Raw genomic sequence first — 57,671 nt, 5'->3', positions numbered from 1 at the left:
AAGGATGAAGAAGAAGGCATTCTCGACAGTATGGCTAAAACCATTGCTAAAAATATTGCGGAATCTCCGGAACCGGATTCGTTGGTTTAATCAAATAGAAAACCGTCTGTGTAAAAACGGGCGGTTTTTTTTGTATCTTGTCGCAGGGATATTTCCGGTGGTATAATATAATCGCAGCATATGTAAAGGAGGTTGTCTGTAAGTATGATTATTAGAGATGACAGTGCTAAAGCCGGCGATCCGCATAAACAAGCCAAAGCTACAAATAACGGCGAACAGTTGCAATTTGATTTAGGTCGTCCATTAACAGAAGAAGAAAAGAAAATTTTTGAAAAACTTAAAGAAGGTTTACAAATGGGATAACCGATAAAATCAGGCTTACTGTTCAGTTTGCCTGATTTTATTTTTTTGTGTTTGTATCTTGTAAGACATGAAACAAGGAGGTATTTATGAAAAAATGGATGTATGCAGTGATTATTCTTACTATTGCAAGTATCACGGTTATGGCAGAACCATCATTCGATGCGGCAGTGCAGCAAAATAACAGCTGGGGTGTTATTGACGGTACTAATAAAAAAATAATTCCTTTGAAGTATGATCGAGTAGGATTATCATTAGAAAATGATAAAGCTGTAAGCAAGGATGCTTTTCATGCAGATGTTCAGAAAAATAAAGAATTGGGATTGATAGAAGTCCAATCTCACGGATTGCGAGGATTTTTTAACCGGGAAGGAAAACCGGTCATTCCTGTATCGTATGACCGGCGTAGTTCTTGGAACGATCATACGCTGCTGGTACGTGTACAAGGAAAATACGGATATTATAAAAGTGACGGTACGATTATTGCATCTCCGCAATATGATAGTGCCGCTGTATTCAGTGAAGGGTTGGCAAGCGTTGGGCAACAGGGACGGTATGGATATATCGATGAACGAGGAACGCTCCGTATTCCCCTGCAATACGGACAAGCTGGTTCTTTTCAGCAAGGCCGGGCAGCCGTATGTAAAAATGGGAAATGGGGAGTTATCGATATACAAGGAAAAGAATATATTCCCTGTGTATATGATGACATGCAATCTGCTTATGAAAACGGATACATCGGCGTTCAAAAAAATGGTCTTTGGGGATTTGCCGATAGTACAGGCCGTATTGTCATTATGCCGCAATATAAAAAAATAGTCAGCAGTTTCCATGAAGGGTTTGCTGCGGTAGCGGCAGATAAAGGAGTATTTTTTATTAACACCAATGGGAACGCGCTGACGGAACCATTATCAGCCATATATGGACAATTTAATGAAGGGCTGGCGCCGGTTCGTTTCCGAAATGGGACGAAAGGTTATATCGATGCGGAAGGAAAAATGGTTATCAAAGCAAACTATGATACGTTAGGAACTTTTCAAAATAATCTTGCCGAATATGGTATTAAGGTGCGTGCAATTAAAACAGGCGGTACTATTTCTGTTTCTGTCGGTGGAAATGATCATTATGGATATCCGGCATGGCAAGTTCCCTTAGCACGCAATATCGGTATTTGTATCGGCGGTGATCCATATTATGATGACAGTGAACCGTATTTTGGTTATCGCAATGGAACCGGTATGAGTCTGGGGATTACGACCTCGGTAGGCAAAGAAGAACGGCGGGGGTATATCGACACGACGGGAAAAATTATTATTGGGGCACAACGGGACATTGTATATCCTATGACAAAGGACGGGACCTATGTGAGGAATCGCAGTTTGTGGGGGTATGTACGAATCGATGGATCCTATTTGATACCGCCGGCATACAAATCTTTAGAACGCAGTGCAGATCTAGGGCTATTTCTTGCAGAGAATGAAAGAAATGTATGGGGAGGACTTTCCCTAGCAACAGGACAAACAATTATCCCATTCAAGTATGATGGACTGCAAAGTGTAGGGGCGATACTCGCTTATAAAGAAGGGAAAAAATGGGGATTATTGCAGCCTGATGGAAGAGAACGCTGTCGGCCTGTTTTTGATGAAATCGTAGGAACGCTGCAAGGCGATCGTCTTCTAGTGAAAACAGGAAAGACATTGGCGTATGTAAATGGTTGGGGAATGGTTGCGGTCACGCTTGCTTCTAACATTAACAAAGCAGGAGATTTTTCAGGAGGGTACGCACCCATTCAATGCAATGGAAAATGGGGAGTTATCGATACCAATGGATATATTACAGTATCGCCGGAATATGAGGGAATGAAAGTACTGGACTAGAAACTAATAAAACTATTAGGCTGTTTTGATGCATGCCCTACGTATACATGGTATACTGTTCGTATATGCACATGCGAAATGTAGGAGGGTCTATCGTGAAATTTACGGATAGTTTAAAGAAACGAGTGGCAAAGGCACAGAAAAAAATTGTTTTGCCGGAATCTAACAGCCGGCGCGTGTTAAGAGCTGCAGAACGTATTCGTGATGAAGAATTTGCTCGTATTATTTTGATAGGAAAACCTAGACGTATAGTAGAAACTGCGGCTAAATACCAGATTGATTTAAACGGTATCGAAATTATTGATCCCGAAACATATCCGATGCTGGATAAATTTTCTAAATACTTGGTTGATCGACAAGCAGAACCGAGTATGACAGTTGAAACTGCAAGAAAAATGTTAACAACAGAATATGGCTTTTTTGGTACTGGGTTGGGATCTGGTTATGCGATTGATTTGAATGGGACTAGTATTACAGTACCGGAATTGGATTATTTAGATCACACCGATTTGATCGTAGATGCAAGACAGCCCATGACAGTAGAAAAAGCTCGAAAAATATTGATAGAGGATTATAATTTTTTTGGAGCCTGTCTAGTGGCTTTTGATATTGTTGATGGGATGGTTTCGGGAGCCGCTACTACATCATTTGACGTGATACATGCAGGCTTACAGGTCATTGGAATGCATCCGGGGACGGAAACTCTCACGAGTTCCATGATTATGATCACTCGTACACCGCAATATGGTGATAACGGTATATTTGTTCTTGGTGATTGCGGTGTTATTATGGAACCTACGGCGACACAGTTGGCCGACATTGCCCGCGTTTGCGCGAGTCGGGCCCGTATTACCGCACAAATACTGGATCCAAAGGTCGTTTTTCTATCGTATTCCACAGATGGAAGTGGAGAAGGTCCCACGGTTGAAAAGATTCATGAGGCGATTCAACTTTTGAAAGAACAAAATGCCGATTTTATGTATGATGGGGAGATGCAGGTGGATGCAGCATTGTCTCCGCAGATTTGTGCGCATAAATTTCCCGAATCAAAAATAAATGGACAGGCGAACGTGCTAGTTTTCCCAAATCTGAATACAGCCAATGTGTGTTATAAAATGATGCAGCGTTTAGCGGGAGCAACCGTATTAGGTCCTTTATTTCAAGGATTGGCCAAACCCGTTATGGATGTTTCCCGCGGTTGTTCTGTAGAAGAAATTGTTTCCGTTGTGGCAGTCTGCTGCAGTGATGCTGTCTTTTTGGAGGCAGAACGAGAACGGGATATTGCCTTTACCAGTCGTTTTGAAAAATTAGATAAGCGTGTAGCGGTTGACCAACGCAATGCCTCTATCCAATTTGATCCGGAGAAATGTAAAAATTGCACGCTGTGTCGGCGTCGTTGTGCACAAACAATGTCCATTACAGACTATTATTCGCTGCCCAGCACGGGAGATATACCTATTTGTGTGCATTGCGGCCAGTGCTCTTTGACCTGTATGTTTGGCGCAACTACGACTGTATCACAAGTAGAAAAGGTTCAAGAAGCCATTAGCGATCCTAATAAAGTTGTCATTTTTCAGATTGCGCCGGCCGTGCGTGTTGCCTTAGGAGAAGAATTTGGACTTCCTTTTGGTTCCATTGTCAAGGGAAAAACGATAACTGCCTTGCGAAAATTAGGTGCCGACTATGTTTTTGATACTAACTTTGGAGCCGATCTTACCGTTATGGAAGAAGCCTCGGAATTTCTTGAACGTCTTAAAAATCACAAGGAACAATTACCCTTATTCACAAGCTGTTGTTCATCCTGGGTAGAATTCGTTGAAATTTATTTTCCCGAAATTATTTCTCATTTAGCAACGACGCGCAGCCCTATCAGTTCTTTGAGCTCTATTATTAAAACGTATTTTGCAAAAAAAGCGGATATACCGCCAGATAAGATCGTGAATGTTTGTGTAACACCTTGTACATCTAAAAAATCAGAAATCCTGCGGCCGGAACTTAATGGGGCGGCACACTATTGGGATACGAGAGACATGCGTGATACGGATTTATGTATTACTACCCGTGAACTAGCTCAATGGATTAAAGAAAAAAGATTAGGTTTCAATACATTGGAAGATTCAAACTATGATTCCTTATTGGGAGAAGCCTCTGGCGCCGGTATTATTTTTGGTAATTCCGGCGGGGTTATGGAAGCCATATTACGGACTGCTCATTTTCTTCATACAGGGGAGCATATATCTGAATATTTTTTGCATTTTGAACCAATCCGCGGAGTAGAAGGCATAAAAACCGCGTCTGTCATGTTTGATGATGATGTAATTAACGTTGCAGCTATCAGCGGATTGGCGAATGCACGGAAATTTATTAATACGATTGAACGTCGGCATGCTTGGAAGAAGTATTCTCTTATCGAAGTTATGGCGTGTCCTGGCGGATGTATTGGCGGTGGCGGACAACCACGAACAAAGCTGTCTCAAGCAGTAGAAGCCAAGAAGGCTCGCGTTGCTTCTCTGTATCGGCTTGACGATGAATGTGATATTCATGCCAGTTGGGAAAATCAAGAATTGCGAATGTTGTATAAAGACTTTTTAGAAGGTCCGTTAAGTTATATGTCAACATTACTTTTGCATACGCATTTTTTCAATAAGCACTATATGTTAGGTAAAGATGATCAAGTAGAACCGAAAAAATGATGCATATACGTTTTTAACAAAAGATAAGAACATATGTTTGAAATACGCAATACGATATGGTATGATAATAAAAAAAGGAGGGGGATTATTTGGACTGGGATACGATGCAAGATAAATTAAAAATCTTGAGTGATGCTGCAAAATATGATGTATCTTGTTCATCCAGCGGCAGTACTCGTAAAAATGAAGGCCGCGGTATCGGAAGTGTGGCCTATTCCGGTATCTGCCACAGCTGGTCTCAAGATGGACGCTGTATATCTCTCCTTAAGATTCTGATGACCAATCGCTGCATATACGATTGTTCTTATTGTGTAAACCGCAGCAGTCATGATACGCCGAGAGCCATGATGACGCCGGAAGAAATTGCCGAATTGACGATTCAGTTTTATCGCCGGAACTATATTGAAGGATTGTTTCTTAGTTCCGGAGTATATCGGTCTCCGGATTATACGACGGAACTGCTTATTAAAGCGGCACGAATACTGCGTGAGGAGAAACATTTTAACGGATATATACATATGAAAGGGATTCCCGGGACAGACGGCCGTCTCATTCGCGAACTTGGCCGATATGTGGACCGCATGAGTATTAATATAGAACTGCCATCATCTGCCAGTCTGCAGTTATTAGCTCCGCAAAAAACCAAACAAGCGATTATGATACCGATGCGGGAGGTAAAACAAGGCATTACGGAACGGCAGGAAGAAAGCAGATCCTATAAAAAGCTGCCTTCTTTTGTTCCGGCCGGGCAGACAACACAGCTCATCATCGGGGCAACTCCGGATAGCGACCGCCGCATTATGGAATTAAGTGAGGCATTGTACCAGAAAGTAGGGCTGAAACGGGTATATTATTCAGCCTATGTGCCAGCTTTGAGCGGCCCTAATCTGCCGGCTCTTATTAAACCGCCGCTGCTGCGGGAACATCGCCTGTATCAAGCCGATTGGCTGTTGCGGTACTACCAGTTTTCGGCGGCAGAAATATTGACAGAACAGCAGCCTGATTTTGATTTGTCCCTCGATCCCAAGGCGTGCTGGGCTCTCCGTCACATAGAATGCTTCCCGATGGAAGTGAATAAAGCATCTTACCATATGCTGCTTCGTGTACCGGGTATCGGCGTCACTTCTGCTAAAAGAATCTGTGCCGCCCGCCGGGCAGCTTGGGTTTCCTATGATACGCTGCACCGGATGGGTATTGTTTTGAAGCGGGCTAAATATTTTATTACCTGCCGTGGAAAATATTATGGCGGTTCAGGTAAACCGGAGGCGATCCACCACAGCCTTTGTCTGCATGAAAAAAACAGCCGCTACGAGGCCGGAGACTTGTTTTCTCAGGTACGCATATGAATTATATATATGATGGCAGTTTTTTTGGCTATATATCGGCAGTTTTTGATGCCTATCATGACGGTATCTGTCGGACAGGAATAATCCATGACGGAAGTCAGACTTGTCTCTTTGGGGAAGAACGGTTTGTTTGCACAGATATGGAAAAAGCCGGTAAGGTTTTGGAAAGCCTGCGACAGCAGTGCGGCAGTGAAATTTGTCATTTGCTGTATTATGCGTTTTTGGCGGAACAACCGAAACGTGAACAGCGGCTTCTACGCTTTATCCGCCAGGCTTTTCATCAAAAACAAGAGTTTCAGCACCATTTGAGTGACGAAACGATCTGGGAAGTACGGCGGTGGGCAGTAAAGACGGGAAATGAACGGCATAGGTTATTAGGCCTGCTGCGTTTCCGGGAAGTAGCCAACGGCATGCTTTATGGAAAAATCGCACCGGATTATTGTGTTGTCCCTATTATGGCACCTCATTTTGTGCGGCGGCTGCAGGGAGAAACGTGGGTTATTCACGATGCGCGGCGGAATTTCGGGGTGTTTTATGATACGCAGAACTTACAAATCGTAGAGATACCAAAGATACTGCAGACGGCAGAAATAACAGAGGCAGAACATTTTTTTTCAGAACTTTGGCGAGACTATTATCGGACGATTGCGATTAAAGAACGAACCAATACAAAGTTAAGACGCCAATTTATGCCTAAAAAATATTGGCCCTATCTTATAGAATTGAATGAACACGAGTAAGCGCAAGAATATGAGAAAATTAGAAACAAAAAATATTTTTCTACTATTTTTTTAAAATTATAAGGTAAAAAAATCATTTACATATATTTTTTGAAATCAAGAACGATCCGATTCCGAAATGATTAATTATTATTTTTAACATTGGTGATTTTGGCATAAGGGAGTATCTTGACTTTGCGGAATAGAAGTATTAGAATGTGGTTAATTTAAGAAGCTCGTACGGCAAAGGCGCTGTTGAATTTTATTTCGACAGCGCCTTTTACTATGTCAAAGGGGACATACCCTACGGTTTTTTAAATCAAACTTGCTTTTTTTGTATACAATATGCAATAGAATTATACATCGCTGTTACAACAGGGGGAATATCATGAGAAAAGAACATGACTTTTTAGGAGAGATGGAAATACCGGACGAAGTATATTATGGTGTACAAACTATGCGGGCTATGGAAAATTTTCATATTACAGGAGAACATCTCGATACTGATTTTATTATTGCGGTCGCAACCGTCAAAAAAGCTGCGGCACTGGCTAATATGGAAACAGGTCGTCTGGATCCGGGCATCGGCAATGTACTTGTACAGGCGGCGACAGAAGTTATACAGGGAAAGTTTATTGATCAGTTTCCTGTGGACCCCATTCAAGGGGGAGCAGGAACCTCTGTCAATATGAATATGAATGAAGTATTATGCAACCGTGCGTTGGAAATTATGGGAAAGCCAAAAGGACGGTATGATATTGTATCTCCCAATAACCATGCCAATATGGCGCAGTCAACCAATGATGTGTTTCCCACGAGCATCAAAGTCTGCATTATTATGAAAAGTAAAGGCTTACTGCGGGCGCTGCGTCGTCTGGCAGACGAATTGGAAGTCAAATCCGAAGACTATAAAGATATCGTAAAGATGGGACGAACACACTTGCAGGATGCCGTACCTATTACGCTGGGGCAGGAAATGGGCTCCTATGCTTCGGCTGTTCGCCGCGGTATTCATCGTATCGAGCGTGCTATTGAAGGCGTTCATACGATCAATATGGGCGGGACTGCCGTAGGGACGGGACTTAACGCCGAACCTAAATATATTCAATCTGTTGCCCGTCAATTGTCTACGCTTACGGGTGAGATGTTTATTACAGCACGGAATCTTATTGACATGACCAATAATACCGATGCGTTTGCTGATTTTTCAGGAAGCATGAAGGCAACGGCACTAGTACTCATCAAAATGGCAAATGATTTTCGTCTTATGGCATCGGGACCGCGCTGCGGACTGAATGAATTAAAGCTGCCGCCGCGTCAGCCGGGGTCCTCTATTATGCCGGGCAAAGTAAATCCGGTGATGGCGGAAGTATTAGACCAAACTTGTTATCAAGTTATCGGGAATGATATTGCAATCAGTTTAGGCGTAGAGAACGGGCAGTTTGAACTGAACGTGATGGAACCGGTCATGGCCTTCAATCTGTTTAACTCCATGCGCTATCTGACCAATGCAGTCAATGCATTTGTTGATAACCTGCTCATCAATTTGGAACCCAACCGGGAACAATGTGCCTATTGGTTGGATCACAGTGTTGGCATTATTACGGCGTTGCTGCCGCATATTGGATATGAACAATCTTCCATGCTGGCAAAAGAGGCCTATATGTCAGGACGACCTGTAAAAGAAATTATTATGGAAAAAGGACTTTTGACACAGGAACAAATAGAATATATTCTTTCACCGGCAGAAATGACACAGCCTGGCATTGCTGGTGCTAAACTGCTCCATACGGATCAGGGAAACCACATAGAACATCATAAAAAAATCAGCGGCGAATTTTACTGATATACAACAGCGGTGGCAGTTTCTGACTGCCACTTTTTCTATGGAATTCTTTTGAAAATTTCCATTATTCATTGTTTCTTTTTCAAGTCATATGTTATATAATAGTAACATTGAGATAAAAAAGGGAAGGATTTGGATTCAGTGAAACCTGTCTTAGTAACCGTACAAAGCATCCAGCGAGATGAGGACGGACAGGAATTGAAGCTTGAGCTTGTTTCTGCAGGAAAATACTATTGTAAACAAAATGTCCAATATATTGTATATGAAGAGAGCGAAATTACAGGCATGGCCGGCGTTACCACGATTATTAAACTGCTCCCCGATTCGGCAGTACTGCTTCGCAGGGGAAATGTCCGACAGCGCCAAGTATTTCGTAAAGGCAGCAGTTTTAAGGCAACCTATAAAATGCCGTTTGGCGAAGTTCTGATACACATGAAAACCTATGAGATGGAAATTCATTTGGTAAAGGGTATCGGAACGGTTCGTCTTGGGTATGATGTTACAATAGAAGGTATTGGGACAAGTTATAATCAGCTGACAATTACTGTGCAGGAGGATAAATCGTAATGGAAATGAAAGAATTATTGCAGCAGGGAATCGCAGATGCGATGGCAAAAGCGATTCATTCCGGCGTGCTGCCGGAAGGTACCTATCCGGATATTAATTTGGAAGTACCTCCGCAGAAGGAATTTGGTGATTTTGCATCAAATATTGCAATGCAGTCTGCCAGAGTAGCACATAAAGCTCCTCGTGTAATAGCGCAGGCCATTGTTAATGAAATGAAGTATCCATGGCTGGATAAAGCAGAAATTGCCGGGGCCGGTTTTATCAACTTTTTTTTAAATAATACAGTTCTTTATGATTCGCTGCAGCAGATACTGGCGGCAGGTTCGCAGTATGGGAAAGCGCCCCTGCGTCCGGAAGATACGGTACAGGTAGAATATGTCAGTGCTAATCCGACGGGGCCGCTTCATGTGGGACATGGCCGGGGAGCTGCTTATGGCAGTGCGCTGGTCAATTTGTTATGTGCGGCCGGGTATAATGTACAGGCAGAATACTATATTAATGATGCAGGCAATCAGATGAATAATTTAGCAGCATCCGTCAATGCCCGTTATTTGGAGCTCTTGGGGAAAAAAAGCCAGATTCCCGAAAACGGATATCATGGAACCGATATTATTGATACAGCGCAAGCGATTATCGACCAAGATGGTGATACCTATTTAGCTATGCCGGAACAGGAACGGTTGGAATTTTTTAAAGATCGGGCCTATGCGGAAAAAATGAATATATTGAAACAAGATTTAGCTCATTTTAATGTTCATTATGATACCTGGTTCAGTGAACGAACGCTTCATCCGGATGCCATTCACGCGGCATGCGATGTACTTGAAAAACGTGGCAAGATATATGAGAAAGATGGGGCCCTTTGGCTGAAATCGACGGACTACGGTGATGATAAGGATCGGGTCGTTGTTCGTGATAACGGTGTGCCTACCTATTTGGCGGCGGATATCGCATATCATAAGAATAAATATGATAGAGGATTTAAGAAACTGATTAATATATGGGGGGCAGATCATCACGGCTATGTAGCCCGTGTTAAAGCGGCGATGGCGGCTCTCGGATATGATCCGGATCAATTGGAAGTATTACTGCTGCAGATGGTCAGTCTTTTCCGGGAAGGCAAACCGGTCAAGATGTCGAAAAGGACAGGGCAGGCAATTACGCTGAATGAATTAATAGAAGAAGTGGGGACAGATGCGGCGCGATACTTTTTTATCATGAGGTCGTTGGATACACAGCTTGATTTTGATCTCGACTTGGCCAAATCGCATAGTAATGAAAATCCGGTATATTATATTCAATATGCTCATGCTCGTATTTACAGCATTTACGCACAAGCTGCGGAAGCGGGTATCGAATTGGATACAGATTGGTCTCATGTAGTTTGGAATACATTGCAGGAAGAAGAAGAATTGGAAATAATAAAGAAAATGGCAGCTTTTCCTGATATTATTAAACAGGCAGCTCGTGACCGGGCACCACATCGCATTGCTCATTTTGTATATGAGCTGGCAAGTTTATTCCATCAATTTTATAATCATTGCCGGATTATTCAAGAGGATAAAGAATTGGCAGAAGCGAGATTGGCTTTGATTACGGCAGTTCGTATTACGATTGCCAACAGTTTGGCAATTTTAGGTGTTTCGGCACCGAAAAAAATGTAATGATGTAATATAATACAATAGTTTAGTTATTGCCGTATATTGCGGCATGTTTTTATATACTACAAGGCATACAGGGAGGAATTATGGCTAAGTACATATTTGTAACAGGCGGGGTTGTATCTTCATTAGGAAAAGGTATTACGGCGGCGGCTTTGGGCCGGTTGTTGAAGAATCGTGGATTCAAGGTAACGATTCAAAAATTTGATCCGTACATCAATGTCGATCCCGGTACAATGAGCCCATATCAGCATGGGGAAGTGTTTGTCACTGATGATGGTACTGAAACAGATTTGGATCTAGGTCATTATGAACGGTTTATTGATATTAATCTAGGCAAGAATTCCAATGTTACGGCTGGTAAAATTTATTGGTCTGTGCTGCAAAAAGAACGCCGCGGAGACTATCTGGGGCATACAGTCCAGGTCATTCCGCACATTACAAATGAAATCAAAGACCGTATTTTCCGTGTGGGTGATGATGATAATGCAGATGTCGTTATTACAGAAATCGGGGGTACTGTCGGAGATATAGAAAGCCTGCCGTTCCTGGAAGCGATTCGCCAGATTAAGAAAGAAGTAGGCCGCAACGATGCGCTGTATATTCATGTCACGCTTGTTCCGTATATTGCGGGTGCCGGTGAATTGAAAACCAAGCCGACACAGCACAGTGTCAAAGAACTTCGCAGTATTGGCATTCAGCCGGATATCATCGTATGCCGTACAGAATATTCCCTTTCTGAAGAAATGAAAGATAAATTGGCATTGTTCTGCGATATTGATAAAGACGCGGTGATTGAAAATAAAACCTTGAACAGTATTTATGAAGTACCGCTGATGATGTCTGAAGAAGGCTTGGACCGTATCGTTTTAGAAAAACTGGAACTTCCGAATCAGCCATGCAATATGGAAAACTGGGAAAAGATGGTATATGATATTTACCATCCGGAAAAAGAAGTAACTATCGCTATTGTCGGAAAATATGTAGCACTCCATGATGCGTACCTTAGTGTGGCAGAAGCACTGGGACACGCCGGGATTGCTTATAAAACGAAAGTTCATATTGATTGGATCGATTCGGAAATATTGGAAGCACCGGATGTATCATTAAAAGAAGTATTTAAAAATATTCAGGGTATTGTGGTTCCCGGCGGATTTGGCAATCGCGGCATTGAAGGCAAAGTCAAGGCAATTCAGTATGCTCGTGAAAATAAAATTCCTTTTTTGGGATTATGTCTGGGCATGCAGTGCGCTGTTATGGAATTCGCCAGGCACGTTGCCGGTATGGAAGGAGCAACGTCTTCTGAATTTGAAAAAGATGCAAAATACCCGGTCATTGATTTAATGGCAGACCAAGTCGATATTTCTGAAAAAGGCGGAACTATGCGCTTGGGACTGTATCCGTGCAAACTAGATGAAACCAGCAAATCATTTGGCGTGTATGGTAAGAACCTTATTTATGAACGGCATCGCCATCGTTGGGAATTCAACAATAAATACCGGACGGAACTGATCAATGCAGGTCTTAAAATAGTGGGAACTTCACCGGATGACCGTTTGGTAGAAATGATCGAAATAGCAGATCATCCATGGTTTGTAGGCTGTCAGTTCCATCCGGAACTGAAATCTCGGCCCACTAATGCACATCCGTTGTTCCGTGGTTTAGTCAAGGCAGCATTAGACATACAACATTAGAACCGTGATTTTTTATTGTAAAAAATAAAGGCATAACGAATAACTCAAAAAAGACTGTCGTACGTTTTATGTGCGACAGTTTTTTTTTTCGTATTTGAAGAATAACTTTTGTTCTTGATAAGAACCGTTCAGTATGTAATACGTGACGCTCGTAACTTTCTCATTGTCAGGAAATCTATTTACCTTTTAAAATAATATATAGAAAAATCAACGTATAAAAGAAAAAAGGAGGTGGAATTATGGAGCTGCATACAGGACATCATTTAATTACTCAATTCTTAGGAATGAACGTAAATATGGATACGATATATATGACTTGGTTAACTGCAGTTATTGTAATTGGTATTACCGTATTGGCGACACGTGGCCGTTCACTTGTTCCTTCAGGAGTGCAAAATGTCGTGGAAATTGTTATAGAGGCACTGCTAAAGCAATTTAAGGAAACGTTGGGACCCAAATGGGGACAGGTGGTGTCAGTACTTCTCACGATGTTTTTGTTTATCTTTGTAGGCAATGAACTTGGTCTGTTGCCCAGTCCGCATATTCTGACATCGCCGACCAATGACTTGAATACGACCTTGGGATTGGCGTTAGTTTCATCGTTTATGGTACATTTTGTTGCGCTGCGGAACCAAGGGGTAAAGAAACATTTCAAGCATTATTTTGAACCGTTTATCCCTTTTGTCGTGATAAACCTGATGGAAGAATTCACTAAGCCGCTGACGTTGGCTTTTCGACTATTTGGTAATATTTTGGCTGGTGAAATACTGATGGAAGTATTGTATCTGCTGGTTCCTGTCGGAATACCGATTATATGGCTTGTTTTCAGCCTGGTCATCGGTTTGATCCAAGCCTTTATTTTCACGATACTGACGACATCGTATCTTGCAGATTCATTAAAGGAAAGTTGAGCTGTCGTATTCCGGTAAAAAATAACAAAAATTAGTAATCGTATAGGAGGTATTTTATTATGGAAAAAGCTATCGTTTTTGCAATTTCGGCATTAAGTGCCGGATTAGGGGTGGGACTTGCGGCATTAGGGGCCGCTATCGGGGATGGACATGCCGCGGCTAAGATGCTGGAAGGCCTGGCACGTCAGCCGGAAATGGGCGGCAAGCTACTTGTCAATATGCTCATATCTATCGGCTTGATTGAATCTATTCCTATTATTGCAGCTGTTATTGCTATTGTTCTGGTATTTGCCAATCCGTTTGCCAGCATGCTTTAAGGTCGGATAAGCTATAGTATATATATGTAATGAGGGAGGAGATCGAATTGATAGATCTGAATGGTACATTATTATTCCAATTCCTCAACTTCTTTGTCCTTGTCGCTATTTTAGCGAAGTTTGCGTATAAGCCGATTTTGAAGACGCTGGAAGACCGCAGAAATAAAATTGCATCTGATTTGAATAATGCACAGGCAGCCCGGGATGCGGCCGAAAAAATGAAGGCCGACTATCAGGAACAAATCAAAAATGCACATGCGGAATCCCAGGCTATCATCGATAAGGCTGTCAAGCAGGCGGATAAAGAAGCTCAGGCGCAGCTGGCTTCTGTCCGGGCGCAGATTACGCGTGAAAAAGAAGTGGCCCAGGCAGAAATCATCAATGAACGGGAATCTGCTATCCGTGAAATGCGTAATGAGGTAGTGACGCTGTCCATGGCTGTGGCAGAAAAGTTGTTGAAAAATAATATAAATACAGATAGAAATGAAAAATTAGTCCATGATTGTATTGCAAAATTAGATATGCAAAAGGTAACGGGTAGATAATATGATATCTGAAATTGTATACAGCAAATACAGCCAGGCGATGTTTAATATTGCCAACGAACAACATAAAATTGAACAATATGATAATGAATTGAAAACCATACGAGATACCTTGCAGATGAATCCTTCATTGCAAAAATTTCTCGTACATCCTAGAGTACCGGAAAGAGTGAAAAAACATATTATTTTTGAAATTTTTGCCGATGATGTGTCTCCCCTCGTGCTGCAATTTATGTACGTCATGATTGACAGGCGCCGGGAAGGTGCCTTGGCAGCCGCCATAGACGGGTTCATCGATTTGTCCCGTGCGGCGCAGAACATAGAAGTGGCAAGGATTCATGTAATCAAGCCATTATCAGCAAAAGAAGAAGCAGAACTCGTTGCCGGACTGGAAAAACTGACGGGTAAGAAAATCGAACCCTTGTATACTGCCGACCCGTCTATTATAGGCGGTATCGTTATCCGGATCGGTGACAGACTAATAGACGGAAGCCTGCTCAGACAGCTCCAGGACATGGAGCATGCCTTGCTGCAGGCGAACGTGACGAATGAGGTGACGGACGCGAAATGAATATGAAGCCAGAAGAAATCACGGCTATAATTAAAAAACAAATCGAAGACTACGACGTGGAGATGAATGTCGACGACGTAGGGACCGTCCTGGAAGTGGGGGACGGCATCGCCCACATATACGGGCTGGATAAGGCCATGTCCGGGGAACTCTTGGAACTGCCTCATGATGTATATGGGATGGCATTGAACTTGGAAGAAGATAATGTAGGCGCTGTGTTGCTGGGGAATGATTCGCTTATCAAGGAAGGCGATACCGTCCGCCGGACCGGGCGCGTGATGCGTGTGCCGGTGGGAGACAGCCTGGTTGGCCGGGTTGTCAGCCCGCTGGGGGTGGCAATCGACGGGAAAGGAAAAATAGAAACAGCGGAAACGCGGCTGATCGAATTTCCGGCGCCGGGCATTGCCGACCGCCAGCCGGTAAAGAAACCGCTGCAGACGGGCTTAAAGGCCATCGATTCGATGGTCCCCATCGGACGGGGCCAGCGCGAACTGATCATCGGGGACCGCGGAACCGGCAAGACGGCTATTGCGATTGATACGATTATAAATCAAAAGGACAGCGGCGTTATCTGCATTTATGTGGCGATCGGCCAGAAAGCCTCCACCGTGGCCCGGGTCGTACGCACCCTGGAAGCCCATGGGGCAATGGCATACACCATCGTTGTAACGGCTACGGCCTCTGACGGGGCGCCGCTGCAATATCTGGCGCCGTATGCGGGGGTGGCAATGGGAGAATATTTCATGTACCAGGGGAAGGACGTCCTCTGTATCTATGACGACCTTTCCAAGCATGCCCAGGCCTACCGGGCGATGAGCCTGCTGCTCCGCCGGCCGCCGGGACGGGAAGCATACCCGGGGGATGTCTTCTATTTACATTCCCGGTTATTGGAACGGGCGGCGAAGCTGTCCGATGACCTGGGGGGCGGTTCCATTACCGCGCTGCCGATCATTGAAACGCTGGCCGGGGACTTGTCGGCCTATATTCCGACCAATGTCATCTCCATTACGGACGGGCAGATATTCCTGGAAACCGAATTATTCAATTCCGGCGTACGGCCGGCGATCAATGTGGGACTGTCCGTATCCCGTGTGGGTGGATCCGCACAGATCAAGGCCATGAAGAATATTGCCGGCACCCTGCGCCTGGATCTGGCGCAGTACCGTGAATTGGCGGCGTTTGCCCAATTCGGGTCGGATTTGGATAAGAGCACGAAGGCCCAGATCGATCGCGGGGAACGGACCATGCAGATGCTGATCCAGCCGCAGTATGAACCGATGGCGGTGGAAGACCAGGTCATGGAAATATATCTGGCGGTCAAAGGGTTCTTGATGCCGGTGGAAGTCCAGGAGGTCACCTTGTTTGAAACGGAATTCATCAAATTCATGCATGCCAATTATCCGCAGGTCGGGCAGGATATCAAAGCCAAGAAGGAAATGACCGGTGAAACGGAAGCGGCTCTTGTTAAGGCTGTAGCAGAATTCACCCGGGAATACGGGGCATCCCATCAGCTGATCAAAGAGGAGGAATAGCGTATGCCGAGTGCACGTGAGATAAACCGACGGATTAAGTCCGTAACGAACACGCAGCAGATAACCAAGGCCATGAAGATGGTATCCTCCGTACGTCTGCGCCGTGCACAGGAACGCGCATTGGCGACCGCGCCGTTTACAGAAAAGATAGAAGGCATGCTGCGTCGCTTGTCGGCGGCCCTGCCGGAGGACGACAATCCTTTCTTTAAGAAAAGAGAGGTCCATCGTACGTGTTATATCGTTATAGGGGCGGATAAAGGGCTGGCCGGAGCCTACAGCTCCAACGTAAACAAAGCGCTGGTGTCGGTCCTTAAAGACAGGCGCCGTGACGGGATCTATCTGATGGTGACGGGACGAAAACCTGTAGAATATTTGAAGCATCTGCGCATTGCGCCGGAATTCAAATGGACGGGGTTTTCCGATAAGCCGCAATTCAGCCATGCACAAAAATTGGCGGCGCAAGTGACCAGGCAGTTCCTTGACGGAGAGTTTGACGAAGTATATCTTATTTATACCCGGTTTCAGTCCGCTTTATCGCAAGAGGTCCAACAGACCCGGCTGCTCCCGATTTCACAGGAAGCGGCGGCAGCGAAGCAGGGGCCGGCGGAAGAATATCTGTTTGCGCCGGATGCGCAGCAGGTATTGTCGACCTTATTGCCGCAGTACCTCAACATGGTGGTCTACAACGGGCTGCTTCAATCGGCAGCCAGTGAGCTGGGGGCCCGCATGACGGCAATGACGTCGGCAACGGATAATGCGGGAGAATTGATCGATAAACTGACGGTACATTATAATAAAGTACGGCAGGCCGGCATAACCAATGAATTGACGGAAATCGTAAGCGGCGCGAACGCGCTGCAGTAACGGTGACGACAAAATACTAGAGAGGAGAACCTCTTCATGAGCAATAAAGTAGGGAAAGTAATCCAGGTCATCGGCGCGGTTATCGATGTGCGCTTCTCTTCGGAAGAAGACCTGCCGAACATCTATAACGCCATCCATGTAACGGGCGGCGAAGGCGAACAGCAGATCGACCTGGTAGCAGAAGTAATGCAGCATTTGGGTGATGATGTGGTCCGGTGCGTAGCCATGAGTTCCACCGACGGATTGGTCCGCGGCACGAAAGCCGAAGATACGGGAGGCCCTATCGCCGTGCCGGTGGGCAAGGGCGTGTTGGGACGTATTTTCAATGTTCTCGGGAAAACGGTGGACAAGGATGACACTCCGGTGCAGGCGGACGCCTATTGGCCGATCCATCGCCCGGTGCCGAAGTTTGAAGAACAGTCGACGGAAACGGAGATCCTGGAAACAGGGATCAAGGTCGTCGACTTGATTGCCCCGTATGCGAAAGGCGGTAAGATCGGATTATTCGGAGGCGCAGGGGTAGGAAAGACCGTCCTGATCATGGAACTGATCCACAACGTGGCGACGGAACACGGCGGCTATTCTGTTTTTACCGGAGTCGGGGAACGGACGCGTGAAGGCAATGATTTGTGGAATGAAATGAAGGAATCGGGAGTCATCAGCAAGACGGCGCTGGTATACGGGCAGATGAATGAACCGCCGGGAGCGCGTATGCGTGTAGGCCTGACAGGCCTAACCATGGCAGAATACTTCCGGGATAAAGAACATCAGGATGTCCTGCTGTTCATTGATAATATTTTCCGATTTATCCAGGCCGGATCAGAAGTATCGGCCTTGCTGGGGCGGATTCCGTCGGCCGTTGGTTACCAGCCGACGTTAGGGACGGACGTAGGGGCCCTGCAGGAACGGATTACCTCGACGAAGAACGGCTCCATCACCTCCGTCCAGGCTGTATATGTCCCGGCGGATGATTTGACCGACCCGGCGCCGGCGGCGACCTTTGCCCATTTGGATGCCACGACGGTGTTGTCTCGTCAGATCGCGGAACTGGGCATCTATCCGGCGGTGGATCCGCTTGATTCCACATCGCGGATTCTGGATCCGCATATTCTGGGAGACGAGCATTACCATACGGCGCGGGCGGTGCAGGAAGTGCTGCAGAAATACAATGAACTGCAGGATATTATCGCAATACTCGGTATCGATGAATTGTCGGAAGAAGATAAACTGACGGTAGCCAGAGCCCGTAAGATACAGCGGTTCCTGAGCCAGCCGTTTGCCGTAGCCGAACAGTTTACGGGGCAGGCGGGACGGTATGTACCGCTGAAGGAAACGATAGCCGGCTTTAAGGAGATCCTGGCGGGCAAGTGTGACGATATGCCGGAACAGGCGTTTTATATGGTAGGGAATATCGAGGAAGCACACGAAAAAGCCAAGACGCTGAAAGGAGAATAAGGCGATGGCAGATACAAAGAAGACGATCCGACTGGAAATCATTACGCCGGACGCATCTGTGTTCCGAGGCGAAGTTGACTTTGTGCTGGTTCGCGCCTTGGACGGGGACTTGGGCATCATGCCCAGCCATGCACCGCTGCTAGCTTCTTTGCAAATCTGGCCGTTGAGCTGTATGATAGAAAATCATAAAAAAAATCTGTTTGTTTCTGGTGGTTTTTTGGAAGTGAATAGCAATACGGTAACTATTGTTACTTTGGCAGCAGAACTAGCAGATCAAATTGATATTAAACGGGCAGAGGAAGCGAAAAAACGAGCAGAAAACCGCTTATACAGACAAGCTGCGGATTTAGACGTAGAAAGAGCACAATTAGCACTGCATAGGGCTCTCGGACGAATCAAGACTGTACGTATTTCCAAATAACGCAGGAGGTAATGATAGGCACGTTCATGAAAACGACCGGCCGCCACTACAAATAGTGGAAATGCAGCGTCGGCTTTATATAAATCCTATCCACATACATTTATAGTATATATTGCGTTGTCTTGCTGGTCATGTGGATAGGGAAAGGTATGCTAAACCACGTAAAACTACACCTCTTTTATAAAATCGAGGTGTAGTTTTACGTGGTTATAGAAGTAGGGTACATTGTTTAAATAAAAGACTGCTTGACAAATTACTATCATATAGCATAATAAAAGCATTGGAGACAATCGAAATCGGAAGGATTTGTCGAGTGGATAGGGGCATAATGGTGTTTTTGCTTTTGGAGTTATTATGGAATATATACTTATTTTTAATGATTATGTAAGGAATGTTGCTGTGTTTGTAATGGTTATGTTTTTGATAACCAGATTGACATATTTTCGCAATTTATTGAATCAGGAACTTTTTAGACGGCGGAATTGGCTGGTTCTTGTGGGTGTATTCGGCGGACTGGCAATGCTGGGGATGGGCATGGGATATTTTGGTACGGGAATCTTTATGGATTTGTCATTGATCAGTGTTGCTGTGGGAGGATTATTGGGGGGACCCTTGATTGGTTTGGGCGTTGGAATTGTCTATGCGATTCCTCGGTTTTTTTTAGGGTATAATGGAATTCCAGGTATGACAGCGGGTATGATGTCTAACATATTTTCCGGTTATTTTTCTGGAATGGTATATCAATTGTATGGTAAAAGACAGATTACCACGCGGGATAGTTTTTTTGTTGCATGTGCTTTAGAAATTTTGTACATAGTAATTAGCTATACTTTTTATCCATATGGTTTTAAGCAAATATCCGATGCTGGATTTTATCTTATCCTTCATTTTCTTTCCGTTGTCAACGGCGTATGTGTGTGTTTTTATATTGCCAGAGGTACATTTACAACACAAGAACGATTGCGGGCGCAGTCAGCACAACAGGCTATGTGTGTGATTTTATCGGCCCGCGGGGTGCTGCGTCATCACGGATTAGATCGTTTTTCAGCCTATAGATTAGCACAAATACTTTTCAAGGAAATCAATGCGGATGCAGTAGCCATTGCGGATACGGAAGAGTTTTTAGCCTTTGTTGGTGAAAATGACAATTACAAGAAAGCTAAAATTTTATTGCGCGGACAAAAAAAATATAATCAGGATATCGTAAAAAATAAGCAGGATATTGTATGCCAGCGCATGCATCTTTGTTTGGAAACAGTTGTTGATTTACCGTTGCGCATTGATGATACGATTGTTGGCAGTGTTAAAATTTATAAAACAAGCAGAGAAAAAATATTTCCTTATGAAGTGCGATTGATTGAAGGGGTTGTGAATTTTTTGAATCTGGAATTATTGCAAACGGAATTGAATCAAAAAACAACCTTATTAATGCAAGCGGAATTTAATTCGCTGAAATCACAAATACGCCCTCATTTTCTATTTAATATGATGGCCAATATCAGTGCGCTTATTCGACCTAATCCCAATAAAGCCAGAAGTTTGATTAAGGATTTATCTGATTTTTTGCGGGTGCATTTAAAATCCAGTAAAGAAGAGATATCTATAACGGAAGAACTGGAATATGTAAATATCTATATTCGTTTAGAACAGGCTCGTTTTGGTGATCGAATTACAGTTATTAAGAAAATAGCAGTAGAAGCATTAAATCATAAAGTCCCTACCTTTTCTATGCAGGTATTAGTGGAAAATGCAGTAAAACATGGAATTACAAAAGTTAAAAAGGGTGGTATTATATATATTACGGTAAGTCATAAAAAAGATTTCCTGCAGATTTATGTGGAAGACAACGGAGTAGGGATTGATCCAGAAAAACTTAGTCAGTTGAAAAAGATGGATTATATAGTCAATAATCAAGAAAGTACCGGTCTTGGTTTAAAGAATGTCAATGCCCGTCTGAAAAAAATTTATGGAGAAGAATATGGTTTACAAATAGAAAGTTTGCAGGGTGCTGGCACAAAAGTTGGTTTTATCATTCCTTGGGATATAAAAGAAGAGGAGAAAAAATATGAAATCATTGCGGGTAATGATCGTTGATGATGAACAACGTATGGCTGAGGAACTGAAAATCATGGTTCGTGAAGCTGATTCGGCCATTGAGATTACGGATGTATGCTATGATGGAGAAACAGCCTTAGCGCTGGCTATGGAAAAAAAACCGGATATAATATTTTTGGATATCGAAATGCCGGGATTGGATGGTTTGAAAGTTGCAGAATGTTTGTCAAAAACCAATAATGCGCCCATGATTGTTTTTGTGACGGCATATGATGAGTTTGCTTTAAAAGCCTTTTCTGTCAACGCGGTAGACTATATTGTAAAACCATTAGATGAAGAATCCATTAAGCGAGTGTTGGAAAAATGCCGAAATATTTTACAGCATTGGGAATTTGATGGAGAAGATGCAAGAAATTCTAAAGAGATTTGTAAAAAATTTTCTGTAGAAAAAGGAGATCGCATGGAGATTATAGACAGTGATACCATTCGCTATATCTATGCTAAAGATCGCCAGGTTTTTATTGTAACGAAAGACGATGTTCAATATTTGACTCGTATGACCTTACATGATTTTGAGTTACGTCTCCCTGTAAAAAAATTTTTTCGCTGTCATCGGAACTTTATCGTCAATATAGATGAAATTCGTCAAATTGTAACGTGGTTTAAACAAAGATATTTATTAGTTCTCAATGGGAAAAATAAGATAGAAATTCCCGTAGGACGCGTATATGTCAATAAAATGAAACAATATATAGAATTATAACAAGGCAAACGGATATAACCAGAGAAACGTATATTTCTCTGGTTTTTTTGTAGGAGCTATTTGTATCTTGTCATCGAATATAAGCTGTTCGTCTTATTTTTCTTGTGACTTTTGTGATGGATTTATACAATGTACATATAGTTACATTATGTAATATATACTATCTAATACAAACATTTGCACGGCATGACTTTCAAGAGTATTGCAAGGACATTACAGAACATTATATGTTTTATATGAGGAGAGATGAGATGAGATTTGTATCGGATTTAAAAAATCGCGTAGCAAAATTGCCAATGAGAATTGTCTTACCAGAAAGCAAGAGCCGCAGAGTGTTAAAGGCGGCGGAACAAATAGCGGCTGAAAAATTTGCTCACGTCATTGTAGTGGGCAATGCATCGGAAATAAAGTCTCGGGCTTTATTGTACCATATTAATTTAGCAGAGATTGAAATCATAGATCCTCTTAAATTTTCTATGTTTGAAATGTTTTGTGATTATTATGCGGAGCGCCGTAAAAATAAAGGGGTAACAAAAGAAGCGGCTAGATTTTTGTTAAAAACTAATTATACGCTGTTTGCAGCTTGTTTAGTCGTTTTTGACATTGCGGACGGAATGGTATCAGGGGCAGTGACGACGTCTGCGGATGTTATTCGGGCAGCATTGCAGATCATCGGCCCGGCACATGACTGCAAAACCGTTTCCAGTTCCTTTATTTTATTGACGGATACGAAACAGTACGGTGATAATGGTATCCTTGTTGTGGGAGACTGCAGTGTTATTCCCGATCCCACAGCCGTACAACTAGCGGATATTGCCTGCAGCTGTGCAGCGCGCGCTCGTACGACCGTGCAGATCTTGGATCCTAAAGTGGCCCTTTTGTCATATTCAACCAAAGGAAGTGGTTCGGGTTCTTCGGTAGATAAGGTACAGGAGGCATTGCGCATATTGCATAACCGCCATGTTGATTTTGATTTTGACGGGGAACTGCAGGTGGACGCGGCGGTAGTCCCGGATGTCGGTAAAATTAAAGCACCTGCCTCGCGTGTAGCCGGCAAAGCTAATGTATTGATCTTTCCTACGTTAGATGCCGCTAATATCAGTTATAAACTGGTGCAGCGATTCGCACATGCTACTGCACTGGGACCTTTGCTGCAAGGATTAGCCAGACCTGTATTAGACTTGTCGCGCGGCTGTTCAACGGAGGATATCGTTGATGTAGCGGCAATCTGCTGTAATGATGCAATTGCTGTAAAACAGTATAAAAAACGTTGTGTTATGTAACGGGTTACGTACTGGCGGCAGCAGGGATATAACAAGAGTCATACGAGAGGTGATATGAAAATGTCAGATTTCGAGAGTAGATTTAAAGAATTAAACAGGCGTGTTGCTATTGATGAACATAATGCTTCCGTACATTTTGATGTTGAAAAATGCAAAAATTGTACCATGTGCCGACGCCAATGTGCAAGCACCATGTCTGTGACAGATTATTATTATTTACAGAGTACCGGAGATGTTCCTATATGTGTCCATTGCGGACAGTGTTCTGCCATTTGTCCTTTTGGGGCAACGACGGCGGTATCCTCTGTAGAAGATGTAAAAGCGGCGATTGCTGATAAAAATTATACGGTCATTTTTCAGACCGCGCCGGCTGTGCGCGTTAGTTTGGGAGAATCCTTCGGCATGCCGTTCGGTACGTTTGTAGAGGGTAAGATGGTAGCTGCGCTGCGAGCCTTAGGCGCAGATTATGTCTTTGATACCTGTACAGGGGCTGATTTGACCATTATGGAAGAAGCCTCTGAATTAGTGCATCGGTTGGAATATGAAAAGGATTTATTACCCCAGTTTACCAGCTGCTGTCCTGCATGGGTAGAGTTTGCCGAAATCTTTTTCCCGGAAATGATACCGCATTTATCTACGTCAAAAAGTCCGATCAGTATGCTGGCTCCCATGATAAAAACGTATTTTGCTAAGAACAAGCAGATAGATCCCAGTAAAATTGTATCTGTCTGTGTGACACCATGTACAGCAAAAAAAACAGAAATTCTGCGTCCGGAAATGAATGCCTCCGCACAATTTTGGGATATTCCCTCCATGCGTGATACTGATTTATGTATTACTACGCGGGAATTAGCGAATTGGATTAAAGAATCAGGCATTGACTTTGCATCATTGCAAGAGGAAGCATATGACGACGTCTTTGGAAAAGCGTCCGGAAGCGGTATTATTTTTGGCAGTACCGGCGGTGTCATGGAGTCGGCACTACGTACGGCATACTACCTAAAAAACGGGGAAACGGCCCCGGCAGATTTTATGGAATTTAAACCGATCAGAGGGTTAAATGGGGTAAAAGAAGCGGAAGTACCTTACGGAAACAAAATTCTCCATGTAGCGGCTGTCAATGGATTATCTAATGTCAGACTGTTTATTCACGAGATGGAAGAAGATATTATGCTGGGACATTATTCTTTTATTGAGGTGATGGCCTGTCCGGGCGGATGCATCGGTGGCGGCGGTCAGCCGCATACTAAACTGCCGCAGACAAATGCAGCCAAACAATCTCGCTCCGATTCTTTATATAAACGGGATTTGGAATGTTCCATACGGTCTAGTTGGCAAAATCCAGATATCAAGAAGTTATATTCGGAATTTTTAATGTCGCCGCTGAGCCCCATTGCTGAATCCATGCTGCATACCAGTTTTAAAAATAAACATTATCGACTAGGCTCTATGGATGACATAACACCGCAGACTTGTCCTACGTCACCACAATATAAAGAAGACACTATAATAAAATAAATCTGTATTCTTCGTAATTTTTTGTCAGATATAACACTCCTTATGGAAATATGCCGGGTATAATTGATGGCGAGGAACATCAATTATACAACGGCATATTTTCACTTATAAAAATCAAATATAGCGGATGAAACATTCGATGATTTATTTTTTACTAATACGGCGATGAATTATTTAGCATGCGGGTGCTGATAAAATAAATGCATGATGAGATGGTATTACAAAAAGATATTGCAAATTGATAACAGGCTAAAATGAATATGTTCTAAAAAGTTACAAATAAAAAAAATAATATTAAATAGTTCATATATATAAAAAACGCAACATATACATCTCGTTTTAGCATGTTAGAAAAAAGACCGGATAAGGCTAATATGTATCAATAAGAGTGAATGCAGGATAATTACCGAACCTTTGCGCTGTTATGTATAATTAATACTTATGCTATTAAAAGATTCATCTTATTTTAGTAAAAATCTTTTGCTTAAATTGCGGTATGTGAGCTAGCTTGCGATAATTTTCACATTGAATATTGCAAAATATGATGTTATAATTAAAGCTGTTGAGAACACACTATTAGTAATGATAACGGTTTTCACTGATTTTATTTTGTGGGAAAGGAGCGATGAAATTATGAAGACGGAAGAAGGGACCATTATCTCTATTGATGAAGTAGGTCTCGCAGAAGTAAAAGTCGGACGCCATTCCGATTGCATCGCTTGCGGAGCTTGTCCGGGCGCTGAAAACATTGTTGTTAAAGCAACAAATCCTATTCATGGCAAGGTGGGCGACCGGGTAACGTTTGAAGTAAGAGAAACCAATGTTGTTATTGGTGCTTTTGTATGTTTCATTATGCCGCTGCTTGTTGCGGCGATTGGCGTTTTTGTTGGTAGATGGGTAAGCACCCCTTTGGGATACGATATAGTGCAGGCGGAAATCATCGGCGGCATCGTGGCATTTCTTATTGCTTTAGTAGGAGTTAAAATGTATGATCGATTCTTATCCGATAAGGAAAGTTCGAAGCCGAAGATCGTATCGATTCTCTAAATTGGTTGCTTAACTGTTTTTATTATTTTTTCATTATAATATTTAATGAGGTGATTTTTGATGATGAAAAGCTTTATCGGTGGGGTCCATCCGGATGATGGTAAGATCTATGCGAAGGACAAAGCAATAGAAACCCTGGCAGTACCGGAAGAAGTAGTCATCCCGATGAGCCAGCATTTTGGCGCTCCATGTACTCCGACCGTAAAAGTCGGCGATCATGTGAAAAAAGGCCAGCTTATTGGGACCAGCGATGCATTTTTGCATGCTGACATCCATGCATCTACTTCCGGTGACGTTATCAAGGTAGCCCCTATGCCCCATAACATGATGGTTAAGTGCATGTCCGTTGTCATTAAGAGCGACGGCTTGGATGAATGGGCAGATGGACTTCCGGAAGAACATGACTGGAATCAATTGAACAGTAAGGAAATCATTGACCTGATTAAAAAGGCCGGTGTTGTTGGCTGCGGTGGCGCTACCTTCCCTGCACATGTAAAATTGACTCCGAACAAACCTGTCGACGTATTTATTGTGAATGGTGCGGAATGCGAACCGTATTTGACAGCCGACTATCGCGGTATGTTGGAATGCTCTGATCGGTTAGTAACGGGTGTCCAAATCTGTATGAAGGCTTTGGGTGTTCAAACCGGTTATATCGGTGTCGAAGATAATAAACCGGAAGCAGTAAAAGTATTGCAGGAAGCCTTTAAGGGTGTGGACGGTGTTTCTGTAGAAGCCTTACCGACTAAATATCCGCAAGGCGCAGAAAAAATGCTGATCAAGGCAGTTACAGGACGTGAAGTGGAACCGGGCGGCCTGCCGATGAATGTGGGCTGTGTTGTCAGCAACGTGGGTACCGTGTTAGCTATTGCGGATGCGGTATGTCACGGTATTCCGTTCATCGAACGTATTACGACCGTAACCGGTGACTGCATTAAAGAACCGAAAAACCTTTTGGTCCGTATCGGTACATCGTATCAAGCTTGTGTTGATTATTGCGGCGGCTTTTCTAAACAGCCGGATCGTGTAATCAGCGGCGGCCCTATGATGGGGCTTGCACAGTTCAGCTTGGATGTTCCTATTGCTAAAGGTGCTTCCGGTATTACTTGTTTATCTGCTGAAAAATGTGAAGTCGGAGAAGAATCTCCTTGTATTCGCTGTGGCCGTTGTGTTGTAGCCTGTCCCATGGGACTTATCCCGAGCCAGTTGAGTATCTTTTCCGAACGCTCTGCCTGGGAAAAATGCATGGAATACGGTGTCATGAACTGCGTAGAATGCGGCAGCTGTGTATATACCTGCCCGGCAAAACGGAATATTGTTCAATATATCCGCAATGCAAAAGGACAATGCAAAGCCCTGCAGGCGGCTGCCAAGGCTAAAACCGAAGCGCAGAAAGCTAAGGCGGAACCTTCGCTGAAGGACACGATTAAAAGAATGTAAAATGGCCGAAGCCGAAACGGAAAACTACGGCAGAAGCCCTGGCAGACAAGTAATAGGGAAGAAGGGATATCATGAGTCCAGTAGCAGAAGGACAAACAAAAGGAAAGGATGCTAAAGACATGCAGGAATATAAATTTACTGTATCATCTTCGCCGCACGTTCGCTGTAACGAAACAATTCCTAAGATTATGTGGAATGTTGTTGCCGCATTGGTACCGGCAGCGGCCTTCGGGGTGTTCTATTTTGGTATGAACGCCTTGGTCAACATCTTTGTAGCAATTGTTTCCGCAGTTATATTTGAATATTTATGGGAAAAAATGATGCACAAAAAAATTACCATTCAAGATGGTAGTGCTGTTATTACCGGCTTATTGCTGGCAATGACCTGTCCGCCGACGTTACCGTGGTGGATGAGCATCGTTGGTTCTTTCCTTGCTATCGTTGTATGTAAACAATCTATGGGTGGTTTGGGGTATAACTTATTCAACCCCGCTCATGTAGGCCGTGCCGGTTTAATGGTTTCCTGGCCGGTCGCCATGACGACATGGACAAGCCTGAATGGCACTGTCGATGCGGTAGCCAGCGCTACACCACTGAATGTATTGAAACATAATGGTCATGATGCATTGCTGTCTATGTTCGGCGGGGATCCCATGACAATGTATCAGCAAATGTTTATTGGTTTCCGTAATGGTTCTATGGGTGAAACCTCCACCGTGCTGTTAGTCCTTGGTGGTTTATACCTCATTTATAAAGGATATGTAAATTGGCAGGTTCCTGTTACCATGATTGCTACTGTAGGCATCCTCATGTGGATCGTTGGCGGCATTCCTCTTGGTACAGGCTTATTCTCCGGTGATCCGCTCTTCCACATGATGGCTGGCGGTCTTGTCATCGGCGCGTTCTTCATGGCTACAGATATGGTTACTGCTCCTATTACGTTAAAGGGACAAATTATCTTCGCTTTGGGGTGTGGTCTGATTACGGTTTTGATTCGTCTTGTTGGCGGGTATCCGGAAGGTGTTTGCTATTCCATCCTCTTGATGAATGCGCTCACGCCGCTTATTGATCGCCTCGTTAAACCCAGAGTCTTTGGCGCAGTAAAGGCAAAGGGGGCAAAATAAAAATGGCTGAAAATCACGAACAAAGTAACATTTTTAAGATTGCACTCAATCTTATACTTACCTGCCTTGTTTCCGGCTGTATTATCGGTGCTGTTTTCTTTGTTACAGGACCAACGGCGGCGGCAAAGGCGGAACAAATGAAACAGGAATCTATGAAGGCTCTTGTTCCTGATGCCGACAACTTTAAAGAAATAGCCGGCAAAAAAGATACCTTCTTGGCCCAAAAGGGCGGACAGACAATCGCCTTTATTGTTCCGAGCGAACCGAAAGGGTATGGCGGACCGATCAAAATGCTGGTAGCTGTTTCTAAGGACGGCGCTGTTCTTGATTACACTATTCTCGAAGCGAATGAAACTCCGGGTTTAGGTGAAAATGCATCGAAACCACCGTTCCGTAATCAGTTTAAAGGTAAGAAATTAGATAACCTGGAAGTAACAAAGACACCGAGTGATACAAAACATATCCAGGCTATGACCGGGGCTACTATTTCTTCCCGCGCAGTTACTAAGGGCGTTAAAGAAGCTGTTGAAGCAGCAGCGCAGTTAGGAGGTAACTGATTATGAGTTTATGGAAAGTATTTACCAGAGGCATCATTGAAGAAAACCCGTATTTCGTACTGGCATTGAGCCTGTGTCCGGGACTTGCTGTTACAACCAGCGTAGTCAACGGCCTTACGATGGGTCTTACGGTATGGTTCGTTATTACCTCAAATAACGTAGTCGTTTCTATTATTCGTAAAACGATCAATAAAAAGGTACGTGTACCGGTGTACATTACCTGTATTGCTACGATTGTTACCTGCGTACAATTATTCTTGATGGCCTATGCTCCGGATCTGTATAAAGCCTTGGGCGTATATCTTGACTTGGTTGTCGTATTTGCCATTATTTTGGCTCGTGCAGAATCTGTTGCTTCGAAGAACGGCGTTGTCGTTTCCTTCCTTGACGGCATGGGCATGGGGATTGGGTTTACCATTGCGATGGTTACCATTTCCATTGTTCGTGAACTCTTTGGCAATGGTACGCTGTTCGGTGTATCCATGTTTGGTGCGTCGTATCAACCTGCTTTGATTATGGCATTGCCGCCGGGAGCCTTTATGCTTATCGGGTTTATGATGGCAGGGCTTAAGATGTGGAATAAATCGCGGGAAATGAAGAAAATGAAAGGGAGTGAAGCGTAATGGGTGCCTATTTTACACTGTTTATCGGTGCAGTATTGATTAATAACTTCGTTTTGACCAAGTTCCTGGGCCTGTGTATCTTCTTTGGTGTTTCCAAGAACTTGAATGCATCAATCGGTATGGGCTTTGCCGTTACCTCTGTCATTACCTTGAGTACAATTTTGGCATGGCTTTTGTACAACTTCATTTTGGTACCATTTGGCTTGACCTTCCTGCGTACTATTACGTTTGTTGTTTTGATCGCAAGTTTTGTACAGCTGCTGGAAATCGTTATTAAGAAAATGTCTCCGACCTTGTATAACATGTGGGGCATTTACCTTATGCTGATTGCAACAAATTGCATTGTTTTATCTGTACCTGTATTGAGCGTAACCAACAATTACAATTTCATCCAAAATATTGTATTTGCCGTTGGTTCCGGTTTAGGCTTTGCTTTAGCATTGATCCTGATGGCCAGCGCTCGTGAAAAATTGGATTATGCCGATGTTCCGGAAGCCTTAAAAGGCACGCCTGTCGCCTTTATTGTAGCCGGGATGCTTTCGTTGGCATTTCTCGGTTTCTCCGGTATGTTATAATCGTTACGCAAAGGAGTTGGAATAGTTATTATGGATTACACTCAAATCGCGATAATGGCGGTTGTTATCATGACCGGTGTCGGCGTTGTCTTTGGCTTCGTCCTGGCTCTGGCCGATAAGAAATTTGCCATGGAAGAAAATCCGCTTATTGGTGAAGTGGAAGAAGCACTTCCCAAAGGACAATGCGGTGCCTGCGGTTTTGCCGGTTGTGCAAAATATGCGGAAGCCGTCGTTCTGGATCCGGAAGTTCCGCCTAACCTCTGTGTTCCTGGTAAAGCTGAAGTTGCAGCTGTTGTTGCAAACCTTACCGGTAAAGTTGCGGAAGCTACAGAACCCAAATATGCTCATATCCGCTGCCGCGGCGGTGTAGGTATTGCTAAACTCGCGTTCAACTATAAAGGGGTTCATGACTGTGCTGCCGCTAAATTGGTACAGCAAGGTCCGAAAGAATGTAAGTATGGTTGTCTTGGCTTTGGAAATTGTGTCAAAGCATGTCCTTTTGGTGCCATGAGTATGGGAGAAAACGGAATCCCTGTGGTGAATAAATCTCTTTGCACCGGGTGCGGCAAATGTGCGTCTATATGTCCGCAGCATGTTATTGAATTAATTCCTATCAGTGCTAAGGTTACGGTAAGCTGCAGCTCGAAAGAAATGGGAGCCGCTGCGCGTAAAGCTTGTACAGCAGCTTGCATTGGCTGTGGTCTTTGCATGAAGAACTGTACGCATAAGGGCGGTGTAAAGGTTGTTGATCATTTGGCAATTGTCGATCCGTCCATCTGCCGTATATGCGATGATTTGACCTGTGTTGATAAATGCCCGACGAATGCCATTGCTGCGTTGGTCGCTAGAACAAAAAAAGAAGAAAATGTAGGTTAATATGAAAAGAAAACGGTATATCAGACCGATATGTCTGGCCGTTTTTATGGTGATGATAAGCTGCTCCGGATGCTCTTTGCGTCCGGAGCAGTCTTATGATAGAAGTGGAATTGCAATGGATACGACGATATCGCTTAAGGGTAACGGGAACGAATGGGATCGTATATGTCACAGACGGATTTAAAAAACAATTTTCTGATTTAAATAGAGCGTTTCGTGTATCGAATTAAGGTAGAAGGCACTGTCTGAACAAGTGTGGAGACAGTACTTTTTTAACTTTTAAATTATCCCTTTACTTTTTCTTTATAATATAAGATAATAAAGAGAGCGGGTGGAGGGAATATTTACATGAAGATAGGAGTAGAAAATGGATCAAATCGATGACAAAATTTTAACAATCCTAAAAAAGAATGGTAAAGTTTCGGCGACAGAAATCAGTAAGGTTGTAGGTCTGTCTATCCCAGCTGTAGCGGAACGTATCCGTAAGATGGAACATAGCGGCATTATTGAAGGATATGGTGCAAAAATCAGTCGTAGGAAGACCGGGTATAATGTAACGGCGTTTATTATGGTAAATCTGGAACGATCGGGAGATGTTGATGAATTCCGTAAAAAAATCATTGATTTTCCGCAAGTGTTGGAGTGCCATCATGTAGTGGGTGCCTTTGATTATTTGTTAAAAGTATTGGTTCATACACCGGATGATTTGGAACACTTCCTTATGACCGAATTAAATGAAATACCGACAGTAGCTTCGTCTCAAACTTTTATGTGTCTATCGACACTGAAGGAAGAATGGAATGTATGAAATTAAATCTGAATATAGCGGGATAGTACACAAAAAAAACGATGTGGCAGGAATGTGGCATCGTTTTTTGATGAGAAGATGTGTTCCGTAGTATAAACCAATAGGTATTGCAATTTTTTATGGACATGATACAATGAGAGGCAATTGCAATATAGATTCAGACTGTATTCTGCCTGTGCAGGCGGCAGCAATACTTGCACAGGACCGGGTAGGATTAGAGATTGCATAAGGGGGGACTGTAACGTGAAAGACTACAAACCAATTACAGAAGAGATAATAGAAAAATTACGGGCCATTGTTGGGCCATCTTATATAAAAACCGATACGGATGTATTAGCGCAGTATCAGACGGACTACGAATCGGATCCAAAGCGGTTTCATATGCCCGAAGCCGCCGTTATTCCTGCTGATGCTGAAGAAATATCCGCGATTCTTAAATTGGCTAATATATATGATTTTCCGGTTACGATACGCAGCGGCGGAACTAGTTTAGCCGATGGGGCGATTCCTGTATGCGGCGGACTGGTATTGTCTATGGAACGATTGAATACTATTTTGGAACTGAATGAAGACGGAATGTATATGGTCGTGGAAGCTGGCGTCCGTACAGTAGATCTGCAGCAGCGAGCTCGGGAGGCAGGCTTGTTATATGCCGGAGATCCCAGCAGCTCGGAAAGCTGCCTGATCGGCGGCAATTTAGCTACCAATGCCGGCGGGTTGAAGGCTGTCCGGTATGGCGTCACCCGTAATCAGGTATATGCCGTGGAAATGGTAACGCCTACGGGAGAAATCGTTGAGCTGGGTGCTTGTTTGAAGAAGTGTTCTACGGGGTACAGTTTGGAACAACTGATTATCGGCAGCGAAGGTACGTTAGGCGTTATTACTAAGGCGACATTGAAATTATCTCCCTTACCTCCGTACAAATTTGATGTTTTGGCCATTTATACAGCACCTGATACAGCACTGGAAATGGTACCCCGTCTGTTGAAAGCCGGCATAGAACCCACAAGTGTTGAATATATGGATAATTCATATGTGCGCGGCTGTGCCGATTATTGTGGGTATACCAACATGCCGCACTATGAAGATGGTATTTATGTTATTATAACAGTAGAAAGCTTTCGGGAAGAAGAACTGGATACCCGCATGGAAACGGTATGTCAGGTATGTGAAGCCTCGGGGGCGGCAGAGGTTTTGGAAGCCGATGAACGAGTATGGAATATGCGGCGTAATTGTCAAACCTCTGTAGAACATATCAGTAAGGTATCACTTACGGATGACATTGTTGTACCGGTACATAACATAGCGACAACGATTGAACATATTATGGAAGTGGGCAAAAAATATCCCTTCCAAGTTAAAATTAATGCGCATATTGGGGACGGTAACCTGCACATCGTTCTCTGTAAAATGAATATGAGTGATGAAGAGTGGGATAAGAATGTAGAAGCATTTCATCAAGATGTGTATGCCTATACGTATGCAGTCGGCGGACGGTTAGCCGGAGAACACGGCATCGGCAATAAAAAGTTAGCCTATATGGAAAAATTTACGTCTGCCGGTGAATTAAATATGATGAAAACGATAAAACGGGCCATGGATCCTAATATGATTCTGAATCCTGGAAAATTAATAGAAGCGTAAAAATAACGGTATCGATATACATATATATCGATACCGTTATTTCGCAATTTAAGGAAAATGCAGTAAAAGTACTGGAATTGCCATTCGGCAAAAAAGAACGCGTACCTTCTAGCTTATTATTTTCCCGTCGATAGAAAGGGTAACTACCTGCCAAGGAATAAATTTTCCGCTTGCCTGCAACGCTCTTTTGGCGGCGTTTTCCAATCCGCCGCAGCAAGGAACTTCCATGCGGACGATCGTGACATCCTTGATGTCATTGCGGCGTATAATTTCTGTCAGTTTTTCCGCATAATCTCCCTCATCCAGTTTGGGGCAGCCAATCAGCGTGATTTTGTTTTTAATAAAGTCCTCGTGAAAATTAGCATAGGCATACGCTGTACAATCTGCCGCGATGAGAAGGTGTGCATTTTCAAAGTAAGGGGCATGGACCGGAGCCAATTTAATTTGAACAGGCCACTGCCGCAGCTGTGACACTCCGGCAGATACGGCAGTGGCGGCAGGCGCCGGGGTAATGACTGCGGTTTTGTGTCCCGGGCAGCCATCGGCGGGCGGAGTATGGCTGATTGTTTGTGCGCGGCTTCCCGGGCAGCCACCCCGTGGGGGAAGACCTTTTGCCTTCTTGTTTGTTTCTACTGCTTTTTCGTCATACGCGGCGGCTTCCCGTTCTACAAACGTAATGGCACCGGTAGGGCAGGTAGGCAGGCAATCACCTAACCCGTCGCAATAATCATCGCGCATGAGCTGTGCTTTGCCGTTTACCATAGCAATAGCTCCTTCGTGACAGGCTTGGGCACACGCTCCGCAGCCGTTGCATGCATCTTGGTCGATATGTATAATTTTTCTGATCATGATAATATCCTCCTTAAAAATGAGCATTCTGTATAAAAATTAGTGTCATGTATTGTTTTTCCTTTACCTTACGGTGTAAGTATAGTACAATAAAAGGAAAAGCACTGTTGTTTTTACAACATGGAGGTGAATTATGGGAAGTTACACCGCTATTTTTAAAAAAAATCCTCTGTTCAAAGGGGTACAGCAAGATGAATTTTTGCCTATGCTGCAAGGCTTGGAGGCAAGAAAAAAAAGCTACAAAAAAGGCAGCTTTATTTTTTATGCCGGCGATGAAATTCATCATATCGGAATTGTTTTAAGCGGGGCAGTCCATATTATACAGGAAGATTTCTGGGGCAACCGTAATATTTTGGCGCGTGTGGCACCCGGAGGGATGTTTGGCGAGGGCTTTGCCTGCGTACAAAATGCTACAAGTGAAGTAGATACGGTAGCGGCGCTGGCAACAGAGATACTGTATTTAGATATAGATAAGTTTGTAAGAACGGAAATCAATGCCGGGAAATATGCCGCGTTATTGACAAAAAACCTTTTGGCAATTATGGCGGAAAAAAATATTTTTCTGACACAAAAAATACGGTATATATCACAACGTACGACACATCAGAAATTGATGGCGTTTTTGTCTGATGAAGCACGCAGGCACGGATCTTCTTCTTTTGATATTGCGTTTGACCGGCAGCAGTTGGCAGATTTTCTTTCCGTAGACCGCAGTGCCATGTCCTCCGAATTAGGTCGAATGCGGGATGAAGGAATCATCGAGTTTCATAAGAATCATTTTACGCTGCATGGAGATTAAACAAATAAAGCAATCATGGCGGCGATTGCAAAATAGGGGCCGTAGGCAATGGCATCCTTCCGTTTCTTGCGTTTAGTGGATAATAAGAAAAGGCTGACCAGGCCGCCGGCAATGATGCCGCAGACGATGGTAAAAATAATACGGTCTAAGCCGAGAAATAATCCGAGGGCCCCGATTAATTTGATATCGCCGCCGCCTATGCCGCCGCGGGTCAATACGGCTAAGAGAAGAAAAACGGCAAAACTTCCGGCTCCGGCAAGAATTCGTTCGGTCAGTGCCGCAGATAATACGGGAGTGGCTGCCAATGCCAAGAGTGCCAGTGCCAATACAAAAGTATTCAAAATAATTTGCTGTTCAAAATCCATGATAATAATAGCGGCCAAGATGGCTGCATATATGATATATGTCAATAACAGCGGCCAGGAGACTGCAGTCCACAAAACCAATCCATAAAAGATAAAGAGTACGGACGTCAGTTTCAGTCGGCGTGCGTGTGTGGCTCTTGGTGATAATTTTTCGGGAAATTCCAATTCGGAAGATGCTTTTTTATATCCCCAAAGGATAGTATGATTTAATACAATCGCTGTTCCATATGCTAAAAAAGGTATAAAAACGATTAAAAATATGGAAAAAAAAGGCTTCATAACGATGTCCTCCTCCTACGTGAATTATTTTTTAATTATAGCATAGCTTGCGGATTTTTTCAGAATACAGACAAAATACGCAGTACATGATTTGAACATGCAATACATGCATAGCATTGAAATAACAAATATGATATACTAAATTTAATTGTAATAAAAACTAAAATTAATATATCTTGAATGAAGAGCAGTACTGTTGCGTATCATTGAATATGTATGATGTATCCATAAAATTTGAAAGTGACCATACTGCCTGGATTTGATATAGAATACAAGGGAGGCCCTTGTTATGAAATTATGGGATAAACTCAAAACCATGCCGGAAAAGCTGGCGGTTATGTCACCCCGCAAACTGGTATTGCTGGCATTTGTACTGAGTGTAATCGTTGCAAGTATCATTTATGTTATTTTGACAGGATTTTTGACACCGAAGCAAGAGACAGCTGTCATGCCGCAGTATCAGAATGTTGTTGTTGCGGCAGTGGATATACCGGAACGGACGAGAATTACCAAAGATATGTTAAAAACCATAAACGTTCCGAAAAATGTAGTACCGCAGGATGCCGTACATTCGGTCGATGATGCTGTAGGAAAAGCGGCTGTTGTAAAGATTGTGAAGGAAGATATTATTACCGGACAAAAACTTACCGGCGGAAACGGTTTTTCCGGGACGATTCCGGATAATATGCGGGCGATTACAATTCCTATCAATGATCTTACAGGGGTTGCCGGATTGGTAAAACCGGGGGATTATGTAGACATTTTTATGATCAGTACGAACAAGGCATATAAAAATGCGGTATACGGAAAATTGATACTTCAGAATGTATTACTGTTGGCAGTGAATACGTCTTTCGGCAATGGGCAGGGAAATGATGCCAAAGATGCGAAGGACAATAAAGATAAACAGCAGCAGCCTGCAGGAAAATTGGGAATGGTTACGATTGCTGTGCAGCCTTCCGATGTCATGCGTGTCCAGGGAGCTTTGCAGGAGGGAACCCTGTACCTTGCGCTGCGGCCCGATTTACCAAGTGAATCCTATACGGTTGTCCCTGATTATTTCCAGTATATGGCCGGCGGACAAGAAGAACCAAAACAACAGCAGTCTTCACAGCCCGTTCAGTCGGCACAAGCCTCGGTACCTTATTATCCATCGGCACAAGCCTCGGTGCCTTATTATCCACCGGCACAAGCGCAGGTGATTTCCAGCGGCTCATCGGGATATAGCGATGGCGGCGGCCGCGGGATTGAAGTTATCCGCGGTAATTCGGTCAGTCAGGTACATGTACAATAGGGGGCAGGAAGTTATGAACAAGAAAAAGCTGAAAAACAGCATATGGGCATTGCCCGTATATACCGCCGCCGTATGGATGATGTCCGGTACCGTGGCATGGGCGGCTGCAGAAATTGTGATAGATGTCAATCAATCGCAAGTGATGAATGTAAATGGCGGGATTTCCCGCATTGCCATTGCTAACCCGGCCATTGCCGATGTGACGGTGACATCCGGGCAGCAGTTGCTGATTGTTGCCAAAGGAGTAGGTTCGACCTCCTTGTATGTGTGGGATGGCGGGGGCAGTCGTCATGACTATACGGTTGTTATTACAGATCAAGATGTAGGAACGGGAGAGGTAATTCAACACAGTATCGGCTATCCCGGCGTGCGGGTTGATAAGATCGGCGGCAAAATACTCCTTACAGGAGAAGTAAAAGATCAGGAGCAGCAGCAGCGTGCGGCTGCTATTGCAAAAATGTATGGCAGTGATGTAGTGGATATGCTGACATTGACAGATCCGATGCAGATTCGTATTGAAGCGCGAATTGTCGAAATTTCTAAAAATAAAACCAAAAATTTAGGTATTAATTGGGGCAATGCCTCTTCTGTTGATAGTACGACCGGGATTGCCTCCGTTAATCCGGGCAGCTTTTCTTTTGGACAGTATAGTAAATTTGATACGACAACGATGTCGTATGATTCCAGCGGCAATCCTACGTCTATCAACTCACGGAGTTATAACTCCGCAGCCCCTTTAATGGCAACTTTAAATTTATTGATCGGAAATGGCGATGCCAAAGTATTATCGCAGCCGCATGTGGTGACGATGAGCGGACAAAAAGCCAGCATTTTGATTGGCGGAGAAATGCCGGTCCCCTCTACCAATTCCAATGGGTCTACCAATGTGCAATGGAAAAATTATGGTATTGAGCTCAATATGGAACCCGTTGCTAATGAGGACGGATTGATTACCAGCAAAGTAATGGTATCCGTCAGCACGTTAAGTTCCGCAGCGGGGATTATTGTAAACGGTACTTCATTAATGGGACTCGCTACGCGAAAAGCGGAAACGGTCATCAGCCTGCCTTCTGGCCAAACCATGGTCATCGGCGGTCTTATCAGCACAGAAGACACAAAATCTATTAATAAGATCCCGATATTAGGAGATATTCCCATATTAGGACGCCTGTTTCGTGATGTATCCGAATCACATGATGAAAAAGAATTGTTGATTTTTATTACACCGACAATGGTCGATAATTCGACGTCTACAAGAGTTTCTGAAGCTATGCAGCATGAATTGCATACCATAACCCGGGATGAACAGCAGATGCCGGTAATTCCTAAAATTATGGACAGCCATACCGTCGTTGCTAAAGACGAATATCAGGAGGAAGATGAATCGTTAGCGGCCCAGAGAGCAGAACGGAAGTTGAAAGAAAAACAGGAAATCGCTAAAGCGAGAGCCAAACGGCTAGCAAAGGCAGCCGCGGAAGAGACCAAATCTCCTGGCGGGGGTATCCATGCAGCTTCCGAGGCAGATCGGATCACCAGCATGCATACGATGAGCAGGACCACCGATTTGTACCAGCAGACCGTGGCAGCTAATAATGCGAATAACAGCATTGTTCCCGTGCGGTTAGACCAACATATGAATGATACGAATAATACGAGTCACTCAGAATATACGCCAGGAATTCTGGAACAGAAACTGGCAATCCTCCGCGCAAAAAATGATAAAACATAAATAGATATATGTTGATAGCAGCCTGTGCAGTATCGGTTATAAAGGAGAAACAGCAATGGTAGAAATAAGTAGGAACGGTATTATTATTACTGTATTTAGTACGGCTTCCGCAGTGGGAAAGTCCTTGATAGCAGTGAATCTGACAGCGGAATTGGCCCATCAAGGATTTCGAGCCTGTGTGGTTGATCTGGATCTGCAGTTTGGCGATATAGCGAACTTTTTACAGCTTCAACCGGTGCAGACGATATATGATGCCCAATTAGCCATAGATAAAAATCCGGAAAGCTTTGATCTGATGACATATATAACGCCGTATACATACGGGGAAACGACATTTTCCGTTATTACGGCACCAAAAACCTTGGAACAAGCCTATGCTGTTTCTGCTAAACAGGCGGGAAAAGTTATTAGAGAACTGCGTCGTGAGTACGACTACGTGATTATTGATACTACTTCGTCTTTTACCGAATTGAATTTGGAAGTCATGGATATCAGTACACTTATTACAGCCGTAGCTATCGTGGATTTTATCCCGACTATCAAGAATATGAAAATGGGGTATGAAGCTATGAAACGTATGGGATATGCGGCTAATAAAATCCGGTTCATTTTAAATCGCAGCAATGCCAAGACAAATATAGAAATCGGTGACGTGGAACATCTGCTGAATGCCAGTTTTTATCATGTATTGCCAAATGATTTTAAGGCAGCCGTCGAATCCATCCACTCGGCGGTGCCGATTGTATTGGACCTCACGAAGAAAGATTCTCCGCTAGCGGCAGGGCTCATAGCGTTAACCGATAAATATACGAATAGGATGGGGAAAACACAGGGTACCAAGACCGCAGCGCTTCAGCAGAACGGCGGTGGTTTTTTTGGATTATTTCACAAATAGATACGGAAACAGTATCTATTTGTTTGGTGTATAGGCAGGATAGAAGGGAAGATATAACATGGCGACACAGGAATATCGTGTTTTGCTTGTGGAACATGATGCAGAACTACTACAGGATATGGCGGCAATCATACAGGAAACCGTCGGCTTTCAGCTGGCTGCGGCATACCCTGATTCGCGCGATGCATTGAATCAAGGCGGTATATTTCGTCCGACGCTGCTATTGCTTGATGTCGATCATATAGAAAGCTATGGCATTATTGAAGACTTCCGGGAAAAATTCCCTAATACGCAATTGCTGGCGTTAGGAAAAAAGTGGTCTCTGAATCTTTTTCGCTCTGTTATCAAATCCGGCGCCGGAGGTTTTCTGGTGGCACCGTTTTCTTCTATGGAATTAGTAAATAGCGTGCGGGCTTTTGAGGAAGAGGAAATCCATTCAAAAGTTATTGCTTTTTTCAGTCCGAAGGGGAAAAGCGGCAAAACGACCTTTATTGCTAACCTTGCCATGGCGTTGGCAGAAGAGAGTCAGGGACGTGTCGGCATCATAGATGCGGATCTGCAGTTCGGCGATATGGCGATGTTTTTTAATTTGAATCCGCAAAGTACCATAGTAGAAGCTGTCCGCGATATCGTTTTTTTATCACCGACAACGTTAAATTCATATTTTATCCCCGTGTCAGAAAAAGTCAGTGTTCTTTGCGGTACGCGTGTACCGGAGATGGCGGAGCAAATCATGCCGAGCGATTTTATGGCGCTGGTGCAGATGGCTCGCGGTATATTCCCGTATGTTTTGATTGATTTACCGCCAGCCTTTCGTCCGATTTCCAATATGGCATGTGAAATAGCCGATACAACGGCAGTCATGGCGATGATCAGCGGCGGTTTTGAGATCGAGCATATGAAAAAATGTCTGGACATCTTCCGAACCTGGGATGATTATGCCGAACGAGTCCGGGTTTTCTTTTCCCGCGTAGAACCTTGTACGGAAGAGATGCGGCAGCGGTTGGAAGCTGAATTAGAAAATCCTATCTATGCCATTATTCCCAATGAGTATCTTCTGTTATCTACGGCGGCTAATAATGGTCGTATTGTGGCGGATATTCGTCCGGATTCCGCATTTGCCAAACGTATTGCGGCTATTGCCAAAGAAATGTATATAGCAGATAGAAAGGGGTGATTCTTGTGGTAATTCTCCTTTCTCTGACACTCGGATTGTTTTTCTTTATTGTCATAACCATCTTTTTTTTGCGTGCCGGCGTATCAACGAAGCGTGTGGATGTCAATGCGAAGATGCGGCCGTATATGGAACAGCGTAATATACAGGCGGCGCAGCCGAGAAGACAGGTGGCAGGACAGTTTTTTGCGGCACTGCTTCGCGTGATCCGTCCCATTGGATCTTCTATTATCCGTATGCCGCAGGCCATTTCCATGGATCAGCGCATGCAGCAGGCAGATCTGCCGTTTCGCGGGGCTGATTTTATCGTATTGATGGTTCTCGTGGGCATCGTTGCGGGTGTGGTTGCGGCCATTCTCTTTCAGAATGTGTTTTCAGGAGTTTTGTTGGGCTTGATGGCTATGATTGCCAGCTTTTTTTGGCTGCAGATTCATATACAGCAGCGGCGAACGGCTTTTGGCAATCAATTGGGGGATGCCTTGGTCATGATGGCCAACGCCCTGCGAGCCGGGTTCAGCTTTAATCAGACCATGTCCTTGGTGGGACGGGAAATGAGTCCGCCTATTTCCACAGAATTTACCAAGACGATCATGGAAATACAATTGGGAGCCAGCACCGAAACAGCCATGGAAAATATGGGACGGCGCATTCCCAGCAAGGATTTGGACCTTGTCGTAACGGCCGTACTGATTCAACGGCAGGTAGGCGGCAATCTGTCGCAGATTTTGGATACCGTAGCGCAGACGATTATGGATCGGATCCGCATGAAACGGGAAATCAAGGCGCTGACGGCACAAGGTCGCTTGTCCGGGTATATTCTGGCATGTCTGCCGATCGGCTTTGCTGTGATCATGTTTATGGTGGCACCTGAATTTATGATGCCTTTGTTTACGCTTACTATAGGCAGGATTCTAATTGGGGTAGGAATCTTTCTTGATTTTATAGGACTGATGATTATCCGAAAATTGGTCAATATCGAGATGTAAACAAGAAACAATTAATAGTAAATGAGTCTTGAATTATAAAAATACATAGTGTATAATCAAAACGTAATATACCTTACGATTATGCAAGGGTATATAAAGAGTACGGATGGAGGGGAGGGAAACGATATGTTGACGTATGTACAGTATTTGATGAATCGCTATTTAGGCGAAAAAGGTCAGGGACTTACCGAATACGCTATTATTTTACTGCTTGTAGTTCTTATTGGTGTCATGATTTGGTTTGGCTTTAACATTAAAGGCTCCTTATCTTCGATTTACAGCAAAATTGGCAGTGATTTAACCAGCATTGCAAATACTTCGACGTAATAAAATCAGATAATGAGTTTATATCGACGGTAACACGGAGGTTATACTTCAAAGAACTGGTAAAGACAGCTTCTCCTAGAGAGAAGTTGTTTTTTTTTTGCAGAAGTATTAAACCTGTTCCCTTTTAGGGCTGGATTTGTTAAAATAGAGAAAAGAAAGGGGCAATGGAGATGAATCTGCTGCATAAAAAAGGACAGAGTATTGTGGAATTTGGCATTGTCCTAATGCTTGCCATCCCATTTGTTTTTGGGGCATATTTTATATTTATTCTTTGTTATGATTATACCACGGTAGCCTCCTTGGCCAGAGAAAGTGCGCGGGAATTATCCGTACAGACGACCTCGACTATGTCGACAGCCAGAGATGCGATCATTACCCGTAAGGCGAATGGAAAGACATTGTTGGGCAGTTATTATGTGTGGAATCCGATACAAGGGATTTCACAGGATACAGAAGATGCCTTTAAGTATAACTATGATTCTAATAGTACGAATGGTGATGCATATGTGACCGTTACGATGACGGCGACAAAAACGCAAAGCGGCCTGAACGATATATTTAGTATCCTGCCAAATACGATCAAAGCTACTTCGACGATGTACTGGGAAGGGAGTACCTCCTCCAGTCAGTAATTATATTATTTTTATAAAGGAGTCTTACGATGGGCACGTTAGTAAAACGGCTCGGAAAACTGCCGGAACAAGATATACCAAAAAAAATATTTTCTATACGGGAAAAAACGATGAACGCCAATGAGAGCGATCAGTATCGTGCATTGAAGTTGGAAATCCATCACCGAATCGTAACCGAAATGAATGTTGAGCAGCAGCGGCTGCTGACGCACGGAGGACAGGACCGGAATACGGTAGAACAGGTTATTTCCAGTTACTGCAACCGTGTGATTGACGAAAACCCGTTTGTGGTTCCTCGGGGGGACAGGCAGGCCATTATTAATGACGTCATTGATGAAATTCTTGGCCTGGGGCCGATAGAACCGCTTTTAAAGGATGACACGATTACGGAGGTTATGGTAAACGGACCGAAAAATGTTTTTGTAGAACAAAAAGGAAAACTGCACCATACAGACGTACAATTTTATGATACGGCGCATTTGATGAATATCATTGAACGTATTATTACGCCGCTGGGCCGGCGTGTCGATGAGGCATCGCCGCTGGTAGATGCCCGTCTTGCCGATGGGTCCCGTGTGAATATAATCATTCCGCCGCTGTCGCTGATCGGGCCGTGTGTGACCATCCGTAAGTTCAGCAGGGATATTATCAGTGCTGAAAAACTGATGGAATTCGGTACGATGGATCAGGACATGGTGAATTTTCTGCAGGCTTGTATACGAGCTCGCCTGAATATCATTGTTTCCGGCGGTACGGGTTCAGGAAAAACAACGACATTGAACGTTCTTTCCAGTTTTATTCCTGCCGGTGAACGCATCGTTACCATTGAAGATGCAGCAGAACTGCGATTGGAACAAGATCATGTCGTGACCTTGGAGGCTCGGCCGGCGAATATCGAAGGACGCGGTGCCGTTTCTATCCGTGATTTGGTGCGTAATGCGCTGCGTATGCGTCCGGATCGCATCCTTATAGGGGAAGTTCGCTCCGGGGAAGCACTGGATATGCTGCAGGCCATGAATACGGGCCATGACGGATCCTTGACGACAGCGCATGCCAATAGTCCCCGTGATGTGCTGAGCCGATTGGAGACCATGGTCCTCATGTCGGGCATGGAGCTTCCGATCAAGGCCATACGGGAACAGATTTCCTCAGCATTGGATCTCATTGTGCATCAGTCCCGGATGCGGGACGGCAGCCGTAAGATTACCTATATTACCGAGGTGCAATCGTTAGAAGGAAATGTAATCACGCTGCAGAATTTATACCGATTTGTTCCAGAAGGCGTCGATGAAGAAGGAAAAGTATTAGGACATTTTCAGGCAACCGGACTGCGGCCAAACTTTATGGAAAAGTTTATTGTCAATGGGGTGAAATTTCCTGAGAATATGCAGGAATCTAACCTTACAGAACAACAGGAAGAATGGTGAGAGAGATGATTGTATTTTCTTCTATAGCAGCCGGAGTCTCTGTCTTTCTGCTCATCTTTATCATTTTTGTGCGGCGTTCTTCAACGCGCTATCAGGTGCGGAACCGGGTACAAGGTCTGCAGATTATTGATATTATGCAGCAGGGCGGAGATACTAAAACAGGACGGCAAAAACAACGAAATTCCTTACGGGATTCGTTGCTGCGCATCTGGTCCTGGATCATGGTCCTTGTGGGGAATCGCGTCAAAGCAATGACGCCGCAGGCACTGTATAAGGCACTGGATCAGCGTATCACATGGGCGGGCAAACAGTATCTTTGGAATGCAGGAACCTTCTTTTTTGTTATGGTTTTATGCGGGGTAGGCTTGGTGGTACTGTCCTTGGGCTTTATTTTTACGGATAGGCTGCCTTTGATGCAGCGGCTGATGATCGTCCTCGTCCTGTTCTTTGGAGGTATGTTTCTGCCGTGGTTTTGTCTTAGTGTCATGATTACAAAAAGACGGCAGGGAATTATCGCGCAGCTTTCGGATATGATGGACCTGGTGTGCGTCAGTGTACAGGCCGGCCTTTCCTTTGATGCGGCATTGACCCAGGTCGGAGAACGGATGAAAGGGCCTATGGCTGATGAGACCAACCGCATGCTTCGTGATATTCGCATGGGGATGACCCGCCGGCAGTCTTTGACAGCAATGGCGAACCGTTGTCATGTTGATTCCGTGTATCTCTTCGTGGCTGCCGTTATTCAGACGGAAAGCTTGGGAGTGAGTCTGGCCAATATGCTGAAAATCCAAGCCGATAATATGCGGGACCGTCATCGGCAGATGATTCGGGAAAAAGCGATGAAGCTGCCGGTCAAATTAGTGTTTCCTTTGGCTTTCTTTATTTTCCCAACTATTTTTATTGTAGTGCTGGGCCCTTTGGTTTTGACTGTATTGACGCAACTTAAGGGGAATTTCTGATATGAAGAAAAAATATCGTATCATGACAAATAAAAAGCCGGCCATAGAACTCTATGTTGCCGGCTCGTTTTTAGCACGCCTGCGGGGGCTTCTGGGGACCCAAACATTGGCAGCCCATACGGGGTTATTGCTTACAGACTGTCACGCCATCCATATGTTTTTTATGCGCTATGCCCTCGATATTGTGTATGTAGATGCCGATTTTCGTATTGTGAAGATCGTGGCAGATCTGCGTCCTTGGCACATAAGCGGCTGTTGTAAAGCTAGGCATGTTATTGAGTTGCCTGCAGGGACAGTAGAAACATTGGATTGGAAGTTACATTCCAATTTAAAATTAAATAAATAGGATATAAGATAGATTGTGTTGCTGCTTAAAGTATAACTGCGCAGTGGAAGCTTCTATATAAATTTTTGTAACAGATGGTTAAAGGTAGGAACAATATATACGTACGATGGGGGTGGCGCATCCATGCAAAGAATATCAAAATATTGGGCACATAATAGAGGGGCAATATTTGTTTTATTTGCCGTCCTTTTTCCTTTATTGATAGCGCTGGTAGGCCTTTCCGTTGATTTTGCGTATGCCAGCGTATATAGAACACGTATGCAAAATGCAGTAGATGCCGCCGCATTGGCAGGAGCTGCACAATTAGGAATAGCGGATAGCGGCAGTACGGCAAAAAGTATGGCAATAACATATGTGCAGAACAATAGTAAAAAGGGAGATACGATTACCCAAAGAAGCTCTGGGGATTTTCCCAGCGCCGTAGACACCATTTATGTGTATCCCACTATCAATGCATATAATAAGGATTCGACCAATGTAAAAACATTACGAGTAGAAATGCGTCAACAGGCTCCCTTATTCTTTTTAAAATATTTATTGGCTCCGCTTGGTATTACAACTATACCCATTGCGGTAGTGGCTACAGGTGAATATGAAACGTCTAGTGCTGATAGTCCGCTGAATTATGCTATGGTTGGAGGACTTCCAGGAAATAAATCTATTTGGTTTGATTGTAATGGTGATACAGTTATAGGGGATGTTCATACCAATGGTTATGTTTATGCAGATGGTCCCTATCAAAATACTATAAATGGAACATTATCAGGAAGTAAAAATACAATATGGGGTAATCATAATTATGAGGTATATTATGATACATTGAAACTTAATGCCGATACTATTGATGTCTCATTAAATAATTCCTACATGGCCAATGTTCTTAATTCATATTTACCCAGCCAGTATCAAAATACTTTTTCTAGTTCTTCCATCCAATATATAAATGCATATTCCCATACATTTTATGATAATAAAACCAGTGCAGCAATAGAGCAGGATTTCCAAACACAAACTACAAGTATGGGGTATGTGGGATTGTCAAATAGTACTGGTGGTTGGGGAAATGCATATACTATTATTATTGTTCAAGGAAATATGGTTGCTAATATTACTACCCCTTTAACTGGAAATGTCATTTTAGTATCTTTGAATGGGAATATACAATTAAATAATAATAACAATCTTTTTACGGGATTGATTTATGCTCCTAATGGAACAATCACTTTAAATGGTAGTGTCAAAGGTAGTGTTATTGGGAAACAAATTATTTTACATAGTGGAGATAATATTACTTATTACAATTTTAGTGGGTCATCTTCATCTGGAGGATCTTCCACAAAACTAATTGCAGATGATGGCAGTAATGAAGACACAGGATCCTAAAGTATTTTGGCAGATGGGAGACGAACATAAAAAGAGATATAAAGAAAAATTCTTCATGTCCCTCTTATCTATATTATAAAGGGGTTTGTGATATAATAAAAGTGATTTACTAACAAATAATTGAGGGTTATCTGCATGCTGCATACACGAGAGAAAAAAGTAAATAAAAAATGGCTGCTGTTTTTATTGGGATTGGCCTATTTTATTGTTATTCCTATTGCTGTTTTTATTCCCAGTGAAGAGCGATATAATTTTGCTGAATATATTCCTATTATTATTCCGTCCGTAGTGAGCTACCTGATGATCAGCTGGGTGTTGTATAAAGTAAGACACCCTCTGCAGCAGTTTATTATACAGCATGCCATGGGGCAGCGGATCAAACGATGGCCGGGCTGGTTGTATCGGCATCGCTGGTATGTAGGCCTGGGAACTTGGGGACTGCTGACCTTGCTTCAAATCCATGGCTCGGCTATCGGCGTATATGCAACATTACTTAACGATCCCGAGGTAAATACAGATATTATCGGTTTCAGCCGACCGGATCGCTTTGATGAATGGCTTAATATGACCTCTTTTGCGTTTTCCCAGTATGTCCCCGGACCGGATGGAAGTACATTCAACTATTTCAATCCGTATTTGCGGGCGGTACCGACGGATGTGTTTATTGTCCTTGGCCAACCGGTACGAGATATATGTACCCTGTTTCGTCCCTTTATGCTGGGATATCTGGTAATGCCGCCGGGAAACGGCCTAGCTTTTTTCTGGATAGGGCGGCTCATTATATTGGGACTTGTGTCTTATGAATTTGGCCGGTTGTGGTTGAAAGATAACCATACGTGGGCGTGGTACTATACCTTGATGACCGTTTTGTCTCCCGCTGTGCAGTGGTGGTTTGGCGTCAATGAATTTGTGGAAATGCTCATAGCCGGACAGGCTGCGGTCCTCGTTATCTATCAATACCTGCAGTGTCGTCCGGGGTGGCGGCAGCTTGGCTGGGGGCTGCTGTTTTCGTATTTGGCAGGTATCTATGTATACGTCATGTATCCGGCGTGGCAGATTCCGTTTGCCTACATCTTTCTCATTTTTGCCGTATGGATCATAAGACACCACTGGCGGGCTCATCAATGGGGTCGGCTGGATGTGGTTTGCGGCGGTATTTTTGTCGGTATGCTGCTTCTGCCGCTGCTGCATACCCTACAGATGTCGTCGGCAGCCATTGCACTTATCCGTTCCAGTGTCTATCCGGGGGAACGTTTTGTTACCGGCGGCGGATTGACCTGGGATTGGCTGTTTAATTCGGGACTGGGATTATTTACGCCGTTTAGTGCTATTACAAAGCCGCAATATGCGTTTAACCTGAGCCAATTTTTTGATTTTGCTCCTTTTGGTTTTTTATTGGCACTCTATCAAATGGCGAGGGCGCGTAAAATAGATGCCTTGATCACAGCATTGCTGCTGCTGGATGTGATATTCATCGCGTTTTGCCTGATTCCTTGGCCGCGATGGCTGGCCGCGGGAACCTTATTATTTGAAGTTCCCGAAGGACGTATGATTATTCCTATTTCGTATATCAATGTGGTGTTGATATTGCGGACGATTATCATATATCCGCAGCGGCTCGGCCGATGGCAGACTGCTTTTTTGGCAGATGGGACAGCTTTGTTTTCGGCGTGGGCATCGTTTCATTATTGTAAAGAGGCATATATGCCGATGAATACGATCGTCCTGCTCCTGGTAACGACAGTGGGAATTGTTTGTTTCTGCCGGTACCGCAGTCATCTGGGACCGCTGCTGCTGGGCCTGTTTCTGTGTATCGGCGGCATGATCAACCCCGTTGCGCAGGGGACTGCCAGCGTGTATAAGACTGAACTGGGACAGGCGATTTCACAGATTGCCTCCGGCGATAAGGGAAAATGGATCGTGATAGGAGAGGAAACAACGTTGAATAACTATCCTCCTATTTTCGGAGCTCCGACCATTAACAGTTACAATACGTATGTGGCTTGGGATAATTGGAATACATTAGATTTGAATGACGAAGCGCGCCGGGTATTGAACCGCTGCGGTCATATCAAAATCGGAGAAATTACGGAAAAACCGTCGACATATATATCTGAACATGGTGACTTAGCAGAACTTACACTGAGCCGCGAGGATGTACAGAGGCTGGGTGTGCGCTATATTTTATCAGACAATACAGATCTGCAGCCGCTTGATACAACTACTATCAGATTCAAACCTATTGTATGGGCTAATGGCCGGATCATATATAAGGTACTCTATGATAAGGAGTCATCATAAATGGAGCATAAGAAAACAGCTGTCATCATTGGTGCGGGTACGGCAGGCTTGACAGCTGCCTATGAATTATTACAGAAAAGCGATATCCGCCCCATCGTTTTGGAATCGGATACCATGGTTGGCGGGATTGCTAAAACCGTAAGCTACATGGGAAACCATCTTGACATGGGAGGCCATCGTTTCTTTTCCAAATCGGATGAAGTCATTGATTGGTGGCTTCATTTTTTACCTATAGAAGGCTCGGAAGATGATTTTGGAAATATGCGGGAGGCCGATGATATAGACCGTATTATGATGGTACGCCATCGCGTGTCGCGTATTTTTTTTCTGCGTAAGTTTTTTGCATACCCGATTTCTTTTCAATGGGAAACGATCCATAATCTGGGAATCTTGCGCATGCTGCGCATTGGATTTTCCTATTTAAGATGTATGGCACATCCTATCAAACCGGAACAATCGCTGGAGGATTTTTTTATTAATCGCTTTGGCAAAGAATTATATGAAACTTTTTTTAAAGACTATACTGCGAAAGTCTGGGGTATTCCGTGCAATCAAATCGAACCGGATTGGGGAGCACAACGTGTCAAAGGGTTATCTATCATGGGAACCGTTAAGCATGCCATATTTCAGTTTTTCCATAAAAGCTATTCCTTACGGCAAAAAGAAGTGGAGACTTCGCTGATTGAGCAGTTTTTGTATCCTAAATACGGTCCTGGACAGATGTGGCAGACCGTAGCCGATACGATCGTGGAACAAGGCGGAATTATCCGGCTCAATTGCCGAGTAGATAAGGTAGAGTATGAAAATAACAAGGTAAAAGGGGTTTGGATAGAAGATGCGGAAACGGGGCGTGCCTATATTCCGACGGAATATGTCATATCGACAATGCCGGTCAAAAATTTGATTCGGGCTATGGGTGATACCGTACCCGAGGAGGTCCGTCGTGTATCCGAAGGCTTGATCTATCGGGATTTCATGACAGCAGGGCTGCTCGTCAAACGCCTGCAGATACGGGAAAAGGATGGACAGCTTATCCGTGATAATTGGATCTACATCCAGGAACGCGATGTAAAAATAGGCCGCCTGCAGATTTTGAATAACTGGAGTCCCTATATGGTAGCCGATTGCTCCAAGGTTTGGCTGGGGCTGGAGTATTTCTGCAATGAAGGCGATTCACTTTGGAACATGGAGGACAAAGACTTTGCAGCATTTGCGGCAGGGGAATTGGCTAAAATAGGTATTATTGATGCAGCAGATGTATGTGACAGCACGGTTGTTCGAGTTCCTAAAGCCTATCCTGCCTACTTTGGTACGTATAAGGAAATGGATACGGTCCGCAATTTTACAGATCCTATCACGAATTTATACCTTATTGGCCGCAACGGTATGCATCGCTATAACAATATGGACCATTCCATGCTGACTGCCATGGAAGCCGTTAAGAATATCGTAAATGGTGTAGTAAGCAAAGAAAATATATGGAATGTCAATGCAGAAGAAGAATATCACGAAGAAGTTAAATAATGTACAATGTAGGATACTATAATTGAGACTTCAAAGGATGTGATGCCAGTGAAAGTTGTTATTCTTGCGGGTGGATATGGAACCCGTATCAGTGAAGAAAGTCATTTAAAACCTAAACCGATGATTGAAATCGGGGAGCAGCCTATTTTATGGCATATTATGAAAATTTATTCAGCATATGGGTTTCATGACTTCATTATATGTGCGGGATACAAGCAGCATATTATAAAAGAATACTTTGCTAATTATTTTCTGTATACATCGGATATCACCTTTGATTTTACCAAGGGAAATGAAATGATCGTGCATCATAGAGCCGCGGAACCCTGGCGGGTTACGGTAGTCGATACGGGAATGGATACGATGACAGGAGGTCGTATTAAGCGGATTCAAAAGTATGTTGACAATGAAAGCTTCATGTTTACCTATGGTGATGGTGTTGCAGATATAGATGTAGTTCAATTGCTTAAATTTCATAAAGCACATGGAAAAATCGCTACGTTAACTACCGTTAATGTGGAACAGCGTTTTGGTGTTATTGATATAGGAGAAAATAATATAGTAAAAAATTTTCGTGAAAAAAAAATGACGGATTCCGGCCGTATTAATGGTGGATTTATGGTTTTGGAACCCCAGGTTTTTGATTATATCGGCAATGATAGGACAACCTTTGAAAAAGAACCGCTGGAACAGCTGGCAAAGGATAAGCAATTAATAGCGTACCATCACGATGGGTTTTGGCAATGTATGGATACACAGCGGGATAAAAATCAACTGGAAGACTTATGGACAGCAGGAAGGGCTCCATGGAAAATATGGTAGAATACATACGTTTTTTTCATCATAAACGAGTATTGGTAACCGGTCATACGGGATTTAAAGGATTGTGGCTATGTAAAATATTGGAAATGGCCGGGGCGCACGTGATCGGGTATGCAATGCCCTTTTCTACGGCAGAAGGGGAAAAGGCATTTTGTCTTTCTGGTGTAGGAGAACAGATGACCTCTGTCTTGGGAGATGTTCGGAACTATGAAACACTCAACATGGTATTTGATATCTATAAACCGCAGATCGTATTTCATTTGGCGGCGCAGCCACTGGTATTAAAAAGTTATGAAGATCCATTGGCAACCTACGCTACGAATATCATGGGAACCATACACTTGCTGGAATGTGTACGGCACCATCCGGAGGTTATATCTGTTCTGAATGTGACAACCGATAAAGTGTATGATAATCAGGAGCAAGAAACGAAACAATATAGTGAAACAGATAGGCTGGATGGCTATGATCCGTATTCTAACAGCAAAAGCTGTTCGGATATTGTGACACATGGGTATAAGCGAAGCTTTTTCGATCAGTTAGGCATCGCCGTATCTACTGTGCGGGCCGGCAATGTAATCGGCGGAGCCGATTTTGCGGAAAATCGGATTATTCCTGACTGTATCCGTTCTGCAGTTAGGGGAGAACCTATCGTTGTCAGAAATCCATCATCCGTACGTCCTTATCAGTATGTGCTGGAGGCTTTATCTGCGTATTTGCTGATTGCCTATAAACAGTATAAGGAGATACACTATGCCGGAGCCTATAATGTAGGTCCGGGAAAAGGAGACTATATAACGACAGGAACACTGGTGGAATATTTTTGTCAAAGCTGGGGCGGCGCAATATCTTGGAAAACCAGCCATACGCAGCAAGCTCATGAAGCATCCTATTTGAAACTGGATTGCCGAAAAATAGAAAACACATTGCAATGGCAGCCTAAATGGGATATTCATATGGCCGTGGAAAAAACGGTAGAATGGGCAAAATTATACTATGCCGGAGGCAATATAGCAGCTTGTATGGCACGACAAATACAAGAATATTTTCAAGACGGACCACGGAATCGGCAGTAGGGAGTGTACGAATGGCGACAGAAAAGGAAGCACGAGAAAACATATTAGCATTAGTAAAAAAATATTGTCAAACGTATCATAACCAACAGAAGATTTTTCATGCCGGAGAGTATATCCCGTATGCTTCTCGCGTTTATGATTATCATGAAATGGTAAATTTGGTAGATAGTGCTTTGGAGTTCTGGCTAACTGCCGGAACCTATGCCGCGGAATTTGAGAAAAAATTAGCCGCGTATCTGCAGGTGCCTTTTTGTTCTTTGGTAAATTCCGGATCTTCAGCAAATCTACTTGCGTTTATGTCATTGACTTCGCCTTTGCTGGAAGAACGGGCTATCCGGCGCGGTGATGAGGTAATTACCGTGGCTGCCGGATTTCCGACAACGGTGACGCCGATTGTCCAATATGGCGCGGTGCCGGTTTTTGTCGATGTGACCATTCCGCAATACAATGTTGATATAGATCAGCTGGAACAAGCACTGTCTCCCAAAACCAAAGCGATTATGTTGGCTCATACATTGGGCAATCCCTTTGATCTGGGAGCGGTAACGGCATTTTGTCGGAAACATGAACTATGGTTGATTGAAGATAATTGTGATGCCTTGGGTGCTCAATATAAACTGAACGATACGGATAGGTATACAGGTACCATAGGTGATATCGGAACCTCTAGTTTTTATCCGCCGCACCATATGACGACGGGAGAAGGAGGTGCCGTGTATACGAAAAATCCACTGCTACATAAAATTATTCGGTCTCTCAGAGATTGGGGCAGGGATTGTCGGTGTGCCCCAGGGCAGGACAATGCCTGTGGACACCGGTTTGATACACAATATGGAGAACTTCCAGTCGGCTATGATCATAAATATGTGTATTCCCATTTTGGATTTAATTTAAAAGCGACAGATATGCAGGCTGCTGTGGGAGTCGCTCAATTAGATAAACTTCCTTTTTTTATAGCACGGCGCCGACATAATTTTGAAACATTGCGGCAAGCATTAGAGAACGTCCAGGGAGCATTTATTCTTCCAGAAGCGTGTGTATCTTCAACACCCAGTTGGTTTGGCTTTCCATTGACCTGCCGGGAACATATTGACCGGAAGTATGTAGTACAGTACTTGGAGAATAAAGGGATACAAACACGGATGCTTTTTGCTGGAAATCTTATTAAACATCCTTGTTTTGATATGATGAGAGAAAAACAGACTGGATATCGGCAAATCGGCACGCTTCGGCAAACAGACCGGATAATGAGTGATACTTTTTGGGTTGGCATATATCCGGGAATGACCGATGAAGAGATAGCATATATGGCGAGAACAATAAAACAATCCATATAAAGCAGAAAGGGAACAGAATCATGAAATTATCCGACTTTGTTTTTGATTTTTTGGAAAAGCAGAAGATAGATACCGTATTTACGTTGACCGGTGGGGGAATTATGCATTTGGTTGATTCCTTGGGGCACAGTAATTTAACGTATGTTTGTTGTCATCATGAACAAGCAGCAGCAATTGCGGCTCAGTCTTACGATATGTATAAAGAACAACTTAGCGTTTGTTTAGTTACCACTGGACCCGGAGGAACAAATGCGCTTACAGGAGCAGCCGCTGCTTATATGGATTCCACACCGATTATTTTTATGACAGGACAGGTAAAAACATCGGACTTTGCAAGCTTACGAGGTGTACGTCAATTTGGTGCACAGGAAAATGATATTATATCAATGGCTGCTCCCATTACAAAATATGCAGTTATGATTACGAAACCGGAAAATATTCAATATGAATTAGAAAAGTGTATTTATTATGCGACAAGAGATCGAAAAGGACCTGTGTGGATTGATATTCCTTTGGATATTCAGGCGGCAGAAATAGATGAAAATAAGTTGCGGCACTTTATTCCACCGATACATATTGAAAATCCAGTACTCTCAGAGGCAGCTAAATATACGTTACAATTGCTCCAGATAGCAAAAAGGCCAGTAATGCTTGTTGGGCAGGGCGCTGTTTCTTCGGGTGCCTATGATGCAATCCGCAAATTTATTAAAACGGTGAACATACCTGTTTTAGCAACTTGGCGGGCACTTGATTTTATGGATTCAGATGATGAAGGATTTTTTGGCAGTCCGGGATTGCAGGCACCTCGTTATTCTAATCTTATTATTCAACATGCCGATATTCTGATTGTTCTTGGCAGCCGGTTAGATAATATGATTACTGCTTTTAGTGAGGAACATTTTGCTTATCGAGCAAAAAAAATAATTGTTGATATTGATAAAAATGAGATAACTAAATTAACAATGACAAATGTGTATCCTGTTGTTGCTGATGTTAACAACTTTATGGTGGAAATTAATTTTCTTTTAAAAGATAAGCAATGGCATACAGAGTATAAAGTTTGGCGTGAACATTGTAAGGCTGTGAAACAGCGATTCCCTATTTTGTCCGAAAAACAGGATAACGAGGAAAAAGTTAATCTTTATGCGGTGACAACCGCTATATCCAGACAAGCTAAGTCGGATGATGTGATAGTAATTTCATCGACAAGTAGGTGTAATACTGCAGGACATATAGCGTTTAATCATAAACGAGGGCAAAAAACTATCTCATCGATGGGAATGGGAGCGATGGGATTTGCTTTACCATCCGTTATCGGCGCGTATTATGGCAGTGGTCAAAAAAGAGTTATTATGATTGAAGGAGATGGCAGCTTCCAATTAAATATTCAAGAACTGGAAACTATCTATGCATATCATATTGATGTCAAAATGTTTATTTTTGATAATCGTGGATATGCAGCAATTACCACTATGCAAGACCGCAATTTTGGAGGATTTTATGTGGGAAGTAATGAAAAAAGTGGCGTATGTATGCCTAAATTGGAAAAAATAGCAACTGCATATGATATTCCTTATTTTTGTATTGAAAGCGATGACAATATAATACGTACCATTACAGCCGTAATGAATAGTAAAGGTCCTGTTCTATGTGAAATTTGTGGTTCATTATGGTTTGATGAAATTCCTAAATGTATTTCTAAAATAGATGAAAAAACTAAAAAGAGAATATCGGCTCTCTTAGAAAATCCGTATCCATATATGTCGGAAAAAGATATGAAAAAAATTACTATGGAATTGTTAAGTGAATCTATATAGAGGAAGTGTTTTATATGACGTTGTTTAATAAACCTTTGTTTACTTTTGAAATGGCCAATAACCATCAAGGAAGTATAGAACATGGGAAACGGATAATTCATAAATTAGGAGAGATAACAGAAAAGTATAAAGAAATTTTTGACTTTGCTGTAAAGTTTCAATATAGAGATTTAGACACATTTATTCGTCCTGATTATTTAAATCGTGATGATATAAAAAATGTCAAGCGTTTTAAAGACACTAAGTTAACACAAGAACAGTTTTTGGAACTTAAGGCAGAAGTGGAAAAGCAAGGTATGTATACTATGTGTACACCCTTTGATGAGGTGTCTGCTGAACGAGTGGGAAAACAAAATTATGATATTATCAAAGTTGCAAGTTGTTCTTTTGCAGATTGGCCACTGTTAGAAGTAATTGCAAAAACAAAATTACCTGTTATTGCATCTACCGCGGGAAGTTCTTTGGAAGATATTGATAAAGTAGTGGCTTTTTTTGAACATCGTCATATTTCCTTAGCGTTAATGCATTGTGTTGCGGAGTATCCAACAATAGAAGATAGATTAGAGATGAATCAGATTACGCTGTTAAAAGAAAGATATCCTCAGATACCTATTGGATTCTCGACGCATGAAAATCCTCTTGATATAGAACCTATAAAAATAGCAGTAGCCAAAGGTGCAGAAATTTTTGAAAAACATGTAGGTCTTCCAACGGAAAAAATTCAGTTAAATATGTATTCAGCAACACCTGAGCAGGCGGATAAATGGATTGCCGCTGCATTAAAAACGTATAAAATGTGTGGGGTTATTGGAAAACGATACATTTCTTCCGTAAAGGAACAATCTGATTTAGCCGCTTTGCAGCGTGGTGTTTTTGCTAAGAAGACGCTTCAAGTGGGAGACAATCTGGATTCCCATTCTGTTTATTTTGCCTTCCCATGTGAAAAAGGACAGCTTCTTTCTGGACAAATGTCCAAATATGCATCAATTGTTGTGACAGGTAAAATGGTTGAAAAAGGGAAACCAATTTTTTTAGATAATGTTACTATTTCAGATAGTACTAAAAAAGTACATCATATTGTTTGTGCAGTTATGCATATATTGAAAAAAAGTCATGTAGTAGTCCCCATGAACAGTAGTTGTGAAATATCGCATCATTATGGTCTGGATACATATCAACAAATAGGAGTTACCATTATTGATTGTATAAACAGGGAGTATTGTAAAAAAATATTAATTTTATTGCCGGGTCAAGAACATCCTATGCATTTGCATAAAAAGAAGGAAGAAACCTTTACTGTTTTGTATGGTGATTTAGAAGTAACTTGTGATGAAAAAACAAGTATTGTTCATCAAGGAGAATCTATGGTTGTTGAGAGAGGGATGCATCATAGTTTTAAGTCTAAAACCGGATGTGTATTTGAAGAAGTTTCTACAACACATTATCCTAATGATTCTTTTTATGAAAACGCTGAAAATTTTGTGTATCCGCGGAAAACAAAAATATATCTTACTAATGAAATGATATGCAATTTAAAAATAAATGAGTGATTGTGTGGAGGGAAAAATGTATTTGTCTATACAGGAACAAAATAAACGCAATTATTTAAAGGAAACTAAACCATATGTATATAAAAAAATTTTAAAATTTGCAGAAAA

The 57,671-nt window shown here is 43.2% G+C and carries 54 protein-coding genes (2 of these 54 cut by a window edge); 52 read left to right on the top strand and 2 right to left on the bottom strand.

Features of this window, described 5'->3' with window-relative positions; translation table 11 throughout:
• From NXG62_RS06310 to NXG62_RS06155, 32 genes are all read left to right on the top strand, one after another.
• On the top strand, positions 1 to 90 hold the end of the coding sequence (locus tag NXG62_RS06310; protein ID WP_427114096.1) for an FprA family A-type flavoprotein. The gene continues 1,146 nt to the left of window position 1, outside the view; only the last 90 of its 1,236 coding nucleotides appear in the window; the start codon falls outside the window, past its left edge; the stop codon is at positions 88 to 90.
• 114 nt (positions 91 to 204) lie between these two features.
• Complete coding sequence (locus NXG62_RS06305) at positions 205 to 363, top strand: hypothetical protein (RefSeq protein WP_176762918.1); 159 nt, start codon at positions 205 to 207, stop codon at positions 361 to 363.
• Between the two features lie 86 nt (positions 364 to 449).
• On the top strand, positions 450 to 2,237 hold the full coding sequence (locus tag NXG62_RS06300; RefSeq protein WP_427114095.1) for a WG repeat-containing protein: 1,788 nt from the start codon (positions 450 to 452) through the stop codon (positions 2,235 to 2,237).
• Positions 2,238 to 2,332: 95 nt separating this feature from the next.
• Positions 2,333 to 4,930 (top strand): [FeFe] hydrogenase, group A, encoded by a 2,598-nt coding sequence (locus NXG62_RS06295; protein WP_427114094.1) that lies wholly within the window; start codon positions 2,333 to 2,335, stop codon positions 4,928 to 4,930.
• 89 nt (positions 4,931 to 5,019) lie between these two features.
• Positions 5,020 to 6,276: a putative DNA modification/repair radical SAM protein gene (locus NXG62_RS06290; protein WP_427114093.1), complete on the top strand. Its 1,257-nt coding sequence runs from the start codon at positions 5,020 to 5,022 to the stop codon at positions 6,274 to 6,276.
• A complete protein-coding gene (locus NXG62_RS06285; protein ID WP_427114092.1) occupies positions 6,273 to 7,016 on the top strand; it encodes a TIGR03915 family putative DNA repair protein in 744 nt (247 codons plus the stop codon). Before NXG62_RS06290 ends, NXG62_RS06285 begins: the two co-directional genes overlap by 4 nt.
• Before the next feature lie 367 nt (positions 7,017 to 7,383).
• Entirely contained in the window at positions 7,384 to 8,841 is a 1,458-nt protein-coding gene (locus NXG62_RS06280; protein ID WP_427114091.1) for an aspartate ammonia-lyase, read from the top strand.
• A 141-nt stretch (positions 8,842 to 8,982) separates the two neighbouring features.
• Positions 8,983 to 9,408 (top strand): DUF1934 domain-containing protein, encoded by a 426-nt coding sequence (locus NXG62_RS06275; RefSeq protein ID WP_427114249.1) that lies wholly within the window; start codon positions 8,983 to 8,985, stop codon positions 9,406 to 9,408.
• Positions 9,408 to 11,072 (top strand): arginine--tRNA ligase, encoded by a 1,665-nt coding sequence (argS, locus tag NXG62_RS06270; RefSeq protein ID WP_427114090.1) that lies wholly within the window; start codon positions 9,408 to 9,410, stop codon positions 11,070 to 11,072. The genes NXG62_RS06275 and argS overlap by 1 nt, the downstream gene beginning before the upstream one ends.
• Positions 11,073 to 11,155: 83 nt before the next feature.
• Positions 11,156 to 12,763: a CTP synthase gene (locus NXG62_RS06265; protein ID WP_427114089.1), complete on the top strand. Its 1,608-nt coding sequence runs from the start codon at positions 11,156 to 11,158 to the stop codon at positions 12,761 to 12,763.
• A 239-nt stretch (positions 12,764 to 13,002) separates the two neighbouring features.
• Positions 13,003 to 13,674 (top strand): F0F1 ATP synthase subunit A, encoded by a 672-nt coding sequence (atpB, locus tag NXG62_RS06260; RefSeq protein WP_427114088.1) that lies wholly within the window; start codon positions 13,003 to 13,005, stop codon positions 13,672 to 13,674.
• A 59-nt stretch (positions 13,675 to 13,733) separates the two neighbouring features.
• Entirely contained in the window at positions 13,734 to 13,991 is a 258-nt protein-coding gene (gene atpE / locus NXG62_RS06255; RefSeq protein ID WP_427113742.1) for a F0F1 ATP synthase subunit C, read from the top strand.
• Positions 13,992 to 14,038: 47 nt separating this feature from the next.
• Positions 14,039 to 14,536, top strand: a complete 498-nt coding sequence (gene atpF, locus NXG62_RS06250) for a F0F1 ATP synthase subunit B (RefSeq protein ID WP_427114087.1) — start codon at positions 14,039 to 14,041, stop codon at positions 14,534 to 14,536.
• Position 14,537: 1 nt separating this feature from the next.
• Entirely contained in the window at positions 14,538 to 15,107 is a 570-nt protein-coding gene (locus tag NXG62_RS06245) for a F0F1 ATP synthase subunit delta (protein WP_427114086.1), read from the top strand.
• Complete coding sequence (atpA, locus tag NXG62_RS06240) at positions 15,104 to 16,639, top strand: F0F1 ATP synthase subunit alpha (RefSeq protein ID WP_427113739.1); 1,536 nt, start codon at positions 15,104 to 15,106, stop codon at positions 16,637 to 16,639. The genes NXG62_RS06245 and atpA overlap by 4 nt, the downstream gene beginning before the upstream one ends.
• A gap of 3 nt (positions 16,640 to 16,642) precedes the next feature.
• Entirely contained in the window at positions 16,643 to 17,503 is an 861-nt protein-coding gene (atpG, locus tag NXG62_RS06235) for an ATP synthase F1 subunit gamma (RefSeq protein ID WP_427113738.1), read from the top strand.
• 36 nt (positions 17,504 to 17,539) lie between these two features.
• Positions 17,540 to 18,958 (top strand): F0F1 ATP synthase subunit beta, encoded by a 1,419-nt coding sequence (gene atpD, locus NXG62_RS06230; protein ID WP_427114085.1) that lies wholly within the window; start codon positions 17,540 to 17,542, stop codon positions 18,956 to 18,958.
• A 4-nt stretch (positions 18,959 to 18,962) separates the two neighbouring features.
• Positions 18,963 to 19,379, top strand: a complete 417-nt coding sequence (locus NXG62_RS06225) for a F0F1 ATP synthase subunit epsilon (protein ID WP_427114084.1) — start codon at positions 18,963 to 18,965, stop codon at positions 19,377 to 19,379.
• A gap of 354 nt (positions 19,380 to 19,733) precedes the next feature.
• Complete coding sequence (locus tag NXG62_RS06220) at positions 19,734 to 21,473, top strand: histidine kinase (RefSeq protein ID WP_427114083.1); 1,740 nt, start codon at positions 19,734 to 19,736, stop codon at positions 21,471 to 21,473.
• Positions 21,445 to 22,197, top strand: a complete 753-nt coding sequence (locus NXG62_RS06215) for a LytR/AlgR family response regulator transcription factor (RefSeq protein ID WP_427114082.1) — start codon at positions 21,445 to 21,447, stop codon at positions 22,195 to 22,197. Before NXG62_RS06220 ends, NXG62_RS06215 begins: the two co-directional genes overlap by 29 nt.
• 251 nt (positions 22,198 to 22,448) lie before the next feature.
• On the top strand, positions 22,449 to 23,480 hold the full coding sequence (gene pta, locus NXG62_RS06210) for a phosphate acetyltransferase (RefSeq protein WP_427114081.1): 1,032 nt from the start codon (positions 22,449 to 22,451) through the stop codon (positions 23,478 to 23,480).
• Between the two features lie 60 nt (positions 23,481 to 23,540).
• A complete protein-coding gene (locus NXG62_RS06205) occupies positions 23,541 to 24,998 on the top strand; it encodes a [FeFe] hydrogenase, group A (RefSeq protein WP_427114080.1) in 1,458 nt (485 codons plus the stop codon).
• A gap of 633 nt (positions 24,999 to 25,631) precedes the next feature.
• Positions 25,632 to 26,045 (top strand): SoxR reducing system RseC family protein, encoded by a 414-nt coding sequence (locus tag NXG62_RS06200; protein ID WP_427114079.1) that lies wholly within the window; start codon positions 25,632 to 25,634, stop codon positions 26,043 to 26,045.
• 60 nt (positions 26,046 to 26,105) lie between these two features.
• Positions 26,106 to 27,485 (top strand): electron transport complex subunit RsxC, encoded by a 1,380-nt coding sequence (gene rsxC, locus NXG62_RS06195; protein WP_427114078.1) that lies wholly within the window; start codon positions 26,106 to 26,108, stop codon positions 27,483 to 27,485.
• A gap of 71 nt (positions 27,486 to 27,556) precedes the next feature.
• Positions 27,557 to 28,609, top strand: a complete 1,053-nt coding sequence (locus tag NXG62_RS06190) for an RnfABCDGE type electron transport complex subunit D (RefSeq protein ID WP_427114077.1) — start codon at positions 27,557 to 27,559, stop codon at positions 28,607 to 28,609.
• A 2-nt stretch (positions 28,610 to 28,611) separates the two neighbouring features.
• Entirely contained in the window at positions 28,612 to 29,166 is a 555-nt protein-coding gene (locus tag NXG62_RS06185) for an RnfABCDGE type electron transport complex subunit G (protein WP_322351609.1), read from the top strand.
• A 2-nt stretch (positions 29,167 to 29,168) separates the two neighbouring features.
• On the top strand, positions 29,169 to 29,789 hold the full coding sequence (rsxE, locus tag NXG62_RS06180; RefSeq protein WP_322351608.1) for an electron transport complex subunit RsxE: 621 nt from the start codon (positions 29,169 to 29,171) through the stop codon (positions 29,787 to 29,789).
• Positions 29,789 to 30,364 (top strand): RnfABCDGE type electron transport complex subunit A, encoded by a 576-nt coding sequence (locus NXG62_RS06175; protein WP_322351607.1) that lies wholly within the window; start codon positions 29,789 to 29,791, stop codon positions 30,362 to 30,364. Before rsxE ends, NXG62_RS06175 begins: the two co-directional genes overlap by 1 nt.
• A gap of 30 nt (positions 30,365 to 30,394) precedes the next feature.
• Positions 30,395 to 31,240 (top strand): RnfABCDGE type electron transport complex subunit B, encoded by an 846-nt coding sequence (rnfB, locus tag NXG62_RS06170; RefSeq protein WP_322351606.1) that lies wholly within the window; start codon positions 30,395 to 30,397, stop codon positions 31,238 to 31,240.
• 95 nt (positions 31,241 to 31,335) lie between these two features.
• Positions 31,336 to 31,470: a hypothetical protein gene (locus NXG62_RS06165; RefSeq protein WP_427114076.1), complete on the top strand. Its 135-nt coding sequence runs from the start codon at positions 31,336 to 31,338 to the stop codon at positions 31,468 to 31,470.
• A gap of 137 nt (positions 31,471 to 31,607) precedes the next feature.
• Positions 31,608 to 32,048, top strand: a complete 441-nt coding sequence (locus NXG62_RS06160) for an Lrp/AsnC family transcriptional regulator (protein ID WP_427114075.1) — start codon at positions 31,608 to 31,610, stop codon at positions 32,046 to 32,048.
• Positions 32,049 to 32,291: 243 nt separating this feature from the next.
• Entirely contained in the window at positions 32,292 to 33,692 is a 1,401-nt protein-coding gene (locus NXG62_RS06155; RefSeq protein ID WP_427114074.1) for an FAD-binding oxidoreductase, read from the top strand.
• Between the two features lie 108 nt (positions 33,693 to 33,800).
• On the opposite strand, the gene NXG62_RS06150 is transcribed toward NXG62_RS06155, so the two are convergent.
• Complete coding sequence (locus NXG62_RS06150; protein ID WP_427114073.1) at positions 33,801 to 34,541, bottom strand: ATP-binding protein; 741 nt, start codon at positions 34,539 to 34,541, stop codon at positions 33,801 to 33,803.
• Between the two features lie 133 nt (positions 34,542 to 34,674).
• Between NXG62_RS06150 and NXG62_RS06145 the strand changes: the two genes are divergently transcribed.
• Entirely contained in the window at positions 34,675 to 35,340 is a 666-nt protein-coding gene (locus tag NXG62_RS06145; protein WP_322351605.1) for a cyclic nucleotide-binding domain-containing protein, read from the top strand.
• On the opposite strand, the gene NXG62_RS06140 is transcribed toward NXG62_RS06145, so the two are convergent.
• Complete coding sequence (locus NXG62_RS06140) at positions 35,337 to 35,984, bottom strand: prepilin peptidase (RefSeq protein ID WP_427114072.1); 648 nt, start codon at positions 35,982 to 35,984, stop codon at positions 35,337 to 35,339. The genes NXG62_RS06145 and NXG62_RS06140 overlap by 4 nt on opposite strands.
• A gap of 289 nt (positions 35,985 to 36,273) precedes the next feature.
• On the opposite strand from NXG62_RS06140, the gene cpaB reads away from it, so the two are divergent.
• The 19 genes from cpaB to NXG62_RS06045 all read left to right on the top strand — a co-directional run.
• Positions 36,274 to 37,278: a Flp pilus assembly protein CpaB gene (gene cpaB / locus NXG62_RS06135; protein ID WP_427114071.1), complete on the top strand. Its 1,005-nt coding sequence runs from the start codon at positions 36,274 to 36,276 to the stop codon at positions 37,276 to 37,278.
• A gap of 13 nt (positions 37,279 to 37,291) precedes the next feature.
• Positions 37,292 to 39,007, top strand: coding sequence for a type II and III secretion system protein family protein (locus tag NXG62_RS06130; RefSeq protein WP_427114070.1), 1,716 nt, complete (start codon positions 37,292 to 37,294; stop codon positions 39,005 to 39,007).
• Positions 39,008 to 39,062: 55 nt separating this feature from the next.
• Complete coding sequence (locus NXG62_RS06125) at positions 39,063 to 39,902, top strand: AAA family ATPase (protein WP_427114069.1); 840 nt, start codon at positions 39,063 to 39,065, stop codon at positions 39,900 to 39,902.
• Between the two features lie 58 nt (positions 39,903 to 39,960).
• Positions 39,961 to 41,079 carry an AAA family ATPase gene (locus NXG62_RS06120; protein ID WP_427114068.1) on the top strand — a complete coding sequence of 373 codons (1,119 nt, stop codon included), beginning with the start codon at positions 39,961 to 39,963 and terminating at the stop codon, positions 41,077 to 41,079.
• Between the two features lie 5 nt (positions 41,080 to 41,084).
• Positions 41,085 to 42,062, top strand: coding sequence for a type II secretion system F family protein (locus tag NXG62_RS06115; protein WP_427114067.1), 978 nt, complete (start codon positions 41,085 to 41,087; stop codon positions 42,060 to 42,062).
• Between the two features lie 126 nt (positions 42,063 to 42,188).
• Complete coding sequence (locus tag NXG62_RS06110) at positions 42,189 to 42,389, top strand: Flp family type IVb pilin (protein WP_427114066.1); 201 nt, start codon at positions 42,189 to 42,191, stop codon at positions 42,387 to 42,389.
• Positions 42,390 to 42,559: 170 nt separating this feature from the next.
• Complete coding sequence (locus NXG62_RS06105; RefSeq protein ID WP_427114065.1) at positions 42,560 to 43,021, top strand: TadE/TadG family type IV pilus assembly protein; 462 nt, start codon at positions 42,560 to 42,562, stop codon at positions 43,019 to 43,021.
• A gap of 29 nt (positions 43,022 to 43,050) precedes the next feature.
• The gene (locus NXG62_RS06100) at positions 43,051 to 44,448 is read left to right on the top strand and encodes a CpaF family protein (RefSeq protein ID WP_427114064.1); all 1,398 of its coding nucleotides are present in this window, start codon (positions 43,051 to 43,053) and stop codon (positions 44,446 to 44,448) included.
• Positions 44,449 to 44,453: 5 nt separating this feature from the next.
• Positions 44,454 to 45,407 (top strand): type II secretion system F family protein, encoded by a 954-nt coding sequence (locus NXG62_RS06095; protein WP_427114063.1) that lies wholly within the window; start codon positions 44,454 to 44,456, stop codon positions 45,405 to 45,407.
• Between the two features lies 1 nt (position 45,408).
• On the top strand, positions 45,409 to 45,753 hold the full coding sequence (locus tag NXG62_RS06090; protein ID WP_427114062.1) for a DUF192 domain-containing protein: 345 nt from the start codon (positions 45,409 to 45,411) through the stop codon (positions 45,751 to 45,753).
• Positions 45,754 to 45,876: 123 nt separating this feature from the next.
• Positions 45,877 to 47,136: a TadE/TadG family type IV pilus assembly protein gene (locus NXG62_RS06085; RefSeq protein ID WP_427114061.1), complete on the top strand. Its 1,260-nt coding sequence runs from the start codon at positions 45,877 to 45,879 to the stop codon at positions 47,134 to 47,136.
• Between the two features lie 135 nt (positions 47,137 to 47,271).
• Positions 47,272 to 49,437, top strand: coding sequence for a DUF7657 domain-containing protein (locus NXG62_RS06080; RefSeq protein WP_427114060.1), 2,166 nt, complete (start codon positions 47,272 to 47,274; stop codon positions 49,435 to 49,437).
• A complete protein-coding gene (locus NXG62_RS06075) occupies positions 49,438 to 50,961 on the top strand; it encodes an NAD(P)/FAD-dependent oxidoreductase (RefSeq protein WP_427114059.1) in 1,524 nt (507 codons plus the stop codon).
• Positions 50,962 to 51,009: 48 nt separating this feature from the next.
• A complete protein-coding gene (rfbF, locus tag NXG62_RS06070; RefSeq protein ID WP_427114058.1) occupies positions 51,010 to 51,783 on the top strand; it encodes a glucose-1-phosphate cytidylyltransferase in 774 nt (257 codons plus the stop codon).
• On the top strand, positions 51,768 to 52,859 hold the full coding sequence (gene rfbG / locus NXG62_RS06065; protein WP_427114057.1) for a CDP-glucose 4,6-dehydratase: 1,092 nt from the start codon (positions 51,768 to 51,770) through the stop codon (positions 52,857 to 52,859). The genes rfbF and rfbG overlap by 16 nt, the downstream gene beginning before the upstream one ends.
• Before the next feature lie 11 nt (positions 52,860 to 52,870).
• Entirely contained in the window at positions 52,871 to 54,196 is a 1,326-nt protein-coding gene (rfbH, locus tag NXG62_RS06060; RefSeq protein WP_427114056.1) for a lipopolysaccharide biosynthesis protein RfbH, read from the top strand.
• A 20-nt stretch (positions 54,197 to 54,216) separates the two neighbouring features.
• Positions 54,217 to 56,013: a thiamine pyrophosphate-binding protein gene (locus tag NXG62_RS06055; protein WP_427114055.1), complete on the top strand. Its 1,797-nt coding sequence runs from the start codon at positions 54,217 to 54,219 to the stop codon at positions 56,011 to 56,013.
• Positions 56,014 to 56,027: 14 nt separating this feature from the next.
• Complete coding sequence (locus tag NXG62_RS06050) at positions 56,028 to 57,563, top strand: N-acetylneuraminate synthase family protein (RefSeq protein WP_427114054.1); 1,536 nt, start codon at positions 56,028 to 56,030, stop codon at positions 57,561 to 57,563.
• A gap of 22 nt (positions 57,564 to 57,585) precedes the next feature.
• A protein-coding gene (locus NXG62_RS06045; RefSeq protein WP_427114053.1) for a radical SAM/SPASM domain-containing protein crosses the window boundary here: on the top strand, positions 57,586 to 57,671 show its 5' end (the start). 976 nt of this gene lie beyond the right edge of the window; only the first 86 of its 1,062 coding nucleotides appear in the window; its start codon is at positions 57,586 to 57,588; its stop codon lies off the right edge, out of view.

Origin of the sequence: Megasphaera sueciensis (assembly GCF_050219315.1) — a bacterium.
GTDB lineage: Bacteria > Bacillota > Negativicutes > Veillonellales > Megasphaeraceae > Megasphaera_A > Megasphaera_A sueciensis.
This window is presented reverse-complemented; position numbering and strand designations above follow the sequence as displayed.

Coding starts and splice junctions, on each gene's coding strand:
- NXG62_RS06175 (WP_322351607.1), top strand. CDS start 29,789: ATGGGTGCCTATTTTACACTGTTTATCGGTGCAGTATTGATTAATAAC.
- NXG62_RS06150 (WP_427114073.1), bottom strand. CDS start 34,541: ATGATCAGAAAAATTATACATATCGACCAAGATGCATGCAACGGCTGC.
- NXG62_RS06080 (WP_427114060.1), top strand. CDS start 47,272: ATGCTGCATACACGAGAGAAAAAAGTAAATAAAAAATGGCTGCTGTTT.
- NXG62_RS06095 (WP_427114063.1), top strand. CDS start 44,454: ATGATTGTATTTTCTTCTATAGCAGCCGGAGTCTCTGTCTTTCTGCTC.
- NXG62_RS06165 (WP_427114076.1), top strand. CDS start 31,336: ATGATAGAAGTGGAATTGCAATGGATACGACGATATCGCTTAAGGGTA.
- NXG62_RS06285 (WP_427114092.1), top strand. CDS start 6,273: ATGAATTATATATATGATGGCAGTTTTTTTGGCTATATATCGGCAGTT.
- cpaB (WP_427114071.1), top strand. CDS start 36,274: ATGAAATTATGGGATAAACTCAAAACCATGCCGGAAAAGCTGGCGGTT.
- NXG62_RS06280 (WP_427114091.1), top strand. CDS start 7,384: ATGAGAAAAGAACATGACTTTTTAGGAGAGATGGAAATACCGGACGAA.
- NXG62_RS06090 (WP_427114062.1), top strand. CDS start 45,409: ATGAAGAAAAAATATCGTATCATGACAAATAAAAAGCCGGCCATAGAA.
- rnfB (WP_322351606.1), top strand. CDS start 30,395: ATGGATTACACTCAAATCGCGATAATGGCGGTTGTTATCATGACCGGT.
- atpB (WP_427114088.1), top strand. CDS start 13,003: ATGGAGCTGCATACAGGACATCATTTAATTACTCAATTCTTAGGAATG.
- atpD (WP_427114085.1), top strand. CDS start 17,540: ATGAGCAATAAAGTAGGGAAAGTAATCCAGGTCATCGGCGCGGTTATC.
- pta (WP_427114081.1), top strand. CDS start 22,449: ATGAGATTTGTATCGGATTTAAAAAATCGCGTAGCAAAATTGCCAATG.
- NXG62_RS06120 (WP_427114068.1), top strand. CDS start 39,961: ATGGCGACACAGGAATATCGTGTTTTGCTTGTGGAACATGATGCAGAA.
- NXG62_RS06125 (WP_427114069.1), top strand. CDS start 39,063: ATGGTAGAAATAAGTAGGAACGGTATTATTATTACTGTATTTAGTACG.
- NXG62_RS06220 (WP_427114083.1), top strand. CDS start 19,734: ATGGAATATATACTTATTTTTAATGATTATGTAAGGAATGTTGCTGTG.
- NXG62_RS06110 (WP_427114066.1), top strand. CDS start 42,189: ATGTTGACGTATGTACAGTATTTGATGAATCGCTATTTAGGCGAAAAA.
- NXG62_RS06085 (WP_427114061.1), top strand. CDS start 45,877: ATGCAAAGAATATCAAAATATTGGGCACATAATAGAGGGGCAATATTT.
- NXG62_RS06205 (WP_427114080.1), top strand. CDS start 23,541: ATGTCAGATTTCGAGAGTAGATTTAAAGAATTAAACAGGCGTGTTGCT.
- NXG62_RS06105 (WP_427114065.1), top strand. CDS start 42,560: ATGAATCTGCTGCATAAAAAAGGACAGAGTATTGTGGAATTTGGCATT.
- NXG62_RS06190 (WP_427114077.1), top strand. CDS start 27,557: ATGAGTCCAGTAGCAGAAGGACAAACAAAAGGAAAGGATGCTAAAGAC.
- atpG (WP_427113738.1), top strand. CDS start 16,643: ATGCCGAGTGCACGTGAGATAAACCGACGGATTAAGTCCGTAACGAAC.
- NXG62_RS06130 (WP_427114070.1), top strand. CDS start 37,292: ATGAACAAGAAAAAGCTGAAAAACAGCATATGGGCATTGCCCGTATAT.
- NXG62_RS06200 (WP_427114079.1), top strand. CDS start 25,632: ATGAAGACGGAAGAAGGGACCATTATCTCTATTGATGAAGTAGGTCTC.
- NXG62_RS06225 (WP_427114084.1), top strand. CDS start 18,963: ATGGCAGATACAAAGAAGACGATCCGACTGGAAATCATTACGCCGGAC.
- NXG62_RS06245 (WP_427114086.1), top strand. CDS start 14,538: ATGATATCTGAAATTGTATACAGCAAATACAGCCAGGCGATGTTTAAT.
- NXG62_RS06215 (WP_427114082.1), top strand. CDS start 21,445: ATGAAATCATTGCGGGTAATGATCGTTGATGATGAACAACGTATGGCT.
- atpA (WP_427113739.1), top strand. CDS start 15,104: ATGAATATGAAGCCAGAAGAAATCACGGCTATAATTAAAAAACAAATC.
- rsxC (WP_427114078.1), top strand. CDS start 26,106: ATGATGAAAAGCTTTATCGGTGGGGTCCATCCGGATGATGGTAAGATC.
- NXG62_RS06075 (WP_427114059.1), top strand. CDS start 49,438: ATGGAGCATAAGAAAACAGCTGTCATCATTGGTGCGGGTACGGCAGGC.
- NXG62_RS06305 (WP_176762918.1), top strand. CDS start 205: ATGATTATTAGAGATGACAGTGCTAAAGCCGGCGATCCGCATAAACAA.
- NXG62_RS06185 (WP_322351609.1), top strand. CDS start 28,612: ATGGCTGAAAATCACGAACAAAGTAACATTTTTAAGATTGCACTCAAT.
- NXG62_RS06140 (WP_427114072.1), bottom strand. CDS start 35,984: ATGAAGCCTTTTTTTTCCATATTTTTAATCGTTTTTATACCTTTTTTA.
- NXG62_RS06100 (WP_427114064.1), top strand. CDS start 43,051: ATGGGCACGTTAGTAAAACGGCTCGGAAAACTGCCGGAACAAGATATA.
- rsxE (WP_322351608.1), top strand. CDS start 29,169: ATGAGTTTATGGAAAGTATTTACCAGAGGCATCATTGAAGAAAACCCG.
- NXG62_RS06160 (WP_427114075.1), top strand. CDS start 31,608: ATGGATCAAATCGATGACAAAATTTTAACAATCCTAAAAAAGAATGGT.
- rfbG (WP_427114057.1), top strand. CDS start 51,768: ATGGAAAATATGGTAGAATACATACGTTTTTTTCATCATAAACGAGTA.
- atpE (WP_427113742.1), top strand. CDS start 13,734: ATGGAAAAAGCTATCGTTTTTGCAATTTCGGCATTAAGTGCCGGATTA.
- NXG62_RS06145 (WP_322351605.1), top strand. CDS start 34,675: ATGGGAAGTTACACCGCTATTTTTAAAAAAAATCCTCTGTTCAAAGGG.
- NXG62_RS06055 (WP_427114055.1), top strand. CDS start 54,217: ATGAAATTATCCGACTTTGTTTTTGATTTTTTGGAAAAGCAGAAGATA.
- argS (WP_427114090.1), top strand. CDS start 9,408: ATGGAAATGAAAGAATTATTGCAGCAGGGAATCGCAGATGCGATGGCA.
- NXG62_RS06300 (WP_427114095.1), top strand. CDS start 450: ATGAAAAAATGGATGTATGCAGTGATTATTCTTACTATTGCAAGTATC.
- NXG62_RS06050 (WP_427114054.1), top strand. CDS start 56,028: ATGACGTTGTTTAATAAACCTTTGTTTACTTTTGAAATGGCCAATAAC.
- NXG62_RS06265 (WP_427114089.1), top strand. CDS start 11,156: ATGGCTAAGTACATATTTGTAACAGGCGGGGTTGTATCTTCATTAGGA.
- rfbH (WP_427114056.1), top strand. CDS start 52,871: ATGGCGACAGAAAAGGAAGCACGAGAAAACATATTAGCATTAGTAAAA.